At 36.8% G+C, this 57,671-nt stretch carries 58 protein-coding genes and 1 pseudogene (2 of these 59 cut by a window edge); 8 read left to right on the top strand and 51 right to left on the bottom strand.

Features of this window, described 5'->3' with window-relative positions; translation table 11 throughout:
• The 18 genes from CDZ92_RS17245 to CDZ92_RS17160 form a co-directional block, all read right to left on the bottom strand.
• Positions 1 to 314, bottom strand: partial view of a GDP-mannose 4,6-dehydratase gene (locus CDZ92_RS17245; RefSeq protein WP_096156443.1) — the 5' end (the start) only. It extends 712 nt beyond the left edge of the window; only the first 314 of its 1,026 coding nucleotides appear in the window; it begins with the start codon at positions 312 to 314; the stop codon falls past the left edge of the window.
• Complete coding sequence (locus CDZ92_RS17240; protein ID WP_096157053.1) at positions 289 to 1,665, bottom strand: UDP-glucose dehydrogenase family protein; 1,377 nt, start codon at positions 1,663 to 1,665, stop codon at positions 289 to 291. The genes CDZ92_RS17245 and CDZ92_RS17240 overlap by 26 nt, the downstream gene beginning before the upstream one ends.
• Before the next feature lie 304 nt (positions 1,666 to 1,969).
• The gene (locus tag CDZ92_RS17235; protein WP_255249835.1) at positions 1,970 to 3,442 is read right to left on the bottom strand and encodes a Coenzyme F420 hydrogenase/dehydrogenase, beta subunit C-terminal domain; all 1,473 of its coding nucleotides are present in this window, start codon (positions 3,440 to 3,442) and stop codon (positions 1,970 to 1,972) included.
• A 197-nt stretch (positions 3,443 to 3,639) separates the two neighbouring features.
• The gene (locus tag CDZ92_RS17230; RefSeq protein WP_096156442.1) at positions 3,640 to 5,175 is read right to left on the bottom strand and encodes an oligosaccharide flippase family protein; all 1,536 of its coding nucleotides are present in this window, start codon (positions 5,173 to 5,175) and stop codon (positions 3,640 to 3,642) included.
• A 36-nt stretch (positions 5,176 to 5,211) separates the two neighbouring features.
• Positions 5,212 to 6,402, bottom strand: a complete 1,191-nt coding sequence (locus CDZ92_RS17225) for a polysaccharide pyruvyl transferase family protein (protein WP_096156441.1) — start codon at positions 6,400 to 6,402, stop codon at positions 5,212 to 5,214.
• 394 nt (positions 6,403 to 6,796) lie between these two features.
• Positions 6,797 to 7,834, bottom strand: a complete 1,038-nt coding sequence (locus CDZ92_RS17220) for a glycosyltransferase family 2 protein (RefSeq protein WP_096156440.1) — start codon at positions 7,832 to 7,834, stop codon at positions 6,797 to 6,799.
• A gap of 5 nt (positions 7,835 to 7,839) precedes the next feature.
• Positions 7,840 to 8,898, bottom strand: coding sequence for a glycosyltransferase family 2 protein (locus CDZ92_RS17215; protein ID WP_096156439.1), 1,059 nt, complete (start codon positions 8,896 to 8,898; stop codon positions 7,840 to 7,842).
• 36 nt (positions 8,899 to 8,934) lie between these two features.
• A complete protein-coding gene (locus CDZ92_RS17210; RefSeq protein WP_176483799.1) occupies positions 8,935 to 10,134 on the bottom strand; it encodes an O-antigen ligase family protein in 1,200 nt (399 codons plus the stop codon).
• Between the two features lie 91 nt (positions 10,135 to 10,225).
• On the bottom strand, positions 10,226 to 11,149 hold the full coding sequence (locus CDZ92_RS17205) for an ATP-grasp fold amidoligase family protein (protein ID WP_096156437.1): 924 nt from the start codon (positions 11,147 to 11,149) through the stop codon (positions 10,226 to 10,228).
• 124 nt (positions 11,150 to 11,273) lie between these two features.
• On the bottom strand, positions 11,274 to 12,401 hold the full coding sequence (locus CDZ92_RS17200) for a glycosyltransferase (protein ID WP_096156436.1): 1,128 nt from the start codon (positions 12,399 to 12,401) through the stop codon (positions 11,274 to 11,276).
• A gap of 97 nt (positions 12,402 to 12,498) precedes the next feature.
• Positions 12,499 to 13,620, bottom strand: a complete 1,122-nt coding sequence (locus tag CDZ92_RS17195) for a glycosyltransferase (RefSeq protein ID WP_096156435.1) — start codon at positions 13,618 to 13,620, stop codon at positions 12,499 to 12,501.
• Positions 13,592 to 14,491, bottom strand: coding sequence for an NAD-dependent epimerase/dehydratase family protein (locus tag CDZ92_RS17190; RefSeq protein ID WP_096156434.1), 900 nt, complete (start codon positions 14,489 to 14,491; stop codon positions 13,592 to 13,594). The genes CDZ92_RS17195 and CDZ92_RS17190 overlap by 29 nt, the downstream gene beginning before the upstream one ends.
• Positions 14,492 to 15,124, bottom strand: coding sequence for a sugar transferase (locus tag CDZ92_RS17185; RefSeq protein ID WP_096156433.1), 633 nt, complete (start codon positions 15,122 to 15,124; stop codon positions 14,492 to 14,494).
• A gap of 989 nt (positions 15,125 to 16,113) precedes the next feature.
• Positions 16,114 to 16,482: a pilus assembly FimT family protein gene (locus CDZ92_RS17180; RefSeq protein WP_096156432.1), complete on the bottom strand. Its 369-nt coding sequence runs from the start codon at positions 16,480 to 16,482 to the stop codon at positions 16,114 to 16,116.
• A gap of 82 nt (positions 16,483 to 16,564) precedes the next feature.
• Positions 16,565 to 17,449 carry a UTP--glucose-1-phosphate uridylyltransferase GalU gene (gene galU, locus CDZ92_RS17175; protein ID WP_096156431.1) on the bottom strand — a complete coding sequence of 295 codons (885 nt, stop codon included), beginning with the start codon at positions 17,447 to 17,449 and terminating at the stop codon, positions 16,565 to 16,567.
• 182 nt (positions 17,450 to 17,631) lie between these two features.
• Positions 17,632 to 19,458: a polysaccharide biosynthesis protein gene (locus CDZ92_RS17170; protein WP_096156430.1), complete on the bottom strand. Its 1,827-nt coding sequence runs from the start codon at positions 19,456 to 19,458 to the stop codon at positions 17,632 to 17,634.
• A gap of 660 nt (positions 19,459 to 20,118) precedes the next feature.
• Entirely contained in the window at positions 20,119 to 20,820 is a 702-nt protein-coding gene (locus tag CDZ92_RS17165) for a CpsD/CapB family tyrosine-protein kinase (protein WP_303621593.1), read from the bottom strand.
• Positions 20,813 to 21,547: a YveK family protein gene (locus CDZ92_RS17160; RefSeq protein ID WP_096156429.1), complete on the bottom strand. Its 735-nt coding sequence runs from the start codon at positions 21,545 to 21,547 to the stop codon at positions 20,813 to 20,815. Before CDZ92_RS17160 ends, CDZ92_RS17165 begins: the two co-directional genes overlap by 8 nt.
• A 436-nt stretch (positions 21,548 to 21,983) precedes the next feature.
• On the opposite strand from CDZ92_RS17160, the gene CDZ92_RS17155 reads away from it, so the two are divergent.
• Entirely contained in the window at positions 21,984 to 22,439 is a 456-nt protein-coding gene (locus CDZ92_RS17155) for a hypothetical protein (RefSeq protein WP_096156428.1), read from the top strand.
• 342 nt (positions 22,440 to 22,781) lie between these two features.
• Here the strand turns inward: CDZ92_RS17155 and CDZ92_RS17150 are convergent, their stop codons facing one another.
• From CDZ92_RS17150 to CDZ92_RS17130, 5 genes are all read right to left on the bottom strand, one after another.
• Positions 22,782 to 23,027 (bottom strand): hypothetical protein, encoded by a 246-nt coding sequence (locus tag CDZ92_RS17150; RefSeq protein WP_096156427.1) that lies wholly within the window; start codon positions 23,025 to 23,027, stop codon positions 22,782 to 22,784.
• A gap of 151 nt (positions 23,028 to 23,178) precedes the next feature.
• Complete coding sequence (gene fabZ, locus CDZ92_RS17145) at positions 23,179 to 23,613, bottom strand: 3-hydroxyacyl-ACP dehydratase FabZ (protein WP_096156426.1); 435 nt, start codon at positions 23,611 to 23,613, stop codon at positions 23,179 to 23,181.
• 98 nt (positions 23,614 to 23,711) lie between these two features.
• Complete coding sequence (locus CDZ92_RS17140) at positions 23,712 to 23,993, bottom strand: DNA-directed RNA polymerase subunit beta (RefSeq protein ID WP_096156425.1); 282 nt, start codon at positions 23,991 to 23,993, stop codon at positions 23,712 to 23,714.
• Between the two features lie 77 nt (positions 23,994 to 24,070).
• Entirely contained in the window at positions 24,071 to 24,904 is an 834-nt protein-coding gene (locus tag CDZ92_RS17135) for a flagellar hook-basal body protein (protein ID WP_096156424.1), read from the bottom strand.
• 123 nt (positions 24,905 to 25,027) lie between these two features.
• Positions 25,028 to 25,843 carry a flagellar hook-basal body protein gene (locus CDZ92_RS17130; RefSeq protein ID WP_096156423.1) on the bottom strand — a complete coding sequence of 272 codons (816 nt, stop codon included), beginning with the start codon at positions 25,841 to 25,843 and terminating at the stop codon, positions 25,028 to 25,030.
• A gap of 269 nt (positions 25,844 to 26,112) precedes the next feature.
• Between CDZ92_RS17130 and CDZ92_RS17125 the strand changes: the two genes are divergently transcribed.
• A complete protein-coding gene (locus CDZ92_RS17125) occupies positions 26,113 to 26,403 on the top strand; it encodes a hypothetical protein (RefSeq protein WP_096156422.1) in 291 nt (96 codons plus the stop codon).
• 168 nt (positions 26,404 to 26,571) lie between these two features.
• Here CDZ92_RS17125 and CDZ92_RS17120 read toward each other — a convergent pair whose 3' ends face one another.
• Positions 26,572 to 27,573, bottom strand: coding sequence for a rod shape-determining protein (locus tag CDZ92_RS17120; RefSeq protein ID WP_096156421.1), 1,002 nt, complete (start codon positions 27,571 to 27,573; stop codon positions 26,572 to 26,574).
• 247 nt (positions 27,574 to 27,820) lie between these two features.
• Here CDZ92_RS17120 and CDZ92_RS17115 point away from each other — a divergent pair, with 247 nt between their 5' ends.
• Entirely contained in the window at positions 27,821 to 28,558 is a 738-nt protein-coding gene (locus CDZ92_RS17115; RefSeq protein ID WP_096157050.1) for an HAD family hydrolase, read from the top strand.
• 729 nt (positions 28,559 to 29,287) lie between these two features.
• On the opposite strand, the gene CDZ92_RS17110 is transcribed toward CDZ92_RS17115, so the two are convergent.
• From CDZ92_RS17110 to CDZ92_RS20120, 8 genes are all read right to left on the bottom strand, one after another.
• Positions 29,288 to 30,661 (bottom strand): MATE family efflux transporter, encoded by a 1,374-nt coding sequence (locus tag CDZ92_RS17110; protein ID WP_096156420.1) that lies wholly within the window; start codon positions 30,659 to 30,661, stop codon positions 29,288 to 29,290.
• A gap of 21 nt (positions 30,662 to 30,682) precedes the next feature.
• Positions 30,683 to 31,741 (bottom strand): hypothetical protein, encoded by a 1,059-nt coding sequence (locus CDZ92_RS17105; RefSeq protein WP_096156419.1) that lies wholly within the window; start codon positions 31,739 to 31,741, stop codon positions 30,683 to 30,685.
• Positions 31,742 to 31,756: 15 nt separating this feature from the next.
• Complete coding sequence (locus tag CDZ92_RS17100) at positions 31,757 to 33,340, bottom strand: YcaO-like family protein (protein ID WP_096156418.1); 1,584 nt, start codon at positions 33,338 to 33,340, stop codon at positions 31,757 to 31,759.
• The gene (locus CDZ92_RS17095) at positions 33,327 to 34,421 is read right to left on the bottom strand and encodes a hypothetical protein (RefSeq protein ID WP_096156417.1); all 1,095 of its coding nucleotides are present in this window, start codon (positions 34,419 to 34,421) and stop codon (positions 33,327 to 33,329) included. Before CDZ92_RS17095 ends, CDZ92_RS17100 begins: the two co-directional genes overlap by 14 nt.
• Entirely contained in the window at positions 34,418 to 35,392 is a 975-nt protein-coding gene (locus CDZ92_RS17090; RefSeq protein ID WP_096156416.1) for a hypothetical protein, read from the bottom strand. Before CDZ92_RS17090 ends, CDZ92_RS17095 begins: the two co-directional genes overlap by 4 nt.
• Entirely contained in the window at positions 35,358 to 38,342 is a 2,985-nt protein-coding gene (locus CDZ92_RS17085) for a thiopeptide-type bacteriocin biosynthesis protein (RefSeq protein WP_096156415.1), read from the bottom strand. Before CDZ92_RS17085 ends, CDZ92_RS17090 begins: the two co-directional genes overlap by 35 nt.
• Before the next feature lie 115 nt (positions 38,343 to 38,457).
• The gene (locus CDZ92_RS20125; protein ID WP_157842653.1) at positions 38,458 to 38,595 is read right to left on the bottom strand and encodes a hypothetical protein; all 138 of its coding nucleotides are present in this window, start codon (positions 38,593 to 38,595) and stop codon (positions 38,458 to 38,460) included.
• Positions 38,596 to 39,046: 451 nt separating this feature from the next.
• Positions 39,047 to 39,205, bottom strand: coding sequence for a hypothetical protein (locus CDZ92_RS20120; protein ID WP_157842652.1), 159 nt, complete (start codon positions 39,203 to 39,205; stop codon positions 39,047 to 39,049).
• Positions 39,206 to 39,394: 189 nt separating this feature from the next.
• Here CDZ92_RS20120 and CDZ92_RS17080 point away from each other — a divergent pair, with 189 nt between their 5' ends.
• Positions 39,395 to 40,297 (top strand): helix-turn-helix domain-containing protein, encoded by a 903-nt coding sequence (locus CDZ92_RS17080; RefSeq protein ID WP_157842651.1) that lies wholly within the window; start codon positions 39,395 to 39,397, stop codon positions 40,295 to 40,297.
• 231 nt (positions 40,298 to 40,528) lie between these two features.
• Here CDZ92_RS17080 and spoIIID read toward each other — a convergent pair whose 3' ends face one another.
• The 3 genes from spoIIID to CDZ92_RS17060 all read right to left on the bottom strand — a co-directional run bounded on the left by spoIIID (position 40,529) and on the right by CDZ92_RS17060 (position 43,567).
• On the bottom strand, positions 40,529 to 40,792 hold the full coding sequence (spoIIID, locus tag CDZ92_RS17075; protein ID WP_096156413.1) for a sporulation transcriptional regulator SpoIIID: 264 nt from the start codon (positions 40,790 to 40,792) through the stop codon (positions 40,529 to 40,531).
• A 553-nt stretch (positions 40,793 to 41,345) separates the two neighbouring features.
• Entirely contained in the window at positions 41,346 to 42,374 is a 1,029-nt protein-coding gene (locus CDZ92_RS17065) for a VanW family protein (RefSeq protein ID WP_096156411.1), read from the bottom strand.
• Positions 42,375 to 42,565: 191 nt separating this feature from the next.
• A complete protein-coding gene (locus CDZ92_RS17060; protein ID WP_255249834.1) occupies positions 42,566 to 43,567 on the bottom strand; it encodes a DUF3231 family protein in 1,002 nt (333 codons plus the stop codon).
• Between the two features lie 195 nt (positions 43,568 to 43,762).
• Here CDZ92_RS17060 and CDZ92_RS17055 point away from each other — a divergent pair.
• A pseudogene (locus CDZ92_RS17055) lies at positions 43,763 to 44,389 on the top strand (immunity protein Imm33 domain-containing protein).
• Between the two features lie 74 nt (positions 44,390 to 44,463).
• Here the strand turns inward: CDZ92_RS17055 and CDZ92_RS17050 are convergent.
• The 7 genes from CDZ92_RS17050 to CDZ92_RS17020 all read right to left on the bottom strand — a co-directional run bounded on the left by CDZ92_RS17050 (position 44,464) and on the right by CDZ92_RS17020 (position 48,264).
• A complete protein-coding gene (locus tag CDZ92_RS17050) occupies positions 44,464 to 44,889 on the bottom strand; it encodes a hypothetical protein (protein ID WP_096156410.1) in 426 nt (141 codons plus the stop codon).
• A 193-nt stretch (positions 44,890 to 45,082) separates the two neighbouring features.
• Positions 45,083 to 45,487 (bottom strand): hypothetical protein, encoded by a 405-nt coding sequence (locus tag CDZ92_RS17045; protein WP_096156409.1) that lies wholly within the window; start codon positions 45,485 to 45,487, stop codon positions 45,083 to 45,085.
• Positions 45,488 to 45,633: 146 nt separating this feature from the next.
• Positions 45,634 to 46,035 carry a hypothetical protein gene (locus CDZ92_RS17040; protein WP_096156408.1) on the bottom strand — a complete coding sequence of 134 codons (402 nt, stop codon included), beginning with the start codon at positions 46,033 to 46,035 and terminating at the stop codon, positions 45,634 to 45,636.
• Between the two features lie 187 nt (positions 46,036 to 46,222).
• The gene (locus CDZ92_RS17035) at positions 46,223 to 46,774 is read right to left on the bottom strand and encodes a hypothetical protein (protein ID WP_096156407.1); all 552 of its coding nucleotides are present in this window, start codon (positions 46,772 to 46,774) and stop codon (positions 46,223 to 46,225) included.
• Between the two features lie 114 nt (positions 46,775 to 46,888).
• Entirely contained in the window at positions 46,889 to 47,053 is a 165-nt protein-coding gene (locus CDZ92_RS20115) for a hypothetical protein (RefSeq protein ID WP_176483798.1), read from the bottom strand.
• Positions 47,054 to 47,337: 284 nt separating this feature from the next.
• A complete protein-coding gene (locus CDZ92_RS17025; protein WP_096156405.1) occupies positions 47,338 to 47,808 on the bottom strand; it encodes a hypothetical protein in 471 nt (156 codons plus the stop codon).
• Between the two features lie 66 nt (positions 47,809 to 47,874).
• Positions 47,875 to 48,264, bottom strand: a complete 390-nt coding sequence (locus CDZ92_RS17020; protein ID WP_096156404.1) for a hypothetical protein — start codon at positions 48,262 to 48,264, stop codon at positions 47,875 to 47,877.
• Between the two features lie 181 nt (positions 48,265 to 48,445).
• Between CDZ92_RS17020 and CDZ92_RS17015 the strand changes: the two genes are divergently transcribed.
• Positions 48,446 to 48,784, top strand: a complete 339-nt coding sequence (locus tag CDZ92_RS17015; RefSeq protein WP_096156403.1) for a BsuPI-related putative proteinase inhibitor — start codon at positions 48,446 to 48,448, stop codon at positions 48,782 to 48,784.
• A 69-nt stretch (positions 48,785 to 48,853) separates the two neighbouring features.
• Here CDZ92_RS17015 and CDZ92_RS17010 read toward each other — a convergent pair whose 3' ends face one another.
• The 6 genes from CDZ92_RS17010 to CDZ92_RS16985 form a co-directional block, all read right to left on the bottom strand.
• On the bottom strand, positions 48,854 to 49,060 hold the full coding sequence (locus CDZ92_RS17010) for a PD-(D/E)XK nuclease family protein (RefSeq protein ID WP_096156402.1): 207 nt from the start codon (positions 49,058 to 49,060) through the stop codon (positions 48,854 to 48,856).
• Positions 49,061 to 49,305: 245 nt separating this feature from the next.
• Positions 49,306 to 49,653, bottom strand: a complete 348-nt coding sequence (locus tag CDZ92_RS17005; protein WP_096156401.1) for a hypothetical protein — start codon at positions 49,651 to 49,653, stop codon at positions 49,306 to 49,308.
• A gap of 124 nt (positions 49,654 to 49,777) precedes the next feature.
• Positions 49,778 to 50,014, bottom strand: a complete 237-nt coding sequence (locus tag CDZ92_RS17000) for a hypothetical protein (protein WP_096156400.1) — start codon at positions 50,012 to 50,014, stop codon at positions 49,778 to 49,780.
• Positions 50,015 to 50,281: 267 nt separating this feature from the next.
• Entirely contained in the window at positions 50,282 to 50,707 is a 426-nt protein-coding gene (locus tag CDZ92_RS16995; protein ID WP_096156399.1) for a DMP19 family protein, read from the bottom strand.
• Positions 50,704 to 51,186 carry a hypothetical protein gene (locus tag CDZ92_RS16990; RefSeq protein ID WP_096156398.1) on the bottom strand — a complete coding sequence of 161 codons (483 nt, stop codon included), beginning with the start codon at positions 51,184 to 51,186 and terminating at the stop codon, positions 50,704 to 50,706. The genes CDZ92_RS16995 and CDZ92_RS16990 overlap by 4 nt, the downstream gene beginning before the upstream one ends.
• A gap of 429 nt (positions 51,187 to 51,615) precedes the next feature.
• A complete protein-coding gene (locus CDZ92_RS16985; protein WP_096156397.1) occupies positions 51,616 to 54,084 on the bottom strand; it encodes a CotH kinase family protein in 2,469 nt (822 codons plus the stop codon).
• A 253-nt stretch (positions 54,085 to 54,337) separates the two neighbouring features.
• On the opposite strand from CDZ92_RS16985, the gene CDZ92_RS16980 reads away from it, so the two are divergent.
• Entirely contained in the window at positions 54,338 to 55,093 is a 756-nt protein-coding gene (locus tag CDZ92_RS16980) for a polyphosphate polymerase domain-containing protein (RefSeq protein ID WP_096156396.1), read from the top strand.
• A complete protein-coding gene (locus CDZ92_RS16975) occupies positions 55,078 to 55,761 on the top strand; it encodes a DUF4956 domain-containing protein (protein WP_096156395.1) in 684 nt (227 codons plus the stop codon). The genes CDZ92_RS16980 and CDZ92_RS16975 overlap by 16 nt, the downstream gene beginning before the upstream one ends.
• 59 nt (positions 55,762 to 55,820) lie before the next feature.
• Here the strand turns inward: CDZ92_RS16975 and CDZ92_RS16970 are convergent, their stop codons facing one another.
• The 3 genes from CDZ92_RS16970 to CDZ92_RS16960 all read right to left on the bottom strand — a co-directional run.
• Positions 55,821 to 56,000, bottom strand: a complete 180-nt coding sequence (locus CDZ92_RS16970; protein ID WP_096156394.1) for a hypothetical protein — start codon at positions 55,998 to 56,000, stop codon at positions 55,821 to 55,823.
• A gap of 84 nt (positions 56,001 to 56,084) precedes the next feature.
• On the bottom strand, positions 56,085 to 56,744 hold the full coding sequence (locus CDZ92_RS16965; RefSeq protein WP_096156393.1) for a 3'-5' exonuclease: 660 nt from the start codon (positions 56,742 to 56,744) through the stop codon (positions 56,085 to 56,087).
• A gap of 138 nt (positions 56,745 to 56,882) precedes the next feature.
• Positions 56,883 to 57,671: the 3' end of a DUF294 nucleotidyltransferase-like domain-containing protein gene (locus tag CDZ92_RS16960; RefSeq protein WP_141395241.1), read on the bottom strand. It continues 1,077 nt past the right edge of the window; only the last 789 of its 1,866 coding nucleotides appear in the window; its start codon lies off the right edge, out of view; its stop codon occupies positions 56,883 to 56,885.

The following is a 57,671-nucleotide window of genomic DNA, read 5'->3' as shown; positions in this document are numbered from 1 at the left end:
GGATTTTCTATTGAATACCTAACTCCAGCTTGAGCAGCTAAGTTTACTACAATATTAGGCTTGTACTCTTCAAAAACACTATTAATCATAGGCTTGTCTGAAATATCTCCCTCAATAAAAGTAAACTTATCAAATGGTTGAAGTTGCTCTAGACGAGCGTGTTTAAGTTTCACATCATAGTAATCATTTACATTATCAATACCTATTACTTGACAGCCACCTTCTAGTAGTTTCTTAGATAAATAATATCCGATGAAACCAGCAGCTCCGGTAATAAGATAAACTTTACTAGGATCTAACGGCTTGTAACTCAAGATTTCTCGACTCCTTTACAACTTCTCTCTCTACAGCTTTTCTTCCAATAGAGTGATACTCCACTCCTGCTTCCCGCATCTCTTCAATACGATAAATATTTCTTCCATCATAAACTAACGGGGTTCTCATTATTTCCTTATACTTTCCAGGCGTAACCGCTTTTACTTCGCCCCATTCCGTAAAGATAAAGCATACATTTGCATCTTTCAATGCTTCCTCAACATCACTTACATACGTCATACTGCCTTTTCCATGCTGACCTTCTGGATGTACTTTCGCAAAGTTCTCTGCACCAACTGGGTCATAAGCATAAATATCCGCGCCTTGCTCTAGTAATAAAGGTACATTCTCAAGAGATGCCGCTTCTCTTAAATCGTCTGTTCCGGGCTTGAAAGTTAATCCTAATACCGCTACCTTCAGGCCATTAAACGTAATTAGTCTTTTACTCGCTTTCTTGTATAACATTGTTTTTTGATCAGTATTTACATCAATTGCAGCCTTAACCGTTCGTAACTCATATCCATTCTGCTTTGCAATATATTCAAGTGCTTTTGTATCCTTAGGGAAGCAAGATCCACCATAACCAATACCTGCGTTTAAAAATTTGTTTCCAATACGAGCATCATAACTCATGCCTTTTGCTACATCTTGGACATCCGCACCAACTAATTCACAAAGGTTTGCAATATCATTCATGTATGAAATTTTAAGTGCAAGGAAATCGTTCGATGCATACTTAATCATTTCTGCAGACCTTCTATTAACTGAAACAATTGGTATACCAAATGGTTCATAAAGCTTCTGGAGTAACTCTTCAGCCCACTTGCTCTCTGTCCCAATAATTATTCTTTCAGCATGGAGTGTATCATGTACAGCAGAACCTTGCGCTAAGAACTCTGGATTTGAGGCCACTTCCACCTTTACATTATTTACTAAAAAGTCCTGAATAAACTGTTCTACTTTATCATTTGTTCCTACTGGAACTGTTGATTTAACAACAACCAAGCAGTCCTTCTCAATAGATTCAGCAATTTGCCTTGCGACAGTTGCAATATATGAAAGATTTGCAGATCCATCAGACTGTTCTGGGGTTCCTACACCTATAAATATAGCATCTGCATCTTTATAAGCTGTTTTGTAGTCAGTCGTATAATCAATTCTTCCAGCAGCATAGTTTTTTTTCATTAACTTTTCTAATCCATTTTCATGGATTGGAGAAATGCCTGACTTCATTTTATTTATTTTATTTTCATCAATATCTACGCAAATAACTTGATGTCCTACTTCAGCAAAACATACTCCCGCAACTAAACCAACATACCCTGTACCTGCAACTGCAATTTTTTTCATAATCATGTTCCTTTCTAATCCTCCAATTTATTATATATATAAGATCGATTTAAGTTGTAATTGACGAAAAAAGAAGGATTACTATGGTAATATAACATATGCACGATGAAGTCTTAATAATCGTGTTATGGGATAAATGAGAAGAGGATAAAGTCTTTACAACTTTCAGTAAAAGATCCTTTTTGCAAACTGTTTGTCTATTTCTAAAAAGCAACGTACAGACACACTGAAACTACAAAGGTTCATTAATATGGTTAGAAACTTAGTAGCAAGACTCAGTTCTATTATTTAAAAAACAAATCTCTCAAGCCCTTCTTATAGTTTTAATTATTTTATTAGCTAATTTCATTACAATTTTTTTAGGCCCTAGTTCGACAATAGATTTAATATAATAAATTCTATTATACCTTTTAACATAATTTTGCATATGAACTATAAAGTAATTCAAGTCTCCTAATTCTACAGCTTTTTTAAAACTTATATGGCTTTGTTTTGAAATTTCCATACGTAAATCTTGTATCCTTCTTCTAATAAAAGATATATCCTTATCGGCTGTTATTCTTTTTTCTGGACGCCACTGTCTCAGTTGATCCTTTTTATATAATCTATAACCAAGCTCTTCTCGTGTGTGTTGAAAGTGGCTAGCTTGTGACTTAATAATTGTTTCTATACTTATGTTATCTAATTTTACTTTTTTAGATTTAATCCCTTCTTTAAGAATATTAGCTATTATTTCGTTACGAACAAGAATAACATTGTTACCTTTACTATCCGACGTGTATTCAGGTAACCAAGCATCACCAAGTGTGACATCAGCAGTTTCATTCATAACATCATCAGTAAAATCAGATGCATTGCTCTTGAAAAATCCTTGTCCCCAATTATGTCCAAGTAGCTCATTCATGCTTTTAATGATTGTAACTTCTTTACCATTTACAAAACCCGTCATTTCAACCCCATAACGGTTCGCAGGGGCATCAGGTATTTTTTTTCTGAAATCAATTGACTTTAAAGACCCAGGTTCAAATCCCACTTGCCAAGCTAAACATTCAGCAAATTTTGCACTTTTTTGATGGCCACAAATTAAACCAATTGTATATTTAATTCTATCATTTACTATTGGATCATTTAGGGCTAATAACCTAATAGACATTATGAAGCTTGGAATTCCAATTATGGCATATCTCCCAGGCTTTTCTTTGATTTTATTCACTACTTGAGAAAACTCCACAGGATAATATTTTGTTTTTGCACCTTCTTGGATTTCCTTCACCGATCTCGATATATCATATTTAAAAAGTATTGGATCTTCCTTGTTTCCATTTTGCTTAACATGTATCACACCATCAATCAAGTTTCTCTCAAATAATTCTTTAAAAATCCAAGTACCAAATCCACCTGAACTTGCATTTTTGCGATAATCACCTTCTATAACATGTCCTGCATAAAGTCCCGTGTAATAACCAATTCTCTTATCATATTTAATATTTGGAATTCCACCATATAAATTTTTGCTTATTTCATCTTCATTTGGACTTTTGTTGGAATTAGGGCAAACTAATTGTAAAGCAATGTCTTCACCTTCTGTTAATGCATGTTCGAAATTAGGCTTATATTCCCCATATTCATTTAATTCCATCTTTATCTTTTTATTTAAAACAGCAAAAGCTCCTGAACCACAAGAATAATCATTCTTTATTACAGTATTATATAACTCCTCATTAGCTTTCATATTGCAAATCACACCTACTTTTTTATCTTTATTATTTAATTCCATAAGTCTAATCCTTTAGGGGCAAACCTTTTAAAACAAATAAAGGAGCACCTCCCATTAATGTCGAATTGAGTATGCATCACACAAACTCATAAGACCGGAGGAAAACTCCCTATGCCTATTAAAATACGAAAGCCTCTTAGCATCAAAATTTATACATATAGAGCCTTCCCAACTTTTTAATGCCATATTTTTATAGACTAATTCTGGATTTTAACCGTATAATTCTTAATAGTTTTAACAAATGATATAACTAGATTTTTTTCATACTTATTAATTCCAAAAAACCACATTAATAAAAAATATGCGCTGGAAAACATCCCTATTTTAAAAATCATGAATAATATATCATCATGCGCAACCACAAAAAAGTTTATTGCATATCCGAAAACCAAAGAAATTACAACTGGTATCGACAATATTAAAATGTGGTTCCAAAAAAGCAATATATTAATACCGATTTTACGATGATAATAAATATTCATAATAATACCATTGCCAATTATATAAGAGATTGCAGCTCCCAGAGCAACCCCAATACCGCCATAAATTTTTGCTAATGGTATAGAAATAATAACATTTAATACGGCTATTATAATTAAAATAATGGATCTAAAACCTTGTTTATTTTTCGCTTGCAAAATAGATAATCCAATGTTTTGAATTAATGGAATTGTTATAGGTACCAAAATAATTAATGCCATGTAATAAGCATTCGAATAATTTGCGCCAGCCCATATACTGATAAAAGGATGACCAAATAAAATAAATCCACTTAAAATATACGCCACAATAATATACTGAACTCTACCAAATTTAATCATCATGTTTGTCAAATCTTCGTTACTAGCTTTATTAGCAACCATCATAGTTACTCTAGGCAAGAATAATCCACTAATAGATGTCGAGAATTGTAAGTACAATCTGATAAATTGAATAGCAATAGCAAACACTGCAACCGCAAATGTTCCTGAAAGAGCCCCTAATATAACCTGCCCCATATTTAAATTAATTTGGTCAACTAAAATTCCTAAAAAAATAAAAAATGAATATCCTAAAATTTCTCTTAATAATTTATAATTAAACTTTCCAAAGTAAAAATTAATTTTCAAATGTTTATAACAGTAGTAAACATTAAACAATAAACATGAAATACTTACTAATGTTGTTATTAACACCATTGATATTGACCCATAACCAAGTAATAAAAATGGTATAGTAATTATTGGTATCAATAAAGAACGAATTATAGTTACTATTTTCACCGCAATAAATCTTTCATAAGCTTGCATAATAGAACCAAAAATCGATAGCGGGAAAGACAACGAAAAATTTATTATTAAAATTATTATCATTATTTTTGCCATTTCTAGTTCCGATGCAGTTAAGCTCGCTCCAAATATTTCATCCATAGACCTAAAAAGCATAATCCCAACTAATAAAGTCGTAACTCCAATAAAAGAATATAGTAACAAAAACATTCCATTAAGTCTTGACTCAGCTTCCTTATCTCCGATAGCTCTATTTCTTGAAGTATACCTGACAATTGCATTTCCTAGTCCTAAATCCATAATGCTAAGGTATGCAGCAATAGAACCTATCATAGAATATAAACCGAACTCTGCTTGGCCTAATAGTCGTATTATGATTGGTGTATATAGAAGTGTAATAATTGTAGTAATAAATAATGACAAATAAGAAAGTATTGCTCCTGCTTTAAGTTGATTTACCTTCAAACAACTTCCTTCTTTCCAGTTATCTCACTCTTAATTTTACTTTTCAGCTAAAGAGGCTATTTCATTTAATGTTTTATTTATGTTTTCTGTTGCAAATTTGTTATTTTCCTTCATCATTTCTTGGATCTCAACATACTCTTTCTCAATTTTATTCAAAACGCTTTTAAATTTTTCTCTCATTTCTGAATAGTTATGATACCTTATATCTATTATAAATTCATTAAGCCCGTATCTTTCTCCAATAATTCCCCAATACTTAGTACTATACGATAAAGCTATTGTAGGGATTTCACACTGTATTGATGATACAACAGGGTGCATACGACTGGAAATTGTAAATAATGATTCCTGAATATATTCTCTTACCTCAAAAGGATACATTTCGTTATTTTGGATAACTACTCTATTATTATATTGTTCTTTTATTTTGTTATATAACTCATTCACAATTAATCTATCGTCTACATGATCAGGTTTTAATACATGGGCAAGTAAAACTAGTTTTTTATCGGGATAAATTGTCATTATTTCTTCAATCATGAACAAGTTAAAATCGATCCAATCTTCTCTATTACCTTCTTTCGAGTATCTGTAAATCAACTCACTAGGACAGTAAGTGATATACTCTTTAGTCCTTTTCTTAACTTCTTGTTTTGTAAGAGCAAGCAAAGCCAAATCATCCATAATATCTATGTTTTTTAAACCTAATGTCTTGAGATATTCATTAGTTAAAGGGTCTCTTGGATAAATCTTAGTTAATCCATTTAAAAGTGTTCCCATTAAAACTTTTCTAAAAGATTTATATGGACCCATAGTTTGACCGAGCATTACTACTTTAAGGCCTTCTTTTCTTAAAACATTAAACTTAACAGCATTAATAACTGGGCCAGTCCATCCATAGTCTTCAGTAAAATCATCTCCACCTAATACAATTACTAAATCAATAGTTCTTGCCAAGTCAGAAGTAATTTTCTTTAATCCTAAATAACCATATATATAATCATACCTAGAAATTTCATCTTGAAATAGAGAATTCATATTAACTTGAAAAATATCGTTATTTCCTGTAGCACTTCTTAGTCTTTTAATATTCTCTTCATCATTTGTTTCTACATAAAATTTATTATTAGTTCCTTGTATTTCAGGAAAATAATTAATAAAATTCTCTCCCATCATCATGGATCCATAGTTAAATGTATTCGAACAGTTATAAATATAAATATTCATGCAAATCTCCTTTGTCTGTTAAAGAATATATTCTAGGTTTCTTTTTCGCCATATAACGGTAATATTCACCAACTAAAATCAGTGGTGAGGTAGACTGATAATATTTTTATTAGTTTGCTCTTATCTCTATATTTTGCTCTTTTTGGTGAGTAGAGCTTAGGTTAGTATGTTATTTCACAGAATCCATTTTTTCTCCAAGTGTTGTTACATGTTACCATATCCAGAATTAGGTTTTATTACCAACAATACTCTACAATAATGACTGTAGTAGAATGTTAATAGTTTTTCAAATTTCTATTGATTTACTTGAATAATTATATTTGATATAAACTCTATATTCGTTCTACCAATTAACACCTCTCAATTATTTATAATAATTTTAAGTTGTATTACATTATTTCTTCCTTAAATTTGCACTAAGCAGTTTTTTAAACTTAATAAAATGAAAAAATATAGATGGAGAAATTAAGAAGAAATTACTATAGAAAGCAATTCTATTAAATTCTTTTCTAGAGTTATACATCATCCTTTTCATCTCGTTATTTAAATCTGGAAATTCATCATCTATCATCTTCATTAATATATTAATATTACTTAAATTAGAGTTTTTGATATGTGACTCAATATTAAAAAAATAGTTCCCTATAATATTATATTTTTCTATATGTTTTACTATCTCGCTTAGTTCTAATTTATTCTCTAAAGAGTTCTTCATAAATTCGTTAGCTCTTCTCATTGCATTTATTGAATCATATTTTTTGATGTTGGAGCTATTCGAAATAGAGGATGGCCTTTGAAGGTAAAAGGATAATGTATCATTTATAAAAAAAACTTTTTTTGCTTTAACTAGTACCTTTAAGTTAAATTCTTGATCCTCCCCGTTGGAACATCCCTCAGTATATTTAAACTCATTATCAAACAGAAACTTTTTCTTATATGCTACACTTCCTGTCCAGATCTTAACCTTTTCTTCAAGAATCATATTTTTCAGTAGATTAATACCAGAAATGCTTTCAAACGAGATATTATATTTATCGAAATAATTCATTATTACTCTATTATCTTCGTCAACTATATTAAAGCCCCAACAAATAACATCTGGTTGTTCATTCTTAATACAATTACATACCAATTCGGCAAAGTTTGGTGCAACATAATCATCTCCATCTAAAAAAACAACATATTCCCCTTCAGCTTCTTCTAATCCATAATTCCTTGCTGAACTCACTCCACCATTTGTTTTTTGTAATATTTTATATGGGATTTTACTATTAACTAAGATATCTTTAGCTTTTTGAAATGTATTATCAGTCGAACCATCATCGATAATAATAATCTCAAAACCGTAACTTTTTTGATTAAGAAGTGATTCTAATGTTTTATTTATATAGTTGGTTACATTATAAGCTGGTATAATTACACTAAGTCCCATAAGCTTTACCTACTTCTCTTTGAATATTCTAGTACTATTCTAAAAATCGAATTAAGTTTTGCAGCAATTAAAGTATAAATAATTATAGAATTATAATAATTATTTTTTAGGAAGTAAATTGGTAGCTTATTTACTAACTTTATTTTTGAATATTTTATATAGGGAATTGCTTCTAGAATTAAATCCTCTTTTTTTAAATTCACCAAAAAATTTATTTTTTCTTTTTTATTCAATTTTGCCTTGGCTATGACATAAAAGTAATTAATTATAATTTCCAAATAATAATTATAAAATAATATATTATTGGCTTCATTATCATATTTCTGCTTCTTTAAATAAGTTAGCACTGTTTCTCTAACGATAGTAACATCCTTAAAAAATCTTTTGTTCACTGTTGTTGTAATACTACCAGAAGTTATTCTATAGTTATATAAACTTTTGTCTAAGTATACAATTTTATTCGAATTAACAATTAATGGAACCGACTGTAAGAGATCCTCTCCGCTACTTATACCCTTAAATGGTCTATAATCTATTTCATCCATAATTGAGTGTTTCACAACTTTACATACCAGATTATTCAATTCAGAACTTGATAATATTTCCCTAAAAAGTTCTTCTTTGTTATTTTCATCAAAAATTGCTTCATTATGAAAAACTGAATGAGCTTCCTTAATAAATAAATTTTTTTCAGAAACCCTACTATACTTAAATATTACCAAATCGCAATTAAACTTTATAATAGCAGAATAAACCATCTCTAAGAGGTTATTATTCCAATAATCATCCGAGTCAAGAAATAATAAATATTCCCCGGTTGCTTTTGATATAGCATTTCTTCTTGACATCAATAAACCTTGATTTTCTTGATTAAACACCTTAATTCTTTTATCAGCTTCTGCATATTTGCTGCATATAAAGCCGCTAGAATCAGTAGAACCATCATTAATCAATACTACTTCAAAATTCTGATAAGTTTGTTCCAATATTGAGTCAATACATTGCGATAAAAATTTTTCTACGTTATATACCGGTATTAAAATACTAAACATTGGTCTACTCATTTTTCCCTCCCATTTTATAGGTAGTACATGTATTAGTTAAATTTTAATGCCTTCTTTCCTCTCATTTTCATTAATCAAAAGAAGGATAATCAATAGTATCCATAATACTGGACTATTTATCATAACAAATGCAACTTCCATAATAAAAAAATGAACAATACAAAAAAGGGTCAAATAAAATGCTTTTGATTCTTTGTTCTTTTTATGAATTCTGTAACTATAGCTTAGAGTTTTAACATAAATATAATAATAAAATACTAGTCCAAACGATCCTAGGGAGACAAGTAATTCTATATAGTTATTATGAGAGTATGTCCCAAAGGTACTTGCAATACTATAATTATCAATCCCATATCCTAAAAAAGGTTTATTTTTAAACAACTCAATACCAGTATAAATCATATCCTTACGGATTAAAAAACTTGCTTCCTCAGAATCAACCAATCTTTCCATAGCATATAAATTGCTATTTGTTGTAATCAAGTTACCCGAATTAACACTAACCATAAATATTGCAGATAATATCATAGATGATATAATAAAAAACTTAATGTACTTAGGTAATACTGAGTTCATTTTCCCACTAGTTAATAAAAAGTATAAAAATACTAAGACGGAAGCAATCAATACTTTCCTACCACCACTTACAATTGGTGCAATTATCAAAGCAACTATAACAATATATGTTGTAAATCTATTAAGTTTAGGATAAATTCTATTTAGTTCCCATATTATTGGAGCTAGAAAAACTACGTAAAGCCCGTATATGTTAGGATTTTGAGCAACTCCAGCTCCTCTTGCTACTCCCAAAACATAATATTCATAAGCTGCAGTGACAGTTAAGATAACAACACTTAAAATCAACGACTTTTTTATTCCATCTAATGCAATGATTTTATTATGAATTAATATATATATAATTATTGCACCTAAGAAGTAAACTACAATCCCTACCGTTCTATTAAGAGAAATACTTACGTCAAGAGCCCAGCTATTACTTAAAATAGTGATCACAATAAAAGGCAAGGTAGAAAGTATTATACGTTCAATCTTAAAATTGAATCTTGTTATAAGTAATAAAAAGACGAAAGATACTGCTAAAACAAAAAATAATATCCTATTAATGATATACAACGAATCATGTGATGTAACTGTAAAAAGTGATACAATATATATAATGACTAATAAATCAAAGTACCTTGTAAGCAGATACTTATCATTAAACTTATTATTCACTCTACACCTCCCTTTTTGTATTCCACAAATACAAAATATCCCACGCTGTCAAAGCAATTGCTTTTTCATATAAATAATAAAATTAACAGTGTTATTTATTATGATTTTTTTCGTTTAATTCCGTTATATCTAACCAATCACCAAAATATTTATCATAACATTCTGGTTCAAACTTTTCCCACCCACTGAAATGATAAAATGTTAGTTCTCCAAAGTAAACTTTGCCGTTTACATCATAGAAATCAACTCTTACATGTGGGAACCCTTTTGATAGTTTTTGTGCTAAACTTTTCATTTCATTAAAATTTTTTGGTTTTTTTATTGGTTTTTCGGCATTGGGGTAATGTTGCATAAATGGCATATGATTAAAGTCCATGTCAAAAAAATCAAATCTAGTATCAATTCCTCTATCAGATGCCACGAACATTGCCTTAACTTCTCCATTAAAACAAAAGAATTTATAATCCCTTAGTTCTTTGTCAATCTTGTCTACCATATATTTTTCAGCAATAACTCTAGGTTTGATATCTTTATATATCCACTCACGTTGCCCCCAAAAATAATTACGGTTTAAAGAAGTACGGATTTTCTCTTTTGCTTTTTTAATATCTAAACATTGTTTATCTTTACAGACTACAACACCACCAGAATCATGAGTTGACTTTAAAACAAATTCTTTAGGTAGTTTTTCAAAATTAACATCGTCTATACTATCCCATACGCCTATTAACGGTATTAGATACACTTCTCCGATTTTTTCTGCTATATATTTTCTAACTTCGTATTTATCTACATACTTTGAGTAGTTAGGATTCCTATCATTTAATTTTAGCCATTGGATTTTCTCGTTATATGTTTTAGGTGAGTCTATATCTAGTTTTTTACCCATTTTACACCAATAGGCAATTTTCAAGTACGTTTTATCTCCTATTTGTCTAAAGAAACCTCGATTCCCTAATATCATAAATATATTTTGAGGCCTTTTAATAACTTTAATTATTTTTTTTAAGCTCATGTTATAACTCCTCTATTAACATATAGTAAGAATCCTATTGAGATTACTCATGTATTAAATTTCGGATTTCTTACTTGAATTCTATTCCTCACATACTATTTATGCCTTTGAAAGTATTAAAACTTTATTTCTTCACAAACGGTTTATTCATTATTGCCCACTCATAGAATTCTCCATATTTATTGCTATTTGATTGAGCACTAAAGTTTTTCTGTATAAAATCAGAGGGGTTTTTTCTTAAATTCTTTTCTTTTAATATAATGTTATTAACAATATCTTCAAATTGCATTTCATTATTTAGCTCAAAAAAATTAGCTAGTTGCATATCCTTTTCAAAGATTTCCTTATGTTGCGGTATACCAGATAGAACTAACTCTAATCCACATGAAGCAGCTTCCAATACGGCGTTCGGTAGCCCTTCAGATTTTGATGCAGATATAAAAACATCAGAAGCATGTAAATAATCTATTACATTATCCACATTTCCTCTTACTGATATATATTCTGATTCATACTCCTTACAATGCTCAAATAAATAACCATCCCCAATAAAAATTAATAAGACATTTTTTTTCATTTCAAGTTTTTTAAATGCCTTAGCAATAAATAAAGGATCTTTTCTGTCTATTAGGCTACCAGAGGATATGAAAATGAGTTTATCTTCTGGTAGATTTAAACTCCTTCGTACTAATTGTTTTAACTCCGGTTTATGCATATATTTAGAAGTATCCACACCATTTTGTATATAGTACAGTTTTTTCTTAGTTTCTTGTTCATACATTACTTTAATAGATTTTGAACAACAAATAGGGAAATCTGTATTATTAATTGCCCAATTATTTAGAGGAACCATTACTTTAGTATAAAGCTTGCCGTACGAGCTTTTATAATCTAACTTTGCATAATTTCTGATCGTACTAATATGAATTATATTCGATAAAAAACAGCAACTAAAATCAGCGGCTAATCCACTACTATGCACTAAATCAAACTTACTTGATTTACAGTACTTTACCAACTTATAGGTAGTTTGTAAGTAATTTTTATTATTAGGAACATCCAGTGAATCTATAGCTATTCCTAGCTTTTTAAACTTATCTAAATCGCTTTTTTTACTTTCACTAAAAAGTGTTAATAATCGAATCTTAAACTTTTCCTTGTCTAAATGATTTATTATTCCATACAACTGATTAGTGGGGCCACACTTAATTAATGAGGAGACCACAAACAAAATATTAATTTGCTTCTTCACTTATTGCTCACTCCAAACTTCTTAACTAGACATAAAATAATATTCAATTTTTATGACTTATACATTTAGATACAAAACTCTTATAATAAAACTACACTTACTTTATATAATCAAGGATAGTAATAAATTTCGAATTAAATGCTTCAACAGATAATTCCTCATTATATAATTTTCTACAATTATTTCTATTTATTAATAATCTATAATTAATAATAAACCTTTCTAGTTCCTTATCCATGTTGCTAGAATTTATATTTATACCAACTTTATATTTATCTACAAATTTAGAAGTATCTTCTTGAATATTGTTAATAATGGGTAATCCATGTTGGAAATAATCTATAGACTTCATTGTTAAACCAACACAAACACTTTCTTTCATTATATTTAAACCGAAATGACATTTATCAAAAATATCTTGCTTTTCTTGTGAATTATAAACCTTCCCATGATATACAACCTCTGCACCTGCAGCTTTAACTGCTTCAATTAGCGTCTGCCGACTTTCCCCATCACCTATTATATGAAGTGTAACCGGCTTAATTTTTTGTATATCCTTTATTATTTCTCTTATTTTAAGGATATCAATGATGTTATTTATAGATCCTAAATAACAAAGATGTATCTCTTCTTCACTTAGAAGAGGGTTGCTAATTACCTCAATATCTTTTTTAGCAAAATAAACAGTTTTTGTTTTAATTTCACGAAGCAGATTTCCTAAAACCAATTGATATAAATCGCATTCAGTAATTACTAAATCTGCATAATTTAAACTTTTATCTCTCATAAGCTTCCAAAACGTGAAGGGGGGAAATTTCTTCATTTTGCCTATAGGCATAGTTTCAGGCCAAAGGTCTATTATATCAAATAACAACTTCACATCTTTGAACTTTTTTTTATACTCTGCAGCAAACTTCGCTAAGGAGTTTGGGGGGACAAATACGTATAATAAGTCTGGTTTGATTTCTTCTACCACCTTAAATGCATCATTCGCAAATCTATAATGCGAAACTAACCTTGCTATAGACATGTTCTTATAGTAAGGCTTTGAATTAATGAAAATAAAACCATCTTTCTTTTCTTTTCTGTGTATTTTCTTAAAATGTCTAAAATCAGACTGGATAACTGTTACATCATAACCATTATCTTCGAAAAACTCATGAACTAAATCTACTCTATCTTCATAAGTATCAAAGCAATTTACTATAACCGCTTTCATCAGAGTCACTCTCCAATTCAGTTGCTTTTATTGATTCCCTAAAGTCTTTTATTCTATAATTTATATGTGTATAATTGCTCATAGACTTTTCATAGACTAAATTACCAAACACTTTATTTATCAGACCAACTTTATACCCAATCAATTTTAATAAAGGATTAAACACTCTTGTTAATTTAATCTTCTTTCCATGAAACTCAGCAATTAACTTAACCATTTCGCTGGTTTTAACATAATCGTTATTTTGAGGGAAGTACAATCCACGTTCTTCACTTTCAATTATCAAGCGAAGGAACTCACACAAGTTATCAATATAAAGCATGCTACGCTGATTTTCAAAGTCAGGAAACAAAGGAAGTATTTTAGCAGCATTCGCCAATTTAAGATAATTACCTTTCGAACCTTTACCATATATCATAGGCGGCCTTATAATTACAACCTTAAATTCATCATTCTCTAAAGCCTTTATACCTTCTTCTGCTTGCAGCTTACTATTGCCATAGAAGTTACTAGGTGTAGGTACTGTACTTTTATCTATGACTCTTCTTCCGCTACTGCTATCACCATATACAATGATACTACTCATAAAAATAAACTGCTTAACTCCTGCAGCTTTTGCTTTTTCTGCAACTTCAATTGTAAGGTCACGATTCACATTATAATATAGTTCTTCCATCTTTGGATCGGATGAGACATGTGCTATACCAGCTACATGTAATATTGAATCATAACTAGCGAAGACTTTTTCTTTCCATGATTCATTTCGTAAACTTATAGAATCTATAAAATACTTATTAGGGTAACTTTGCACCCATTTTTCAAAACTTTTACCAACATAGCTATTTACACCAGTTATTAAAATCTTTTTCATTTAATTAGCCTTCCCCTTAGTACTAGCAACTTCTTTCTTAGCCTTAGTTCCAGTCCCGCCCTCAACAACTCCATCACTCTTTATTACACTAACAATTGTTCCAAAGAAACATTTAACATCCATCCACAATCCAATGCTTTTAATATAATCTCCATCTAACTTGGCCTTCACTTCAATAGGAAGTTCATCTCTACCATTAATCTGCGCCCACCCCGTTAATCCCGGCGGCACATCATTAGCACCGTACTTATCACGTTCAACAATAAGATCATACTGATTCCATAACGCAGGCCTAGGCCCGATAATACTCATCTGTCCAACAAAGATATTCCAAATCTGAGGTAGTTCATCCAATGAAGTTTTTCTCAAGAATTTCCCCACCTTTGTAATATATTGCTCTGGGTTATCTAATAGGTGTGTTGGTGTGTCCTTAGGAGTATCAATTCTCATCGTACGGAACTTTAAGATATTAAAATGCGTTTTGTTAATTCCAACACGCTTTTGTTTGAATAGGACAGGGCCTTTTGATTCTAATTTAATACCCAAAATTAGAATTAAAAAAATAGGGGACAGTACAATCAACCCTATCAATGAAAGAACAATATCTATTAACCTTTTAATTTTCATGTACATCTCTGTTACACTCCTTGAAAATATTTTTAGTTTGTTAGTACTTAACTGGAACGCTCACTCCAACCAACTACTAACCTACTAAACTCATCTATTATCAATAGCCACCTCGCATTTTTTATCTATTATGAGAAATAGATAAAAAAATCAACATGTTGTATCATTTATTATTTTAAATTATATTTTAATACTATATATTGTGTTTTTATTATTTTTATAAATTTGTGTCAGCTTTTTTAATCCATTTAATATATTAGTACTTAGTATGATTATACAAAATGGATAAAATCAATATATTGTGTTTAATTTATACTTTTTCGCATAATTTAATACTACATATTGTGTTTATCTATATCCGATAGCCACCTCGCATTAAATATGCAATATGAGAAATAGATAAAAATATCAACATATAGTATGTTTTTCTGTTAAAAACCCAATTTCAATACTACATATTGTGTTTTGTTATCAATTTCCGATACTCACCTCGTACCGAATATTCAATATGAGTTATAGATAAAAAAATCAACATATAGTATGTTTATCTATTGTAAAATGAATTTCACTACTACATATTGTGTTTTGTTATCAATTTCCGATACCCACCTCGTAGATAATATTCAATATGAGAAATAGATAAAAATATCAACATATAGTATGTTTCATTGTTAAATACCTATTTTTGATACTACATATTGTGTTTTGTTATCAAATTCCGATACTCACCTCGTAACCCCTATTCAATCAACAACATTCAATCACAAAGTAATTTCATTTTTACACTAATCTCAACCATGTTTCTTCCTATTTCTTCCTATTAAACTACCATTCAATCAAACCTTAAAAACTACCAAAAACACTCGGAACCCTTATCCCACAAGGTTTCCAGCACCTTATCTGATTACGATAGTCAGTTCCCCACCACCATTCAATAATAACAAGCCCGAAGGGCGGTACCGATCTTGACGTTCACCACCCTATGGCTCTCAACACTAGAAATACGGCACATCCTCGTTCTCGTCACCAGAATCCGCATCAGAATGCTCACTACAAAGAACATCCCCATCCAAATAACTAATAACTCCACCAACAGGACAAATTTCCTCCCCAAACTCCATCATACTCTGCTCAAAAATTTCAGGTTTATGTTTCAATCCAACCAACACTAACTCTCTCTCATAATACCTCTTCAACTCTAATCTATTAGCAACACAAACATCTTCCCTAGAATTTTCAATCAAGCCGAAAACCGCTGGAACAGCGATTGCGGATATGATTGCTAATATCACTAGTGTTGCCAATATTTCAACTAGAGTTAAACCTTTACTATTACACATATATCTAATTTTACTTTTCCACAAAATAGATCTCCCCCTAAGAAAATAACTTCCTTATGCAGATCTAAGATGCAGCAAGATATTTTTCAAACCCGAAGGGTTGCAATTACTTAAGAGAAACTTTAGAACTCTCCACCATCTCCACCAAAAACGGCAACAACTCTTCCCTCAACTTCTCATCCCTCATCGCAAACTCCAACGTCGTCTTCACAAACCCAATCTTCTCCCCAACATCATATCGCTTACCTTCAAAATCATAAGCAAACACACGCTGAATCTCATTCAACTTCTGAATCGCATCCGTCAACTGAATCTCTCCACCAGCACCAGTCTCCTGTCTCTCTAAAAACATAAAGATTTCTGGTGTTAAAATATAACGCCCCATTATTGCAAGATTAGAGGGAGCCGTACCCTGGGCGGGCTTCTCTACAAAATTATCCACTTGATAACTACGACCATTCTGAACTGAAGGATCAATAATCCCATACCTATGTGTTTCACTCTCCGGCACAGTCTGCACCCCAATTACAGATGATAACGTCTTATCATACTCATTCATCAACTGCTTCAAACAAGGAATTTCCGCTTGTACAATATCATCACCTAATAATACTGCAAATGGCTCATCCCCAATAAACTTACGCGCACACCACACAGCATGACCAAGCCCTCTTGGATCTTTTTGACGAATGTAATGTATTTCTACCTTAGAAGAAGCTTGTACTTTTTCCAACAATTCAAACTTCTCTTTTTCCATTAAATTCTGCTCAAGCTCAAAAGAATTATCAAAATGATCCTCAATCGCTCTCTTACCCTTACCAGTAACAATAATAATATCCTCAATCCCAGAAGCCACAGCTTCTTCCACTATATATTGTATCGTAGGCTTATCAACAATCGGCAACATCTCTTTCGGCATCGCCTTCGTTGCTGGTAAAAACCTCGTCCCTAAACCAGCAGCAGGAATTATCGCTTTACGAACTCTCTTCATATAATCCACACCCCAATGTTAATCATCTTTTCCTAAAAAGTAGCCCGAAGGGCGATAGCTAATATTAACCCGAGAGGGTTAATATCTCTCATCTAGTCCCTCTAAGCTCGAAGAACCTAAACCTCTTCCCCATCAAACCTATTAATTATAAACTTTAAGTATTAGATCTTAGTTGTTAGCTGTTAGGCTTGAAGTTGTTTTTTAGCATTGATTTCAAACCTATTATTCGCCAACCCCAACACATACTCCTGAACTTCCGCACTACTCATTTCCGAATAATTATTAACCAAGTTATCCACCAAATGCATCGGAATTAAAGTTGTCTTACCAATAAATATTTTCGGGAAAATCGCATCCCCATGTACTTCACCTTCGCCCAACAACTCTTCATACATCTTCTCCCCGGGCCTAATCCCAGAAAACTCAATCCCGATCTCATCCACTGTATAACCAGAAAGCTTAATAACGTTTTTCGCAAGATCAACAATCTTAACCGGTTCACCCATGTCTAAAACAAAGATTTCTCCACCACGTGCCAAAGTCCCAGCTTGAATCACCAACCTAGAAGCCTCCGGAATCGTCATAAAATACCTCGTCATATCCGGATGCGTAACCGTAACCGGTCCCCCAGCCTGAATCTGCTTCTTAAACAAAGGAATAACACTCCCACGACTACCAAGCACATTCCCAAACCGTACCGCAACAAACTTCGTCTTACTAACCTTAGCTAAGTTCTGAACAACCATCTCCGCAATCCGCTTAGTAGACCCCATCACATTCGTAGGATTAACCGCCTTATCCGAAGAAACCAAAACAAAAGTCCCGACGCCGAAGGTGTCACAAGCCTCAGCAACATTCTTCGTCCCAATCACATTATTCTTAACCGCTTCAACAGGATTGTACTCCATAAGTGGCACATGCTTATGCGCCGCCGCATGATACACAACATCCGGCTGGAACTGTTCCATCACCGAAAACATCCTCACACGATCCTGAATATCTCCAATTACCGGAACAATATCAATCATCTCTCCATACTGCTTCCTTAACTCCATATCAATCAAATAAATACTATTCTCCCCATGCCCAACTAACACAAGTCGCTTTGGTGAGAAACTACTTATTTGACGACAAATCTCCGAACCTATCGAACCACCAGCACCAGTGACCAACACTGTCTTACCAGTAATCGACTCCGAAATACTCTCCATATCCAATTCAACCGGCTCACGACCTAACAAGTCTTCCACTTGAATCTCACGGAAACTATTCACCGACAACTTTCCTATTAATATATCCTCAATCATCGGCAAAATCTGAGGCTTAATTTTCGTCTTACTACACTCTTCAAAAATTTCATTCAGTTCCTTTTTGCTTAAAGAAGGAATCGCAATAATAATACTATCAATCTCGTAATCTACTACAGCCGATTCTATCGCATCTTTCCCTCCTACTACCGGGACACCAAGCACCTGTAGCCTATGCTTTCTTTCATCATCATCCACAAACGCAACCGGCTCCATATCTGCCTCTGCATTTTGCAACAACTGACGAGCAACCATCGTCCCAGCCGCTCCTGCTCCAACAATCAACACTCTCTTCTTATCTTTACGCCTACGCATAAACGTATCGCGATACATACGCCACGAAAAACGCGATCCACCTATTAATAACACGTGCAACATCCAAGTAATCATCAACACTCGAACGAAAATATCACCAGTAAACATAAACTGAAGGACACCTGTAATTGATACGGAAAACGTAACTGCTTTCGTAATCGAAATTAACTCTCCAACACTCGCGTACTCCCAAGCCTTGTTATATAGCTTGTATCCATAAGCAAAACAATGATGCCAAATTAACAATGTAAGAGAGCTCATTAATAACGTATTCGATTGAAACACATTAAAATGTGGATTCAACAACCAAAATCCAATATATATAGCAGATATAACAATTAAAGAATCAATAATAATAAGTAATGATAGCCGTTTTTTGTACGTCATCACAATTCCTCCTTTTCTTCCATTTATGAATATGTAATGAAAATGAGACGTGGACCGAAGGACCACCTCATGCTTTTTTTATGGTGTTAGGCGTTAGCTGTTAGGGGTTAGCTGTTAGGGGTTAGAAAGGCAACATCAGGTATAGGTTTTCAAGACCTAACCAACTATTTATCTTTGTTGTAGTTCTAACGCTTCCTGGACAGGAGGGACAGGTAACATTGTCCACTATCGTTGACAACGTACCAGTCCCTCTGTCCACTTCGCTTGTTTGGTTTAAAAGAAAAGATGTGATTACTAAGTTGGTTTGTTAATAATCACATCTTTTCTTTTAAGCTAATAGGTGTTAGGCGTTAGTTGTTAGGTGGTTCGGTTTTAAATTAACCTAACACCTAATAGCTAACGCCTATCACCTTAAAAGGGCATTTAACCCCGCCTCACATCATCCCTATGACAACGTAATGCGTCTAAGGTAAATGAATACCCATCGGGACAACCGAGTGCCTCCGTTGATAAAGGTTAGGAGACATTACCTGGTTTTCGTTCTTCGAGCCTGGATACTATATTCGATGCACTTTACACCTGTCTAGCAACATTCGACTAATTTCGACATAGGTACTTTTACCTATTTTCGTATTAAAAAATAGGAGGGGTATGGAGACCCTATTTCCCCCCGTAGTAATAATAATAAGAACTATCTTTCATTTTCTTCTTATTTAATACAACCCCTAGCAACTTTGCTTTTGCTGCTTCTAATAACTCCTTAGATTTCGTAGCAGACTCTATTTCAGTCGAACTACTTGCTACTACTAATATTGTTCCATCACATTTATTAGCTAAGATTTGTGCATCGGTAACCGCCAACACCGGAGGAGTATCAATAACAATAACATCATAAATATCTTTAGCAGCATTTAATAATTCATCCATAGCCCTTGAACTTAACAATTCAGCCGGGTTAGGAGGGATTGGACCACTCGTCAAAATATCTAGATTTTCCACCTTCGTCATTTCCACTGTTTGAATGAGTACAGACTGTTTTGTTAAAACAGTCGTTAACCCTTTAAAGTTGTCTATTTGAAACGTGTAGTGTGCTGTAGGTTTACGTAAGTCCGCATCAATATATAGTACTTTTTTTCCCTGTTGCGCGAACACGACAGCCAAATTACCAGCAGTCGTAGACTTCCCTTCACCAGGGCCACTAGAAGTAACCATAATTGTGTGTATGTCGCTATCCACAGAAGAGAATTGTATATTCGTACGGATTGTACGGTATTGTTCCGAAATTGGTGACTTAGGTAACAAATGAGAAATTAAATGACGGCTTGTTGAATTATTAGTTATATTCTTCTTTCTCTTAAGCACTCTTCTCACCTCTTAACCTTGATTTCCTAGCTTCTTTTGCCACTTCTGCTAGTTCATCTTCTGAAATAACAGTAATAACACCCAAGACTGGTAAGCCTAATTGATTTTCTACATCTTGTTCGGATTTAACTGTATTATCTAAGAACTCCAATAAGAATGCTAAGCCGACACCAGCCATTAATCCTACTACTAAAGCAATTGCCATGTTTAGTTGAGGATTCGGTTTTACCGGAGACGTGCTTGCTGTTGCTTCCGATAAAATATTTACGTTGTCTACGTTCATCAGTGAAATAATTTCACGTTGGAAAACAGTTGCCGTTGCATTCGCAATTAATGCAGCCATTGCTGGGTCTTCATGTTCAACTCTGATGTTTACAACTTGAGAGTTGTTCGCACTACTAACGGTAACCTTTGAGTTTAAAGATACAGCTGTTTCTCCCCCACCAACTTGTTCACTTACAATGGAAAGAATAGCTGGACTTTTAATGATTTCGTTATATGTGTTAATTAATTGTAAGTTTGATTGAATATCCGCTGAGCTATACTGACCAGTCTCATTTTTTGATTGGTTTACTAGAATCTGTGTAGAAGATTGATAGATTGGTGTTAATACGAAAAAACTCACCATTCCACTTACTGTTGTCGCGATGATCGTAATTAACATAATTAAACTGAGGCGCTTTCGTATCGTTTGAAATAATTCTTTTAAACTAATGGTTTCTTCCATGTCGACCCCCGTACTTTCTTCTAAGTTTTCGATTTTATATTAGTTAAGGATTTTTTCCTTTTTTTACACACAAAGAATATTATAAAGAAAACTTTGTCATATATCTATAGTGTAAACCCAATTAGTTTGTAAGAAAAGATATATTTTTGTTGAAAACGGTTGTAAGTTTTGACATATTACTCGGATTTTGTCGAATGAGTGTCGAAGTATGTGTAGGGTGGGGTCGTGAGACCTTGTAATTGATTTTTTATGATTTCTAAGCGGGATGCCAGATCCCCTGTTTTAAAGATTGCTTAGTATAAGTATTTTTGTTTCAATTCTAATTCTTCGTAAGGAAGTCAGGCCCCTGGTGGTGTAATAGATGGGGAGACAAACTCATACAATGAAGTAATTATGTTTGGTGAGGAGAGGTTTTCATCTTATGAGGAGACGACGGTTGGGGAGACGGCAAAGTCCTTTGCCACTTATATTGATCGGTTTGGCAATTGTGCTGTTAGTTTTTTCTTTTGCGAAGTTGTTTCAGACCGATGGTAGGAAAGCAGAGCATGTGGTGAAAGAATTTTATAAACACGAACAGCTTCAACAGCATAGCCAAGCGTGGGAATTATTACATCCAATTGTGCAAGATAAATTTCCCAAAACGAATTTTATTCAAGACCGCAACCACGTCTTCTTCGGCCACTTCGGTGCAGAAGCATATTCTTTCCATATAAAGAATAGCGGCAAAAAGAAAAACTGGCGCGCCGTCAAAGACGGAGACGTACTACATAACGCCCACCACTTCACAGTAGAAAAAGAATACCGCGGCAAATACGGACACTTCTACTTCATCCAAGAAGTATACGTTGTAAAAGAAGAAGGAGAATGGATGATTGTGTGGGATTTCAAATAGTGGCGTGACAGGAGGGACAGGTACCATGTCCACTACCCCATTGACACGGCACCAGTCCCTCTGTCCCGCTTGGTTATAATAGGAACTGGTTTAAATAATAATGACTGATTAATATATTTCACTAACAAATTCAGCTGTTGATTGGAGCGAAATCCGAAGACTCCTGCGGGAATAGAGCGAAGCGTGAGACCCCACAGGCGGAACGCCGAGGAGTAGGTTTTTTCACGACAGTGAAAATAACCTTCCTTTTTACCCGCGGAAAGCGAAGGATTTCGATCCAATCAACAGCGTTTTTTAATACAAATAATAAAGAGACAGCAAAAGCTGTCCCTTTATTATTTATTATGAACCTGTGTTCGTGTCTTCGTCGTCCATGTCATCCATGTTTTCGTCCATGTCGTTCATTTCATCGTCCATGTTCTCATCCATGTCGTTCATGTTGTTTTCCGTTCCAGGAGGTGTTTCACCTGGTTGTTCCATTGGAGGCTGCTCTTCTGGAGGAGGAACATCACCGTTGTTTACGCCACATCCTGTCACTAACATTGCCGCAATAGCTGTACCAGAAAGTTTTAATAATAGTTTATTCATTATGTTTGTCTCCTTCCATGGAATACGTTATCGAGACCTTATTGCTTGGTCTCTTTTTATATTCCCCAAAAGGAACGGAATATTGCAGAGTTTTTAAAATTAATTCGTAAGTACTATAAAACCGCACTTAGAAGAACGAAGTTCCTGTTAGTTAGTTTTGCTTTGGTCCTAACGCAAACATAATCTCCGTTTCACACACAAGTTCGCCGTTTACTGTTGCGACGCCTTTGCCTTTGCCGATCGGTCCTTTGACGCGGATGATTTCTACTTCAAGACGAAGTTGATCGCCAGGTGTGACTTGTTTTTTGAATCGGCAGTTGTCGATTCCTGTGAAGAACGCAAGGCGACCTTGGTTGTCTTCTAGTTTTAACATCGCAACAGCACCAACTTGCGCTAATGCTTCGACAATTAAAACACCAGGCATTACTGGATAGTCAGGAAAATGACCGTTAAAGTATTCTTCGTTCGCCGTTACATTTTTTAAGCCGATGGCACGTTTTCCTTCTTCAATTTCTATTATCTTATCCACTAACAGGAAAGGATATCGATGTGGAATGATTTTTTTAATTTCATTAATGTCTAGCATAGTTTATTACCTCCTACTAATAGTTAGTGTTAATTATACTTGATATAAAATTGTATGGCTAGTTTTTCCCAATAAAAAACGACCCATGATTAGGATCGTTAATTTTTCACTAAGTCTATAATATGCTGCCATGTTTCTTTGTTTAGGACGTCTCTTGGGTCGCCGTCTCCTAGGATTGCGTAGCCGAACATTGCGCCTGCTATCGTTGAGACTGCTAGGAATGCTAGTAGTAAGACAAGACGTATCCATATCGGGATCACGCGCATACGTGGGCGGAATTTTTTGTTTGGGTTATATTGTAGCTCTTCTGATTGAGCTTTTTTTTGTTGTTTTTTTTGTGCACGCAGTTGTTCGCGTGTGGATGGTCGTTTTTCTTCCATCTGTGTTCACACCTTTAATTGGTTAGTCGGTTGGACAAAGGGACACAGGTCCCTCTGTCCAACCATTAGTTTGTTATTTATTGTTTAAGGCCGTTGACAAGGCCCATCATTTGGTCGGCCATTTGGATGGACCTGGCGTTGAATTGGTACGTTCGTTGTGTGATCGTTAAGTCTGTCATTTCTTTTGCGACATCAACGTTTGATTGCTCGAGCATGCCTTGTTGCAGGCTAATGTCTCCACGAGCTGCACCTAATAAGAAGTTTATCACTTCTGCCTCCGGTGTGTCACCATTATTCATCGCAAAAAGCGATCCACCTACCCCTTGTAACAGTTGCGGGCGGATGATTTGCGTGATTCCGAGCTCTTGTGCAAATGCATTGCCGTTGTTCATCATAGCCGTTAGTGTACCGCCAGGTTGCAATTGAATTTCTTGAATGTTTTCTGGAAGCACAATTGCTTGCCCGTTGCTATTTAATACTGGATGCCCTTCGCTTGTAACGAGCATTACTTCGTTATTGTTAATTGGCGATAAGTATAGAGAGCCGTTTCTAGTGAAGCGAGTTTGTTCTTGGCCGTTTTCTAACACTCGAACCGTTAGGAATTGGTCTTCGGCTGTGAAAGCAAAGTCTAGCATGCGCTCTGTTGTTTTAAGCGCACCTTGTGTTAGTTGCAGTTGTGTTTGGCCAAGTTTTGCACCTGTTCCTTGGCGAATGCCGATAGGTGATTGGCGTCCACCTTCGTATTGGTGTAACGATTGGTTATTGAACTGTTGTGTTAGAAGTTCTTGAAAAGACGCGCGACGGTTTTTATATCCGACTGTATCGACGTTAGCCATGTTATGGCTGATGGTGTCGAGTTGTTTTTGTAATTGCGACATCGTGTTGGTTGCGTTGAGCATGATTCGGTTCATGGTGAATTGGACCACCTTTCGAATATTGATTCTTATTAGTATGAAGCTGAGGTCAGTTCCACTTCGTGGGCGGGACTGACCCTGGTTCTATTGTTTAATTTGCTTTCAGCTAACGCCTAACCCCTAATTAATTCGTCCAATTTCGTTCGCTGCTTTTTGCATCGTTTGGTCGTAGGCTTGGATTATTTTTTGGTTTGCTTCGAAGGCACGGAATGCGGACATCATGTCAGACATCGTTAAGCCTGTGTCAACGTTGGAGCGTTCTAGGTGACCTTGGAGTACTTGGAAGTTGATGTTAGCCGCTGGCAAGGCTTGTATGGCTGCGTCTGCTGGCAAACGGAAAACGCCGCTGCCTTCTTTTATTAAATCAGAAGGGTTTTGCGCGTAAGCAAGACCAAGTGTTGCGACTGGTGTTCCTTCTATTTGGAGCGTTCCGTTCGGTAGGAGTGTGAATTCTCTCGTTGGCACTTGGATTCGGTTGTTGTTCGTATCTAGCACGTATTGGCCGCTGTTGGTTGTTAGGAAGCCTTGTGCATCAAGGGCAAAGTTACCGTTTCTTGTATAACGCGGTGTGCCGTCTGGATGTTCAACGGTGAAAAATACTGCCCCAGGCTCACCAGCTTGTTGGAGAATCATCATGTCTGTGTTCACACTAGTTTGCTGTGGGTCCCCTTGGATGAAGCTTGGTAATGTTTCTTGTAGGTACACACCTGTGTTCAATCCACCAATTGGCGTTAATGTGTTTAGGTTCATCGGCTTTTGTGTTGGAATGTTCTGTTGGCCCATTCTGTGCATTAGTAGTTCTGGAAAAGAACGTAGTGCAGTTTGGTCGGCTTTGAATCCTGGTGTGTTGGCGTTGGCCATATTATTCGATAACGTTTCCATCTTACGTTGCTGGGACATCATACCAGATGTTGCTGTATATAAACCTCTAAGCATCTTTTTCACCTCGTGTTTTTAGTGGTTAGTGGTTAGGTGTTAGTGGTTAGGAAAACCTGGATTTAGCTAATAACTAACCACTAATCACTAAATCATAATTTTCTAATTTCTATTATAGTACAAAATGGCAGTTGTCGATATATGTATTTTTTTGAAATTGGATGGGTTTTTGGGGACGGGGGTTGTTTTCTCATTGAGATTTTTAATTAGTAGATGGTATAATAAAGTTGTCCATATGACAAAATTCACTTTAGGAGGTGAGAGGAACGATGGAGCAAACGTTGAATTTGATTTTAGGTGAGTTGCAGAAGTTAAATGGTAAGGTGGACAACTTGGAAGGTAGATTTGACATTCTGGAAAAGAAAGTGGATCATGTAGATAGTAAAGTGGATCGACTCGAAGAGTCGCTTGAGCGGTTCGAGGCTAATCATGAGATGGATGTTATCAAAATTTTAGAGACGATTGAGCGTAAAGATAAAGACACTACTTTTATGATCGAAGCTTTTAATAAGCGGTTGACGCGTGTAGAAAAAGAAATAGTTGAGTTAAGCAAACAATAGAAACTTCGTTAGATTCTTCGTAAGATGACCATCCTTGAGAGTACAATTTCATATGTTTAGATGACAAAGATAAAGGGTATTCTCACTGAGTGAGGAATACCCTTTTTTTAATTGGGACGGGGTTTGTTTCACATTCAGTGGAATGTGAAACAAACCCCGTCCCGAATATTACGCAAATTTGCTTCGTGGTAGTTTGTCCATGTTGTCTAGCATGATGCCTGTGCCGATTGCTACGCAGTCCATTGGGTTTTCTGCGATTAGGACTGGTACTTTTAGTTCTTCTGCTAGCAGTTGGTCGATTCCGTGTAGTAGTGCGCCACCGCCTGTTAAGATTACGCCGCGGTCGATAATGTCCGCTGATAGTTCTGGTGGAGTTTTTTCTAGTACTGTTTTTGCTGCTTGTACGATTGCGTAAACAGACTCACGAAGTGCTACTTCGATTTCAGCAGAGCTTACGGTAATCGTTTGTGGTAATCCGCTTACCATGTCGCGTCCGCGAATGTCGATTGTTTCGTTGCGCGAGCCAGGGAATACGGTCGCGATTTCGATTTTGATTTGCTCGGCTGTGCGTTCACCGATTAGTAGTTTGTATTTCTTTTTAATGTATTGTAAAATTTCCGCGTCAAATTTGTCGCCGGCCATTTTGATGGATTGAGCAGTTACGATGTCACCCATAGAAAGTACGGCTACGTCTGTTGTACCGCCACCGATGTCAACAACCATGTTACCGCTCGGCTGGAAAATGTCCATTCCCGCGCCGATTGCTGCAACTTTTGGCTCTTCTTCTAGGTAGATTTTTTTACCGCCGCTTTTTTCTGCCGCTTCACGAATGGCTTTTTGCTCGACAGATGTGATGTTTGTTGGGCAGCAAATTAAGATGCGTGGCTTTGATAGGAAGCCTTTTACGTTTAGTTTGTTGATGAAGTATTTTAACATCGCTTCTGTTACTTCGAAGTCTGCGATGACTCCGTCTTTTAGTGGGCGTATCGCGATGATGTTTCCTGGTGTACGTCCAACCATGCGGCGTGCTTCTTCCCCTACTGCGAGTACTCTTCCTGTGTTGTTATCTAGAGCGACAACGGATGGTTCGTTGAGAACGATTCCTTTTCCTTTGACGTGAATGAGTACATTTGCCGTTCCTAAATCTATACCTATATCCCTAGCAAACATTTGCTTTTCCTCCTATATGTAAAGTTCGCTGACTATTGTCCGATAACGTGTAGTCTCTAATTTTATATTGTATCACATTTTGTAAAATAAACTATTGCTTTATGGATTTATTGTGGGAATTTTGGCGGATTTTTTGCTTGTTCGTCGAAATTTGTTTGATTTATATGAAAATTGGGCCCGATGGCTAGGGGTTTTTTTCTCCATGGAGTATAATATAGGTAGTGATTATAGGTGGGGAGTGGGCTGGATGGCAAAAAGTAAGGCTGCGTTTTTTGATATTGATGGGACGTTTTATCGGGATTCTTTGTTGATTGAGCATTTTAAGCGGATGATTAAGTATGAGATTATTTCGCCGAGTGCTTGGCATGAGCGGGTGAAGCATACGTTTGAGGATTGGGATAAGAGGCAAGGGAATTATGATGCTTATCTGTTGGATGTGAGTAGTATTTATGTGGAGCATTTGACGAATGTGTCGAGTGAGGATATTGAGTTTATTGCGAAGCAGGTTATTCGGTTGAAGGCGGATCGGGTGTATCGTTATACGAGGCAGCAGATTCAGTGGCATTTGGATGAGGGGCATAAGGTGATTTTTATTTCTGGTAGTCCGGATTTTCTTGTTGGGAAGATGGCGGAGAAGTATCATGCGACGGATTATTGTGGGTCGACTTATCATATTGATGAGGATGGTTTTTTTACTGGTCGGGTTGAGCCAATGTGGGATTCGGTTAGTAAGGAGCGGACGATTGCGGCGATGGTTGCGAAGCATGATATTGATTTGGCTGAGAGTTTCGCTTATGGGGATACGAATGGGGATATTACGATGTTTAAGCATGTGGGGAATCCGGTGGCGATTAATCCGGCGAAGGAGTTGTTGATTGCGATTTCGGAGCAGGAGGAGTTGCGTGAGAAGACGCGGATTGTGATTGAGCGGAAGGATGTTATTTATCAGGTTGATCCGAAAACGAATGTGGTGACGTTTGGGTGAGTTTTTGGGTTAGATGAGGGTTAGAGTGGGGTTAGAGTGGGGTTAGATATGGGCTGAGGGGCTGGTTTCTTTGTTATGCGGGGCGTGTAACGGGGGAATGGCTCTTTTTTTGCTTTTGTGGCGGGGGGTTTGGGCGGGATCGGCGGAGGTTTGGGTTCGAATTGTGATTTTTGGGGGAGTTTATCGGCGAAAATTGAGGTTTTATCGGCGATTTTTGGGAGTTTATCGGCGAAAATCGGAGTTCTATCGGCGAAATTGGCGTTTTAATCGGCGGGGGGCAAATTTTATCGGCGTTTTGGTGCGGTTATCGGCGAAATTGCGGGTTCTATCGGCGAGTTCAGGGAGTTTATCGGCGAAACCTAATGACCAGGCAAGTGGGTAAACAGACTGATGCAAGAGATTTGACTGTTGCTTCGGTCACTTTTCTTCTTGTTTCGGTCATTTTAGTACTTGTTCCGGTCACTTTGGATCTGTCTTCGGTCACTTCTCCTCTTGCTCCAGTCAGACGTCATTTTTTCAGCGTTCATAGGCTGTGAAACATTTTTGTGAAACAAGAAAATTCGGGTAGTGCCTGGCACCTGAAACATATTTGTAATATAAAAACGCCTTACGGGGCCGGGACATAATCAACCGACAAGCTTATGAGTAGCTTGTATGTGACTACCAGTTACTAGTCGCTCACTGACTCCTTGCGGTACAGTGAGCGACTTCTTTATTAACTGACTTCCTTTAAGCACTTCCCTCTAACACCTGTTCCTCTGTTACTAAAGAAGCCTTCTTCCAACGTCCTATCATGTAATAACCTACAGTGTTAACAAAGGTTATTACATTAATCAAACTCAATGTAATAAATACTCCTGTTACAACATCCCCAAATAAGTTTGGCACAAAGAATAGCATTAATAGTACAATTACGTACATGTTCGTAAAGGTTAAGTATAGGCCGCCCTTATAGTCTCCAGACCCTGACACAGCAAAGATAAAGATCATGGACACTGTATTTAACACCCAAGGAATACTGTAGTATAAGAAAAACTCTTCGAACCTTGGTAAGAGCGTTGCATCCTTTGTAAATACAAGAGCAATTACACTGCGAAGTAATATGATAGCAATCGCGATGGTTCCACTATAGACAAGTAGAACAGAACTCATTTTTTTTACAATATCTTTGACGTTATCTATTTTCCCTTCACCAACACTATAAGATACGAGTGGGATAGCACTTGCGGCAAAGTTTTGTGAAAAAACGCCGAATAGAATAAAGAGGTATGTTCCGACTGCATAAACGTTGAATGCATCATTTGGATAAAACGATAGAATAACGATATATAGAAACATCGACAAATTAAAGGTTATTCCCGTAAACAACTGACTTCCGATGAATTCTTTATTTTCTTTTAACAGTTTAAAGTCTAGTCGGAATGAAATATCTCTCTTTTCAAGTTGGATGTTTAAATAATCTTTAAAGTAGAGCTTATATAGTAAGAAGATAAAGCATAGGATGTTTGCCACTACTGTCCCAACTGCCGCACCAGCCATTAATGGTAAGTCGTATAGGTTGAATAACATCATAATGCCTGGTGTAACCGCGGCATTTGCTACGATTGCAATCCCTAGCCCCCAGTAGATGGCTCTCAGCTTTTGGAAGTATCTCGGAATCAATAATAAAAAGTTGTTGAGCGACATAAAGAGATAGCCGATAAAAAGAACGATTAAATATTGATTTAAGTAGGCTATGGTTTGTTCGTCCACGCCGAAAATCCATTGAAATAGCGGATGAATAAGTAATCCGACTGCTCCTACAAACAATCCTGCATAAAAAGAGAATGCTAAACCTGTCTTCACCCCTCTTTTAACAGAATCCATTTTGTTTCCACCATAATTTTGACTTACATAAATTAAAATAGCGGAAATAACACCAATAATCACTGCTTCGATTAATATGATCACAGATGTAGAAAGTCGTATTGCAGATAACGCTTCTGCTTCTCCGATAAAAAAGTTGATCCAGAATAAGTCAATTAATATTAATGCTATGTCTGCTATTCCAATAAGGGTAACTGGCAGTGCAAATTTCATTAGTGATTTCCAATTTGTATCCATCTTTTTTCTCTCCCTTCTCTGCTAATCAGCGGATCCAGCGATTAATGTATATAGGATGGTGGATTCTCGACTGTCTATGTTGAAGATATTTTCCATTTGTCCAATATTAAAGCTTTTAATTGGTCGACAATATTGTCCTTCTTTTGCAAAATCTAAACAATAAAATTGGGCCTTAAATCCTGTAGCGATTAAATATTCTGCAAGGTTTGATTCGTTTTTAAATAGCTGGTGATATAACAGGAAGATAACAACCGTTGATACGCCTCTGAAATTAATGTATGGATAAGCTTCATTTAGCTTTTCATATGGAATTGCTAGAGAGGTTTTCCCTTGTCGGTAAAATAAACCTGTGCCATCTTGATGGAAACTAACAGGTTGAATGAAATTTCCATCTATGCGCGTTGGCAGCAGTTGACGCAACTCGTCCTCTGTTCCTTGTGCACTCACGGCTGTCTGGTCCACTATATGGAAGCTATTTATTGGTACTTTGTAAGGGCCACTATTTCTCCATCGACATTTTTGTAGAAAAGTTTGAATGTCTTCGCTTTCATTCCATTCCTCTCTTTCTGTTTTACGCAACAGCAAATACCCGTCTTTGATTTCTAACGTGAATTGAATTTTTAAGTGGCGGGCAACTGTCATGACGTTATAGAGAAAATGGCCTAATTCTAACAAAAATAACGTTTTTTTAATATATTGATAATACGATGGGTATCTTTTTTTATAAACAAATACTAGATCCCCTTCTTTTGCTTCCAATTGATTATTTTTATATAGCTCAAATGTTTTTAGTTGATCATTTTTCGTGAGGAAGAAATTTTTTGACTTTGCAATAAACATTTGGATAGGATAAATACTTCTTGGAGACGGATACCCTTTATGAACTTTGTAGGCTGTATTCTTTTCGACTCGGATCGTGTCGTTGACGCTTAGCAGTATATTTTCCATTTCATTGAAAGACTGATAATTACTATCCGATAAAGTAAAATCATCAAAGGAATATGTTAAGTGCTGCACTTTTTCTATTAAACCGCAATTATAGGATAGTTCTCCTAAAAATTCGTTTAAGCTATAATTCATTGTCTTCTCCTTTATTTACGCTAATGGATGAATATTCTTTTTTTCTTTTTTCCAATCGTCGTACTTTGTTCCATTCCTTCTAATGAGTTCTGTTGTGAAATCAACCGGTATCGCATTAATGAGAAATGCTTTTGTACAATGGAGTGATAGAGCTTGTAATACTGTGTTTGTTTGTTCGACTACGATTACATCTTCGTATACAGTCCGGAGCCTTTCTACTAAGAAGTTCAACTCTGTTGTTACGGACTCATGACAGAAAGACATCTCCTTCACTTGTTCGTATAGAATGCTTTTTGTCCCTACTATTTTTTCTTCAATAAAACTTTTAGATGTTTCTGATGCAAAGAAGTAGAAGTGGTCATCAATTGTCTTCAACTTTTCTCCTTCAATTGCAGTGCGTTTTTTCTTTTCCAGTTCTGCTGGGTGTAATGTTGTTAATCCTTGGTATGCATTAAACAATTCATAAAAGGCAGATTGTATGGCAACTTCTAGTTGTAAATGGCATCCTAAACCGGTGATGGAGTAGATAGCTGGCTCTTTCTGTTCATTTTGTAATAATGCCCATATTACTGGTATGTTTGCCGCGTTATCTAACAAATAAAACTCTAGCTTATATCCTTTTTCTTTAAAGATTTCCGCTTGAATAGTGATATTTAAAAATCGTTCGTCTGTTAAGTGTAACTTTCGCTTTGGTTCATTACCGAACCAGCAGCGAAAAAACACATCTCGCTCCAAGCACTCTAAGATGGAATAGAGACTTGCCTCCTCCAAAGTGTTTCCAATGGCACAACCATTTGAATTATCATAGACAAAATGGTGTAGCCATCCTTCTTTTAAATATTGGACGTATTGTTTGGCAACATATGTTCCTTCATTCGTCCGCAGTGACCTTCCCCTAACCCATTCTACAAGTTCCTTTTCCGAAAATTGGGAGAGGTGATGACGGTCGGATTGTTCTTTCTCATACAAGCCTAGTTTTCTAGGGTGGATGACATTCGCTTTTTCGCTTAGAAGTTGGTACGTGTCTATGATGGTGTGCGGTAACGTTTGAGCGCTAGCGTATCTCTCCAAATATTCTAGCGCTGCCTTTCTCCATGCATTCTTTCGGTCTAAGTCAAAGCCAAACCCCTGAATAGTAAAGTTTTTTCGATTCGCAATCGATACAGAACCTCGGTCCTCTTTCACCACATATCCACCGGCAACATAGTGCATTGCCTCGACCACTTCTTCAATGGAAAACCTCGAGGCTACTCGTTTATCCGTATGATGCTGTTTTTTATTTGTCTTTTTTTCCATTGATTGAATGATCAGATAAAAAGATTCATCCTCGTTTAGTAGCAACCCTTCAAACTTATGTAAGTTATATAAAAAGTACGCTACTATTTTCTTCATACTTGATTTGCTCGGAGCATAGCCACGTAACGACGGTTTATTTTCCGAAACGTCCACTTTGTAATTTCGTTTTATGAGTACCGCCTCATCCACCTTTTTCACTTCGAGTAAAAACGTATAACCGTCTTGGGTGTAACAAAAACTTCCGTTTGTTATCTCAACCACTTCTTTTAATGCTTCTTCAATGTTTTTGTTACGAGTTAGCATGAACCATGACCTCCTGCTTTAACTGCATGTTATTTTCATACAAGGTTAATAACAGTGTCCATTCATTGTAATCATCCCGCTTCTCGACCCACTTCACGTCTAAATCAAGATTCAATCCTACTTTATTTTCACTTGAAAGCAGCTCCATTTTCTTCCGTAGTTTTATTTCAATGTACTTTGTAAAGAAGAGAAGATTATTTTCATCTAGCGGCTTTTTAGAAAACTGTCCATAATGGAATACTTTCGGTACTTCTCGTTCGTTCATTAAGATAGTAAGAAGATTATTTATCGCATCATTCACGTCAAAACCTAACACCGTTAACGTATTGTTCCAATTTTGATCTTTATAGTTAACCGTTGTTAAAGGAAAATTTACTTCTTCGTTTATTTCTACTTGAACATTTCGAAGGTTTTTGTCTGCCCAATAGCTAGAAAGATAGTTTTCATACGTAATGAATGTAAATGGTACATTTTCCACCTCGTTCGTATACATACTTAAATCAATCTTTAACAGATTCCTTTCTAAATCTTCCATGTTTAGATTGTCAGATTCGAGCTTTTCTACGAAAACGTAGGCAGCATACCTTAATAGTTGTCTATTAATTGTTTCTTTACTCTTTTCTACCTTGATGTTCTCATTTTTATATATATACATAGTGTTTTCGCATATATGTACGGTTAAATCGAACTGTTTTTCTTCCCTTTCGTGATGGGTAAAATGTAAAGTGTCTTCGGTAAGCACGCTCAAGCTTTCTTCCATTTCCCATTCTTTTTTTACCACTTCTAAGAAGTAAGTTGGACCTGTAATAGAGCGTATGGCAGGTATATATGCTCGTTCCCGCTTTACGTGATAAATATAAAATTTCTTTTTTATTAAAAGTTGAAAGATTTGTAGTTCAAATGGATCTAACTGCTCCGTTACGTCCCCATCCGAGTGTTTTTTTAACTTTTCTACTAAGTGATAGACTTTCTCTTTTTGTAATTTGTTTAATCCAATCTTCAAATTTACGTCTTTTGTGCACATATAAAAATCATTCTCCGTGTCAATGATATAAAAGGTAGGATGTAAATATCCGTTCATTCAAACACCTCCTGGAATTCGTCTTGAAATCTAGTAGAACTAAAAACATAGTTCATAAAGAATTTATCGATTGGCTTTAATTGTAGTAATATAAGCTTTTCATACAGTACATTTAATACCCATTTATTTGTCGTTAATACGACATCATGCAACACTAAAGCTAACAATGCTTCATTTTGAAAGAATGCCTGGTGGTAGTCAGATGCGTCCTTCGTTATATCTTTCACATCTGTTACATTTTGTGGCGAGATAAAGTTCATTTCTTCCCTTTCTATCGCAGCACTGACTTGTTTATATATTTCTTGCAATTCATGAAAGAGTGCATTTTCTTCAACTTGAAGTTCTCCTAATTGCGCTTTCCTTTGTTTAAAACTTTGTTTGATTGGCCCCCTCATTTCCTCCTTTATGGAATGTAAAAATCCAACGTAGTGAGATAAGTGAGAGACAAAGCCATTGGAATACAGTTTATATTCCTCCGATAACGTTTTGTCGGGTAATTTCGAGAAGAAAGGGTAAATCTCTCGGCTAATCTCCTCTATATCGTTCTTCCTCCAATATTTAGGTAAAAATATACGATCAAATGCAAGATGAATTTTTAAGTACAGGTGAACTTGACCTTCATTTTGAAATAATTGGATGTTTGGTTTTTCCGGAACCATTACTTTGTTTTGATAGATTTCATTTAAGCTTTTTTCTTTTTGAAAATATTGAGAGATTGTACTATATTTTTGACGGAATTGTTGCTCATCGTATTGTTTGGAAGGATAACGAGCAAGCAGTTGCTGTAAGTCTTTCGTAATTTCTTCTTTTATATCTCCTATTTCTCCAAATAGACATATGTGATAGCCATTTTCCCAACTTTGCTTGATGCTCACGTTTGGAATGAGGGTGATTGTTTTTTTTATATAATCTTGTATTTCCATCGGAGTTTCTTCTTCATTGATATAAAGGTATATTTCGTGATAATTCATCGTATCCACCCTTGATTTGTAATAAGTATTTTAAGTTGTACAATGCATAGCTGCTGAGTTCATACACTTCTTGTTCTACTTTTCGATCCACACCAATTACGCGATTTAATGTCATATGGAGAATACTGTTTAGCGTATATAATGCTTGGTCTGGATGTAACTCTTTCCACAGAAGTTCACTATATTCTCTTCCAACTTTCTGCTTGGTTGCCATATGTGTCGTTTGGTATTTTTTGTACAAATCAATTGCATAGTTGGCTACTTGTGTGTAATGGGGCCGGTTTGCTTTAAATTTTTTTAATATGTCTTTGTTTTTTTCTCCTGCAACACTTTCTAAAAACGCTTTTGCATCTGCGTAATTTTCGAATAAGTCAATCGTTGTGAAAAGAGTGAATATCATTCCTTTTTCTACCTTTTCGTTGAACGGAATTAGATTTTCTAGGTTAAGCTTGTGCAGTAATGCTGATTCCTCACAAAAATAGTGATACGCTTTTTCATAAAGTATTTCACCACCGTATCTATTAATCTCTGGGATGAAGAGATGACTAGAGTAGTCACAAATGATATGGGCAACATAGAGTTCTTTTAACCATTCTGCAAATATTTCTTTCACATGTTTATACTTTGATTGGAATCTAATTCTTAAAACCAACTTCCCTTCTTCCACATACTGGACATAAAAGAATTTCTTCACGGAGTTTTTTTTGAAAAATTGTAAACAAAGGTCAAGCGCCTTTTCGTTATACCCAACGCTCGGGAACACTTTGAAGTACTCCCAATCCCATTCTTCTTTCACAATGTTCGTTTGTATTTTGGTTAGAAGTGGTGCTGACACTTTACTGTTTTGGTTATCAGGGAGTACGGTAAACACGTAATCTACATTATTCCTTGTAGTTGCCTGCTGCTCATTTAACTCTGGTGCCTCTATTAATGTAATGAACTCTTCTTCCTTCTTTTTTTCTGCAAGTGCTTGTAACAGTAATGACCTTCCCAGCGCGGTTTGTAGTTTTAGCGGTAATGTTTTGTCTCCATTTAGTAGGTATACAACTTGATCTACTTCGTTTTCTTTTACGAATTCTTTTAATGCTTTTTCTCTGTCATTTTCACCGTTTATATTGGACTTTGAGATATTCCATCTTTTGGGCGAAAGAATGATACATCCATACTGGATTCGTGGAATTCGTTTTAATGTACGTAACGGTCCTAGATAGAAGTCCATAGGTGCCCTGCTTTTATACTTACCGTAGAGAGAGAGAAACAAAAGTGCTTTGTCTTCTATAAAGTTGTTATAGTGGAGCATGTGGGTACAAACTGGCAGTATTTTCTTGTTGGAGTTTTTACTTCTAATGTACAAACCTGCTTTATCTACTCCAACATACAGTTCGTTTACCGGAAAGGAGACTGCATCCCCCATGTTAGTTATCGTATTAATGTTAATGACATAGTTTGGCTGTTGATAGGTAACGGATAAGTCTCCATAATGATGAGGAATTGCATTTATTTCCGCACTAATGTACTCATCATTTTCTAAAGAATATTGAGCAGCAGTTCTTTTTTCCTTCGTATAAAATCTTCCTGTAAAAGAGCATGCTGTATTACCAAAGCTGTTCGTCCCGATGGAAAAAAGACTTTCCCCTTTATCTTTTAAGATGGATACCTTAAAATCATAGCCATTTTTTTGTTTATTTTTTAATTGCTCGCTATAAATAGACTGGATATGTTCGATGTCTTTCTCTTGTAAAGAGACCACATCTTGTGCTTCTTTTTTGGTTTCCATTATTTTGTTGAGAAGAAACTGATTGTATTGTCTGTTTTCCTTGGAAATTTTCCAGTCATCTGTCATTGTTGGCATCCCTATTCCTAAATCTTCATCTATTGCGTCTAGCAATTTGACTTCATTGAAGTAACCGTATCTTTCCAGAAAACGCATAATGTAGGTGCTCCAAGTCTGTTCATAGTTCACAGCGGTAAATACGGACATAAAAGATAGCTTTTGGGCTACGTTGGCAATCTCGTGTTTTGTAAAGGTCTGTTCTCTTTCATTTTGCTGAAATAGGTCTACTACTAAACATCTACTCGTATCGCTCCATTTTTTCATCTTGTCTACTAGTCGAAGGAATACGTCGATACCTTCTCCTACTGGCAATGTTTTATATTGCTGAAGGAGTAACTGAATTTCCTTTAATTTGTTTTCATCCTCTCGTGATAACAGTTCATTTTTATTTAATAATCCTTCTAACAAACATTGATTGGTGTTAGGAATAGTCGGGTTTAGTTCCGATATAATAAATCCTTTTTGTAGTAAATCTTCTATCGTTTGTAATATCGTTTGTTGTTTTTGTGGATCATCGTTACTTATCCTTTCTATTACCTTTTTCATTTTAATAGGGGAATTTAGTAGATTGAGCAATAGTTGTAAAAAGGGGACTTTGTCTATTCTCATTTTTTTGTATTGATTATGAGAAGAGCTTTCTAGAACGATGTATTTTTCTCTCTCTACAATTAAAGGGTTCATTTTGATTGTTAAGGTTGAATGAATGCCTTGTTTTTGCTCTATTTTCTTTATGACTTCTTTGTACCATTCAATAGATACTTTTACGTGTTTATGTGCTTGTGCGTGTGTATTTGAAGTTGGTTGGTCAATGTCGCTAAATGACGCTTCTTGAATACCAGCAAATAGCCCAAACGGCATGGACCTCGAAGCCATACGAAGTATATATTTCACAAGCGCGCTCGCAGCTTTGCTATCCAACGGTAACGTGTTCTTCTCTTTGTATTGGAGAAGTTGATAGTAGAGGCTTTGACTTGCAACTAAAATTCTTTCCATTAGTATGGGGTTATGCAACAATTCTATTAGAATAGTAGATAAGTTCTCTTCCTTGTAAATCTGGTCTATATAATCCTTAGTTAATACAGGACTACGAATAATGTACCGATCGTCAATTCTCATGTGGTCTACCTCCTTTAGCTACATTCTAAAAAGCTCTTGTTATAGATTGAATGCTCAGTCGGATAATCCGAACTGAGCATTCTGTCTTGTATGAATTAGGTTTTTTACACCTAAATTATTGTTGTACTATGACAGAACAAGAGTTCTTTCCGATAGAAGCACCCATTGTTTCAAGAACTGTTGCTGAAGATACTTCATAAACCTCTACGTCCAATTTTAATTCAACATTGTTTAATACTTGATCTTTTTTCATGATTAGTTCCTCCTCTAATTTTTTGGTTTTTTTATAGAATATTCTATATCTTTCGGCCTTGAATGAATCATAACACAGGCAAAAAACACGTGCGTTTACGATGAGAAGCCCTTACTGCCCATCTAAAACCTATTAGGATCTTAGATATTTTGTTTGCACATAAATTATGACATTTGTCTTAAATTGATATTTTTTATTTTTATGGTATTGCAAAAGAAAAACGTGAGCTTGACGATGGTATTAGCCACGAATGTAGGCTTGTTATTTTAGGTACTTAGACTCTTTATTCTTATAAGCTGGCAAGCAGAACAAAAGCGAAATTCGAGGGCGGCTGGAGCTACACATTACTAGTTCAAATTTATCGTTAATTACAAAGTTTCCTAAAAAACAAAAATCCCATTTCAATGATTTGAAATGGGATTTTATTAAAGGGATTTTTATTCTGTAAAGATTAATCCTCGGAAGGAATCGTTGGATCTTTATGAGAATTTGGAGATACCTCTCCACTATTATTCGTTGTAGTTTTTACTTCATCTGCAAATGCTGGTGTTGCGATAGATACGAATGTAATGAGAGATACAAACACAAATGCTTTGACAATCTTTTTCATAAGTAAGCCTCCTGAGTTTAAATGTAGTTATTTATTACTTAAACCTAGTATAATAGACTTTATTATTATTAGAAAACTCGGATTATATTGATAAGGCCTTATTAACCAGCTTTTTATGGTGCATCACTATGTTTCTATTCTAATTTTAAAATATATAAGACATTTGTCATATTTTAAGGAGTGAGAATTGTGGAAATTAGTTGCAAAGAGCTAGGAGAGGAAATTCGCAGATTGCGAAAAGAGTTAGGATTTTCCCAAAAAGATTTAGCGAACGGTATTTGTTGTCAAACGACCATTAGCAGTATTGAAAAAGGCCGAGCATTTCCAAGTGTTGACATCTTACATTTCTTATCGATACGACTAAATGTTACGATGGATTACTTTTTCACTACATTCAACCAAGATTCTCAATACTATATTAAACTTACAATGGAAAGAGTAGAATACCTAATTAAACAAAAACAATATGAGGAAATATTAGAAATTACTACAATGGAGAAAAAACAAAAGGAAAAAAGGGATTTAGGCATCCGATTTAACCAATTTATTGAATGGCACGACATTCGCGCTAAGCAGTACTTGGGAACTATTACTTGGAAAGAATGTATCGTAGCACTCAAAAGATTAATAACATATAAAAGTAAATATAAGCTACACTTTCAAGATCTGAAAATAAAAAACGTCATCGCTAATGTGTATGCGGAAAATAAACAGTATGATCATGCTGAACAAATTTATAAAGAAATTCTAGCCATTAGCACAGACTTAGAGGTAATCAAGCGATTGAAGCTTAAAGTATTTTTCAACCTTTCTAAGCTATACTTTTATCAAGAAAAATATGCCCAATCAGTTGAAACCTCTCAAAAAGGGATTCGCCTTTCTCTTGAATTAGATGATATTTCAATGCTAGGTAATCTTTACTTACAAAGCGGACAAAGCATGATTAAAATAAACGAAAACCTAGAGATAATTTCCCAACAACTAGAGCAAGCTCTCTTCCTTTACACGATGCAAAAGAAAGAATGGCACATTAACTTTGTAAAAGACCTCTTAAATAACATTACTCACAATATCAAAAGTGTACCAGTTTAATAGTACCTCCTACTTCTTCCCTATTTTAACATTCTGTGAAACATTTTTGTGAAACAAGAAAATTCGGGTGGTGCCTGGCACCTGTAAAGACGGAGTTTATCGGCGATAGTTCTATTATCCTGACATACTGAAAAACGCCACATAATCAGCTAGCTTCATAAGCAACCAATGAACTTATGAGTTAGCTTTTATGTAGGCGTTTTGGTCGGCGGAGTACCGCCATTTTTGTTGTTACTTTACGATTTCTTCTTCTTTTTTGTATTTTAGTTTTGTTGCTTCACCGCCGCGTAAATGTCGGATTGATTTATGATAATCGAGGATTGATTTTACTTCGTTTGCTAGATCTGGGTTAATTTCTGGCAATCTTTCCGTCAGGTCTTTATGGACAGTACTTTTGGAAACTCCAAATTCTTTCGCTATGACACGAACTGTTTTTTTCGTCTCCACGATATACTTTCCAATCTTGATAGTTCTCTCTTTGATGTAATCGTGCACACCACTCGCCCTCCCTAAAATGGATGTTGAGAAGCGTGAAATGAGACCCGCTTTATGTTGTAACGAAGTGCGACTAGTTACACTCGGTCAAAAAGCTTGATTGGCTACTGCGATAATTTCTTCGAGACAATGACGATCCCTCACCTCAAACACTCTCTTTGTATGTTTGGTTAGTAACAGTGTATTAGCTTAAAGCAGGGAATATGCTAAAAAGTCAAGTGGGACAAGGGTTTTATTTGAAAATTCTTTTTTTAGTACATGGTTTTGTGTGGGGACGAGTTGTTTTTTTGTGGATGGTTTGATTAGGGTACTAATGGTTGATGTTCGCTGCAGATGCTCGCTTTCCGCGGGCGGGCCGGGAGCCTCCTCGGCGCGAGCGCCTGTGGGGTCTCCCGTTTCCCGCTTCTCCCGCAGGAGTCTCGCATCTGCAGCGAACATCAACTAGTTTTCAATAATAAAAATACTGTACTATACTATTGTTGTTTTCTCGGCACCAAAAAATTAAAGCCTTAAACATTGACCCAGGTTGGGTTTTGTTTAACGGCTTCTATTTTTATATTTGTTTTTCTTTGTTTTTGGATGTGCGTATTTCTACTGTTAGGGCGCCGTTTTCTATGTGGGTGGTGATTAGGAGTGGGGCGCCGGTTGTGTTTTGGAAGCGGAAGTCTAGTCCGCCGTAGGAGACGGTTGCATCTCTTCCTTTTGGGACGTAGGCTACTTCCAGCGAGTGGTTGTGTAGTTCTACGTAGGTTACGTCTAGTATGTCGATGGCGTTGTATAGGGTGGACGATGTTTGGCAGATGCCGCCGCCTATTCCCATGACTATTTTTCCGTTGTTGATTTCTTCGGCAGGTTGATAGCCGTGGGCTTCATCGCTTGGCCCGACTGTTGTGTTGAAGGAGAACGCGTCGCCTACTCCAAGTATGACGTTGTGGATTGCTTTTGCGGAAAGCTCGATGTTTTTTGTTCTTCCTTCTACGCTCGGGTTAAAGTATGTGGTATAGGATGCGACTACAACTTCATCTAGGGTTGGTATTTCATCGGGTGTGTAGCCACTTTCTGTTAGATAGAGTGGTAATTGGACTTTTCCGCCAGTTTCGGAAACTTGGAGAACTGCTTCTACTAGTTCTGCTTCATCTAAAATGACTTGTGGGCGACCTTTGATGATTTCGCCGTTCTCTCCGATTTTGTCGAGTATCATTCTTTGATCATATCCAGCGGTGGAGTCTGTGCCTCTTGCTAGTGCTTTTGCCCAGTTAGTTAGTGCTTTTTTGTATTGGTCGTCTTCTGTTTTATAGCCCATTTCGATTGGGATGAGGGCTTCGATGACTTCATTTGTTTGTGGGTGGGTGATTTGTACGACTGGGATTTCTGGTTCTTTTTCTTCCTCTTCTTTGGCTTTTTCTTCTTTTTGTCTTTCTTCTTCTCGCTTTTTATATAGGGCGAGTTCTTTTTCTAGTTGTGCTATTTTTTCTTGAAGCTCTTTTTCTTTTGTTTCTACAGTGGCGGTGTCGGCGCACCCAACTAAACCGAAAAGACTAGCAGCCAATAGGCATGACGAGATCCATTTCCATATCCCCATTTTATTCCCAACTTTTCTATATATATTTGGATTGAAACGTATGGTGTTCCATTCCCACTCATACTGTATTCAGGAAAGTTTTGCCATATTCCTGCGGACAGGAACCATTTTTTGACGACAAATTTCTTGGTGAAAAGGGAAAGTTTGGAAAGTGCCTGGCACCAATAAAAAAAGGGCACCATTTGTTTTGGTTACCCTTTTGTTAATTCGTCTCGGTCTGCGGCTTGTGGTGGTCTTTCCATCCATTTATATTTGATGTTTATGTTTGCTCCATCTTCTGCGTAAAGGCCGACTTCTCCTAAAAGCTTGGCGTACATGGTGGTTAGGTCGCGCCTTGGCGATAACGACATTGCCACTCCGTAGTTCCCCATGCCAATACTACTTGCTATTCCGACGTGGAACATGATTAGTTTGTCGGAAAATGGGGCTTCTTTTGATGTGGTAACATTTTCGCTCCACGTCATTGGCACGGGTAGGAAGTCGGATTGAAGATATTTGCTAAAATGTGCAATATGTTTTTGAGCTATTTCTACTCCTCTTAATAAATAACTTTTTACTTCTTTTTGTTTTGTCACTTGTGATAGCCCTAGGCAGAGTGATTCTCCTAGTTTGTTTGTTTGGATATTTGTATACAGATGGGTAACTTCCAAACCAGTTAACGGTCGTTGCTCGCCAAACCAACCTGCTAAGAAGCTTTGTTTTTCCACGAAGTCCACTTCTTTTGGATATGGTATGTATGGAGCCCTGACTTCTAGTCCTTTTGATATTAAGGTTTTCGAAGTGTCGTTAAACAGTTCCATTGTAGAAGATATACAGGACATATAATATTCTTTTATGTCATTTCGGAAAACATTTGGTAGGATGGCTCCATATGTCGCTAATCCACCTTTGGTCATGTTTTTTACATAGTGTAAGTAAAAGGTATCGCTGAATAAACGATCCGCTTTAAGGTTTACATCCTCGTCGGTGAAGCCGATAGGAACGGCAATTCCCTCGTTTTTAAAAATATCGGCTATGATGGCAACATGTTGTTTCGACAAGTCGATTGCATGTTCGATGATATGTTTAATTTCTGTATCTTCTACATGGGCTAAAAAGTGCTTAAACACACATATGGACATGGTGTCGCTAAAGTAGTTTGCCCATAGGTTCGATATTTCTGAGGATGTTAACATGATGTTATGATTTTCCAAAAAAACACCTCCTTATTTTATGGGAATATTTTACCCTAATCATGTTCGGATTATGTGAAATGGGGACGGGGTTCATTTCTCATTTTTGAGTTGTTAGATGTGAAATGAACCCCGTTCCGGTTTCTCGAGAAGGATTTTAGCGTTGGAAGGTGTATTTTATAGGTATGTCTGAGTTGGATTGGGAGATGGAGAGTAATGACTTGGTGTTTAGATAATGTACGGGAGCGCGGGAAAGAGTCACCTTATACGTTTTATGTTCCGAGTGAGGATGTTATTGATTCATTAGAGGTTGGAGATATAGTGAAGCTTATTTTTATGTATGAGCATGGTGTGGAGTATGAATGAGAACGGATGTGGGTGGAGATTCTGGAGCGTGATGGCGACACTTTTAAAGGAGTGCTGGCAAATGAGCCGTATGAGAAAGGTGTACTGGAGTTAGGACAAGAAGTTACGTTTCACGCGGTAAATATTTGTGATACGGAATACGAGGACCCAGAGGCTACTAATTTAGATGATTATTTTGACACGAAAGTTGTTGTGAGTAGTGATGTGTTGGATAAGCAGTCGTTTCATTTTTTGTTAAGGGATAATCCGAAAGATGAGCATGATTCGGGTTGGACGGTGATGAGTGGCTATGAAGAGGATGATTATTTAAACGATCCAGCTAATTTTCAGTACATTTCGATTGGGGTCATTTTGAATATGGATAATTCCATTTTGGCGTTTCTGGATGAGCCTGCTTTGTGTGCGTATGAGCGTGGTACGGATGGGTATTTTTATAAGATAGAAGATTATGATTGGGATGGGTATGTGAATGGGTAGGGTGAAATGGGGACGGGGGTTGATTTCACATTTATAGTTATGGAATGTGAAATCAACCCCGTCCCGGTTTCTCATTATTTATATAAGAGCTCACTTAGTTTGTCGTTATACTCTTTTGGGATCGAGTAGCCGATGTGTGAGTCGGATGTGTTTACTAGGAAACCTATGTTTTCTTTTTGTTTTTCTACGTTTAAGTAGTAAAGATCTGTTGTGTTGTCGTCGTATGTAACAAGCATTTCGTAGAGGATGCTGTAGTCCATTTCGCCTGGCATTCTAACAGCGTTTTGGATAGCAGTTGCGAATAGTTCGATTGTTTCTTTGTCTTTGAATGTTTGAACTTCTGCTTGGTCGGGATACATGCTTTTGCATTCTGCCATGCAGGTGATTTGAACTTTGGTGATTTGTTTCGTGTGTTCGGGTGTCTCCGTATTGTTTTGTTGCTGAGAACAGCCAACGGTTAGTAAAAGGATGAAGCTTATTAATAGTAGAATTTTTTGCATGGTAAAATCCCCCTTGTTTTTGATTTGACGTTAGGGAGTGGAATAAGTTACAAGGTTATTGGGTGCATTGAGGGGACTGACACTTTGATTCATTCGTGTGTCGAATGTTTCGTGATGTCTGTCCCCTCGGTTCATGCTCACCCGTGAAACATTTTGTGAAACAAGAAAATTCGGGTGGTGCCTGGCACCTGGGCTAATTTTCCTTTTTGATGCTGTCTAAGATGATGTAGCCGAGGATGAGTCCGGGTATGGTGGTGTCGTTTAGATGGATAAAATGAGCCATGAATGGTATTTTAGCAGCGCTTTCTGTGAAGTAGAGTAATGGAACCAGCGTGATGAATAGCGTTGGAATTCCGACTGCAAGGAGTTTTGGCCAGTTGACCTTCCAAGTGGCATTATTTTTGGATTCTGTGAGCCATTTCGGTAAGCGCAGTAGCATGCCCATCACTATTGGAAAGGTTATCGTGTAGATGATAGCTGGGTACATGTTGAACGAGTACATTCCTGTTTGGATGATATGTTTTTGGTATGTTAAGCCTATGAAAAAAATGGCCCCAATGGCGATCGTCCAAGCAAAATACTTTAAAAAGTTTTTCATCGTTTTTCTCCTCTCAGTTTACTTATGTCTTTAATACGTATTTTGCAAGGTAAAGTTTCAATGTTAATGAGGGACGGGGTTCATTTCTCATTTAAGAGCTTTCATTGTGAAATCTATCCCCGCCCCCTACTTTCCCATTGTGAAATTTACCCCCGTCCCGAGTTCGCATTTCTATTGGCTACTATCGCTTCTATTGCAAAGAATAATAGAAGTGCAAATAGTGGTAGGCCAATGAAGTAGTAGATATTTAAGTTTTGGGGAGTAAAGAATATGTTGATGATGAGAAGCGATGGGATATATCCTCCTAGGAAGATAATGGCTCTTTTTTTGGCTTGTCGGCTAATACTTTTCGGGTTTTTCGCTACTTTCACAGCGCCTACAAGTATTGTCACTATAGTGCCTAGGATTAATAACAGTGTGAAAAGGATGTACCCCAAAAGAAAGTAGCCTTCAAAAGTGGAGAGATCCCTTTCTTGATTCATTAGGTACACAGAGAATATGGTACTTGTTCCGATAAGGAATATGATGGGTATGAGAAGTTTCTTCATTTTTATTGTTCCTCCACGTGGTTCTTTCCTATTTTTGTTTTATTAGAATTCTACATAATTTCCTTAAATCCTTTTTAAGTGCAACGAGGGGCCAGCCACTTTGAAACATTCGTAGGTCAAATGTTTCAAGATGGCTGGCCCCTCGTTTTTTGGTTTTGTTTTGAAAAAGTAGAAACAAACCGCGTCCCTAATTTAACATTGTGAATGCTGTTATGATTATGGTGTAGATGATGATGCTTGTTGCGATAGGTAGTTTGAGTGCGTTTTGGATTTGTTTGATTTGTTCTGGTGTGGCGTTTTTTTCTACTTTTTTCAGGCGTGTGTAATTTACGACATTCAATATGATTCCGAGAAGTAGGAAGATTGTTAGTAATGATGGGTCTTCTTGGAATGAGATGCCACCTGAATGAACGGCGAATGATTGTAGAATTAGGAATATAAAGACGATGATTAGGCCGATGTTGATGAAAAGGTGGTCGCGTTCCCATGTTACGCCGAGTTGGCTATGCTCATGTTTTTTTATTTTTTCAAAGATTGGTATGAATGATTTTGTTTTGTCGATTCGCTTGATACGGACGATGCTCATGATTAGGACGAGTGTTGCTAATGCCATCATGAAGTGGTTGGCCGCGATGTTTGTCCATACACCGAGGGCGATGACGATCGCAATGTATGTTAAGTAAACGGCGTTATAGGTTAGGATGTGTTGTTTTCTTAATGAGATGATGTGTTGTGTCATTTGGTCGTGCCTCCTGGATTGTGTATATGGTTGATTATACTACATGGATTGGAAAATGGGGACGGGGTTCATATCACATTTTGAATATGTGACATGAACCCCGTCCTTACTTTTCTATTGTTTGATTTCTAGTTTTTTGTTTTCGAGTGCGATTTTGTCTCTTTCTAGTTTAATTTCTTCTAGTTTTAATTCGTGTTTCTTTTTTGCATCGTAAATGCCGAGTATGATTAGGCCGATGAAGAGTATTGCCATTAATAGATAGAATTCTGTTGGTAGCATTTTTTTGTCTCCTGTTCGTTGCTTTTCGATTTGGGTGTGATTTGTTTCAATCTTTCGCTTTTGTGTTTCAATTTGGGGCTGGTGTGTTTCAATCTTAGTTTGTGTATTCTGCTTGATTCGGTTGTGTTTCAATCTCTTCCTTTTGTGTTTCAATTTGTACTTTGTGTGTTTCAATCTCTGCTCTTTGTGTTTCAATTTGACTCAGTTGTGTTTCAATCTAGGGCCTTTGTGTTTCAATCCTTATTTTACCACACGCGATTCCGGCTAAGGGGTGTGAAAGTAGATTATTTAAATACTAGTTTACTTAGTTTCGAAGCATGCTCGGCTGGGATGGTGTAGCCGGTTTCGGTGTTTGATAGATTCACTAGTAGCCCGTCACTGGTTTTGTCGTGATGATCGAGGTTAAGGTGAAATGACTCTGGTAGATGGTGTTCGTAAAGGAAGGTCATTTCGTAATTGGCGGCGTAGTTTAATGTTCCAGCTATTTCGATTGCTTTGGATAAGGCGTCTACGAAGAGTTGGATATCGTTTTGGTCTTCGAACGTTTGAGAGATTGGCTGGTTTGGGTATCTTTCTCTGCATATGGATAGGCATGTGATGGTGACTTTTTTTATTTCGGCGGCTGGTTGTAGCTTGGCCGGTTGGCCGGTTGTGTATGGTAGGCTGTTTGGGTCGGGTGGGTTGTTAGTTCCCTGTTGTTGGGCACAGCCAGTTGTGATTAGTAGGAAGATGATGGTGCATAGACATTTTCTCATGCAAAGTAGCTCCTTTATGTGTCGGAGGGGACAAAAATGTGAAACGAACCCCGTCCCTATTTATCCCTATTTATCATCTTTGTTCAGGAATATGGATTGGACAACGAGGTAGCCGGTTGCGAGTCCGAGTGGGACGGATAGGTTGCCAAGTAGGCCTTTGTCTTCGGTGAAGCTGAATATATAGATGCTTCCGTAAATGAGCGCTGTTGATGCGATGAAGTAGATGGCTGCGTTACGGATGATTGGGAGTGTGGTTTCCCATGGTGCTTGGATGATGTTTTTGATGCCGATGAATAGGGCAAATATGGTGTAGCCGAGTAAGAATATGACGTATGCGATGATTAGGTAAAACGCGATTGGGCCTGCTGAGTCTAGGGCACCAAAGATGACGAGCGTTATGACGATGATGGTACTGATGAATAGTATGGTAAATAGAATTGGGAATAGTTTTTTCATTGTGTTGTATCCTCCGGGTTGAACGTATAACTATATATTCTTCGTTCAACATGGAAATCCCTTCTATATTATTACAGGATTATTACAGGTGCCAGGCACTTGTAATAGTCCTGTAATCAAGGTATTGGTTCGGTTTTGTGGAATATACTTATATAAAGAGGTTTTGGAAGGAGTTGGTTGGATGGGTTTGGAGGCTTTGTTGACTTATGAAAAGACGGCTGCGGATTCTGTTGACTTGTTTTTTAAGGTGATGAATAGTTCGGATGCTCCGGAGAAGGTGACGTTTCGGAGTGGACAGCGATATGATTATATTTTGTATCGTGATGGGCAGCGTGTGGAGCAGTTTTCGGAAGATAAGATGTTTATTATGATTTATGAAGAGTTGTTGGTTGGAGCTGGGGACAGTTTGGATTTTCAGATTCCGTTGACTAAGTTAGAGCCAGGGAGTTATAAGATTGTGGTTTGGTTGGCGGATCGGGATTGGCCTACTGTTAGGGAGCGGTTGGAGTTTACGGTGTAGGTTTTGATTTAATGATGGTTGGCGTGAAGAGGAAACTCCGATTTTTTTGGGAGTTTCCTTTTTCTGTTCTTACTTCCCTTTCACTTCCCAAAATCCATCTATACCATATGTTTTAGATTCAAGAACTTGCATTATTGCTTCTATACATAGCGTTTCTAATCCATGTCCTTTTCCTGGATCAAAAAAGAATGCTAATACATTTGAAACAACATTTTCATAATGGGGATACCCACAAATTTCTGAAATTGTTATTGCAGTTTTGGTTGTACTACGCAACAGATAATATTTCATAAGATATTTAAACTTAGCTTATTTAATCCTTTACATCGTCCTTGCATATTTCACTAACTAGCTGCTACAACGAGTTGTTTTCTTTATTTTTTGGTTCAAGCCTATCACAAAGCTCTTCTACTTTCTTTTTAAACTCTTCCGACACACCATCATCATGTTAGCTTTGTGGACAACTCCTTTTTTCTGAAAAAGCGACTGTTCTTCTTGAGCAATCGCATCCGATTAAAATCTTAATTAGTATTTTCTATCAAAAATTTCTTAACTTCCTCCATATCAGAGCCCTCAATAACAATAGCATTTTGACTTAAGACATAAATATAAGGGACTTCAGTAGCATCTAAAGATGGAAATTCCTTTTGAGTTAATTCTAGACTAAAAGCAATTAAAATCACACCTTTATGCTTATCTTCAAACTCTTGAAACCATTGTAATTGGTCTACATTTCCTTGCTCTGGAACAACATATATAATCCTATATTGTTCAGCAGATAAAGCGTAAGGAAGGTCATCTTTCTTTGAACATCCAAGTAAAATAACCAATAAAAAGATAAGTACACATACTATCTTAGTTTTCTTCATAATTTCCCCCTGTTATCTTACCGTATACTTCACAAAGTCATAATCATCTATGCTGCTCTGACAGAGTATAAAAACACTTCAATATAAAACGTTAATCGCTTCTTGGATCAACGCCTCCGTTAGTTTAGGAACAACACATCATAGCTTTATTCAAATCATTCTTATCGATTAGTATATTACCACTATCATCAATGATAAAATCAATATTGGCATCTGATAGTCTCTTTGTCGATGAATTAATTGTTTCCTGAGAACTTGTTGACGAATCAAGCCAAACAGCGTCAAAGGTCTTTGGTTCAGCTTGACAACCTGTCATGACCATCGAGAGAAGCAACAATATAAATACTGATTTTAGATTCATTTTATATCCTCCTCGTATATTGTTAAAAAACATTCTTTTCTACTATTAAAGTGCGCCGTTACTTCAATAAATCTTCATTTCGATAAAAAGGGCAATAATTCCTTTAAAAATATGTTTTACAATAGAGGAGGAATTGAATTGCTATTATCGAAAGCATGGGAAAGGTATGAATCTGATAAAAGGATAGAGGGAGTTTCCTGTATTGGTTGGTTGTGAAACATTTTGTGAAACAAGATTTTTCGGGTGGTGCCTGGCACCATTGTTATTTTAGTTTTGTGTTGTGTGGATGGTTACAAAGTAGTTTTCTAGGTGTTTTTCTAGTTCGCCGTTTAGTTGGTAGTATTCGTTGTCTGCTTTTTCTATTATGTTGTAAAACTGGTCTTCTTCTATTTCTTCTTTTTCTAGGGCTGTGTACGCTTTCCAGAGGGCTTCGCCGTATGTGTCGACTATTTTCGCATATGGTTTTGCGTTTATTTTGGTTAGTGATTGTATTAGTTTTTGTAGAAAAGTGGTTGGTCCCATTTGTTCGATTTGTTCGGAGAACCAGGTTAGGAAGGCTTCGTGTCCTCCGCTCTCTAGTTCTGAGTAGTAGTGATAGGCTAGGTATACGTCGTTTAGGACTGGGTTGTCTGATGGATAGTCGGATTCTGCAAGTATAGCTATAGTTGCGTTCCAAATTTCTTCTTTTTTCATTGTGATGTCCCCTTTGATTTTTCGAGCCAATGGTTGGCTTCTTTTGTAATGAGATTGTTTAGTTCTTCTTCTGTAAGGTTATTTATGTTGTCTCCATGTCGGTAATCATTGATTTGTTCGCTAATTTCGTACCAAGCTGCTTCTAATTTTTCGTCGTCACTCTTTTCCCACGTTATTTTATATATATCATAAGCTAGGTCGATTATCGATGCTTCTTTTTGGATTATTTTTTCTAGTAATAGATTCATATATTGTTGAACTGCTGTATAGATTGTTGGTTTTTCTATATTAAGTTCTTTTATTGCTTTGTGAAAATAATCTTCAACTTCAAAAATATTGAGAGGTTCTTGTAAGGAAGCTAATACATTTAAGGATGTGGAAGATTGGTCTTGTTCTAGTTGGTGCAGTGCCCATTGGATGTAGTCAGCAGCAACGACTTGGTTGTTGTAGATTTTGTAGTAGAGTATAGCTGTTTCCATTTGTGTCGCCTCCTTGTATTGGCTGTGAAACATTTTTGTGAAACAAGATTTTTCGGGTGGTGCCTGGCACCTTAATGCCTTAATGTTCTTCTATTGACGGTTCTCTCCTTTTCTCAGGGCTAATCGGTCTTGGCTTCCCTTTCTATTGACGGTTCTCTCCTTTTCTGAGGGATAATCGGTCTTGACTTCCCTTTCTATTGACGGTTCTCTCCTTTTCTTACGGCTAATCGGCCTTGACTTCCCTTTCTATTGACGGTTCTCTCCTTTTCTGAGGGCTAATCGGCCTTGACTTCCCTTTCTATTGACGGTTCTCTCCTTTTCTGAGGGCTAATCGGCCTTGACAGCCGTTTCTACTATCAACACTAAACTATTTGAAAAAGAAGTTGTTCAGAAAATACTTTCTGGACAACTTCTTGCATCTTCTCCCTGCTACTCTTTTTCAAAAATCGGTTGGAGGGTAAGGTTGTTTGTTAGTGTTAGTTCGATCGTTTGTTGGGTGTTGTTTGTGCCTTTCCATTCTACGAACTTGTAGCCTGGTTTTGGTGTGGCAGTAATCGTTATTGGTACGCCTTGGAAGTAGTGACCGGTCCAGTTAGATGGGTCTACCACCCCAGGGATCGAGTGGCTTATTTCAATTGAGTTTACTTGTACGGTCCCACCTTCTATCTCTGTTAGAATGGTGATCGAAGCTTTGTCTAACAGGTTGAAATGCGCCATGATGTGGCTACGAATTTGAGCTGGACGTTTTCTCACAAAGCCTTTCATATGCATCACGTTGCTGCGCCAAATATTCATGCTAGTTGGTGCGTTCCATCGCTTAATGTGTTGGTCCATTTCTGGTTCGATGTTGGCTTGTAGTTCTTCGATGATGGCGATCACTCGCTCTGGGGCGAATGTTGTGTTTAGGTGGTCGGCGAACGTGTTGATAAATTTCCGCTTGAATTCGTCGCTTTCGAGCAAGGCACGGAATAGTGCGGTGGACCATTCGTCTTGTTGGGTGGATTCTCGTATTGCCCTTGTTGCCCAAGCGATGGTGTCGTGTTCCGCTTCGACTGAGCCGAGTGAGCGGTCCATGTCGTAGGCGTACCAGCGCCATCTGCCGTCTAGTTGTTTTGGCAAGTTGGATTCGTTCGTGCGGTTTTCGTAGCGCCAAAAGCTGATGTTGTTTTGTGGCCAATCGGTGTTGGCGTTATAAATTTGGGCAACGTAATATTCAATGTAGTTATCGATGTCCATTGATTTTTCGATGTGATCAAAATGGGTTGGCTCGTTCAGGTTGTTCGTGACGGCGTAGTCTACCATGTTGGCATAGTCTTCTACTCCTTGTTCGTCCCCTTCTTCTAAATTTCCATATCTGTCTAAAATAGTAAAGTTGCTGCGGTCGCGGCCGTAGTGGGTTTCAAAATAATGTTGGTCGATCCGGTCGCGCATATTGTGGATGCCCCAGTATTCCCCGTTTAGAAACACAATCGCAGGCTTGTAGTATTGCGTTTCCATTTCCAGGTGACGGATGACGGTTTGAATGGCTGCGTCGCGGAACATAGTCGATCCCCAGTCATTGCCGGAATTTCTTAGCAGTAACCGGTTAAAGTCGTCGATAGGTTTCTCATCGAAAAATTGGTAACTAAATCGACTTGTTCCGTAGTCACTTCTGGAATAGAGGCGAAGCGTTTTTTGTGGCAGCCGCCTTGTGAACGCGCCGTGTACGCGAACTCCGGCATTTTGAGCGAAAGCGCGCTTGCCGTCCGTTTCAAAAAATTCGATATGAATGGGCCGTTCCCAGTCGGTGCCACTTTCATAATAGTTTCCGGTCTCGTCTGGCTTTTCCGCGTTTGGGTCATGATGCATACCCGGTACATAAATGCCCTTCTCGTCACTGAATAAATTTTCGCTATCGGTGGAAAGTGAAATAACGGGAATGGTGTAATCTTGTTGAATAAAGTATGTATGGGTTACCGTTTCACTCTTCCAGTTATCAATGAATTTGGCCGCACGCACGACGGTTCCTTTTGGCACGCTCGTTTGCGGGGCACTCCAGAAACGGCTTTCTACGTTTTTATTCGTCGGAATCATGCTCCATACGTTATCTTCTGGCGTACGGTCTTTTATAGGAATTGGCCCCTCGTATCGATGGGTGTTTTTTTCATTATGAACCGGATCTGGTTCGGACCCGTCTAACGTGTAGTAAATGATCGCATCCGGCGCTGGACTCGTAATCTCTAAAACCATCTCTTCAGAAAAGAACCCCCCGTTTTGTGAAAAAATGGGGAGAGCCATTTCGGCGCTAGAAACGTTCTCGATCGTAAAATCTGTATCTTGTATTTGTTCATAAAAATGCATGACTGGTGTGAAATCGTTGATTAGGTTGCCTTCTAAGTAAAGGCGGTCTCTTAAGTTGTCTAGCGACTGTAACGGTTTGATGTTGGATATCCGGTTGTTCCGTAAGTTTAAGTCTCTCAGTAACACAAGGTTTTGAAGCGGTGTGATATCTGAGATCTTATTGTCGCGAATGTTTAGTTCGCGGAGTGCAGTCATGTTGGCAATGGCTTCGATATTGGTGATCTCGTTGCCGCGTAAGTTTAGTTCATGCAAGTTTGTTAGTGTGCTAAGTTTGGAGATATCTTTTATGTTGTTGTCTCTCAGGTCTAGGGACACAAGGGCTGTTAAGTGTTGAATTCCTTCTAAGTCTTCGATCTCACTATCTCTTAGAACAAGTTCTTGAATGCCTTTTAATTGATCCGCACGAATCTCCCCCACTTCATAATTGATGGCGATGCGAATGGCTTTTTCTAAGTTTTCATCTTTAATAATTGGTCCTGATGCTAAAGCATACGTAATAAACCAGGCGATGAAAAGGATGGGAAAAACAAGTAGTAACAACAGTTTTCGCTTTGTCATGTGGTGCCTCCGTCTATTTTTGCGACCGGGATTTACGGTCGAGTTAGTTGAGTCATAAATTAGTTTTCATATTATTTACAATAATACTACAATTATGAAATAACTTTAACAATCTATTAACATTCTATTATATAATAATTGTATATTTTGGCAGAACACGGTAAGAAGATGCATAGGGACAGCCCCGTTGAATCATTCCATTCGGGATTCGAATGATTCAACGGGTCTGTCCCCTCGATTCGGGGGTGCGAGAATGGCTGGCGAAATGTTTAGTCGGTACGAGTTAAAATTTTTGATTCCTTTTCACGTTTATGAAGAAATGGCGGAAATTTTGAAGCGACGAATGGTGTATGACCGGTACGGTGACGCCCAAGGAAAATACAACATTATTAGTTTGTATTTTGATTCGTTGGATAAAAAAATTTATTATGAAACTCGTAATAAAAGTCGGTATCGCCAGAAGCTGCGTTTGCGTATTTATAATGCGGCTACTTTGGAGGATTTCGCGTATTTTGAGATTAAAAAGAAGTATAAAAATAGGGTGAACAAGCGGCGGACCGGGATTAAGTTAGCGCATGCTTATGACTATTTGGCCCATGGCTCGATGGACGGGCTAGTTTTGGAAGTATCAAATCAGCAGATCTTTAATGAAATTGATTCGTTTCGGAGTTTGTACAATCTTGTGCCAGAAAACATTGTGAGTTATGACAGGCAAGCGTTTGTTGGAGTGGATGACCCGGATTTGCGCGTGACGTTTGATTATAATTTGCGTTGTCGCAAAGATAACTTACGAATTGAAAATGGGGCGGATGGCATTTTTTTTGTCAATGAGGATTTGGTTGTTTTAGAGGTGAAGGTCGACCATAGTGTGCCGCTTTGGCTTTCGCGGTTGTTAGGTGAGTTAGGGTGTCGCAAGGGCAGTGTGTCGAAGTTTTGTACGAGTGTGGATTTGTTAGAGGATGAGTTAGTAGAAAGTTTAGAGGGTGATTTGGGATGGATAGCTTACTAGAAGTATTAAGGCAGCATGATACGACGACTAGAATGACGATTGTGGATGGCTTTTTGGCTGTTTTTTTGAGTTTTATTTTGGCTTTGATTATTACGAAGGTGTATAAGATGACGTATAAGGGGCCTCGTTATTCGCAGTCTTATGTACATACGGTCATTATTATGGGTGTCGTTGTTTCGTTGATTATGATTGTGATTGGGAATAACGTGGCGGTGGCGTTCGGGCTTGTTGGGGCGTTTTCGATTATTCGTTTCCGTAGTGCGATGAGTGATCCGAAAGATATTGCGTTTATCTTTTTTGCGATGGCGGCCGGGATTGCTTGTGGTTTAGGGTTTTACTTGTTGGCGATTATTTTTACGTTGACGCTTTGTGTGTTGATTTATGTGTTGTTTATGTTTAATTACGGGGCACGTGAGGAGTCGCCTCGTACGTTGAAGGTGACGGTGCCGGAAAACTTGCAGTATGATGGGCTTTTGGATGATGTGTTTGCGCAGTATACGTCGTATCACGCATTGAATCGTGTGCAGACGACGAATCTTGGGACAATGATTCAGTTGGAGTATGAAGTGTTGATGAAAGAAGGCGTCAAGGACAAAGAAGTAATGGATGCGATTAGGGAACGTAATTCGAATTTGAACGTGATGATTAATTATGCGGATTTGAATTAAAACGGGGACGGGGTTTGCTTCTCATTAAATGAGAAACAATCCCCGTCCCTCTTTTTACATCATTTCTTTAAATGTTTACTGTATATGTTAAGTCCAGTAGCCCCAACAACTAAAGTAATAATGATAAATACATAGATTACCTCTTGGTTGTGAGCACCAGCTGAAATATCGTTCATTAGCCAAATAACTTGAATCCCCAAAATAAATACCCAACCAATAAAAGCAGGTAACAATTTCATTATAAGCCCTCCCCTTAACATGCATTCTTTCTTTTTGTTGATTTCACCACAAACTTCCAACTACTCCACTTCTATTTTTATTTACTACCGACTCATCGTATCTGACCCAACGCTTCCGATTTGTAGTAAGTCCCCCCATGTTGTTTTGCCTCGGTCTCGGCACATTTCTAGTAGTTCGGTGAATAGGTAGGCGGTTGTTAGGGAGTCGCCGAGTGCGGAGTGGCGACGATATATTCTCGTGCCGAACTCTCTGGCGTATTTTTCTAAGTCTCGCATGTCGTAGGAAGGTGCGATGTAACCTATTAAGTTGAGGGTGTCGAGTGCTTTTGGTTGTTTCCAGTTTAGCTTTTGGCGCTTGAGTTCGTATTTAAATGCATATAAATCGAAGGTGACGTAATGGCCAACAAGACATGTTGAATTTTCCGCGGTGGCCATGTTCATCAGTTGCTCGATAGCTTGTTGGGCGGTAGGCGCATCGAAAACGTGCTCGTTTGTTATTTCCGTCAGTTGGGTTATTTCCCGAGAAATTTGTCGAGATGGGTTGACGTATGTTTGGAACGTTTTCTGTTCATGGACAGTGTATCCTTTGACTTGAACGGCGCCGATTTCTATAAGTCTATCTGTTTTGGCGATGTCGAACCCAGTTGTTTCTGTATCAAAGACGGTGAAGGTTAGCTCCTCTATTGGTGTAGACAACGGAATATCGTCCACTAGTTTAGTAGGTAGGGTTTTTCTTAGAAACATATTTCGTCCGCCTCCTTCCTGTGAAACATTTTTGTGAAACAAGAAAATTCGGGTGGTGCCTGGCACCTGTAATATTGTTGTAATACTGTGTGAAACATTTAGTGTGAAACAAGATTTTTCGGGTGGTGCCTGGCACCTTTAGTAGTACGAGAGCATGTAGGTTTGGAGTTGTTTGATTAGGTTGACGTTGAGCATCCATTGTTCTTTTTCTCGGGTGGTTAGGTTTGTTAGTTGGAGTGGCTGGCCTAGTTCGTCTCCTGATTTGTAGGCGTTCCACTCTTTTTGTACGTAAAACCCAAGGACAGCCGCTGCTGAGTCTTGTAAATCTTTATGGAAGTTCTCTGAAATAACTCCGCGCTCGTGTAACTTTTGTAATTTTTCTAACGGCGTCCCGTACACAATCCCGTGCATAATCGATAAAATTTGCAAGCTATGATGATATGGAAATAGCAAATGCTTTTTAATGTTTATTTCCTTTCGTTGTTTTCTGAACAACGAACGAATAGGTTGTTCTAGCGCTGGAATCATGTTACTTCGCTCGTTTTCGGAAAGCCGGTATAAAAAGATCTTTGCTTTACGGTGAAATGTAGACTCAACCATTGCAATAAATGACTGATGCAACTCAGCATCCCCCGTAATAAACCTGCATGAGAAAAAATTCTGAGCCAGCAGTAATTTTTCTTGGGTTGAATGCAGGACCCAGTGGTTCAACCGCGATTCCCATTGGTCGAGTGGTCCACGCCATTGTTCGTAGTTACTCATCATGTGCCCTTTGCACTTCTGGTAGCCAGCGCTTTGAAGGAAGTCGACGATTTTTTGCGAGAAAGCTTCGAAATACTGTTGTGTACCATGGCCATTTTTTTCATAAAGGAGAAAATGATCTTGGTCTGTTAAGAGAAATTGTTCTTTGCGGCCGCTGCTTCCCAT

The organism is Bacillus sp. FJAT-45066 (assembly GCF_002335755.1).
Classification (GTDB): domain Bacteria; phylum Bacillota; class Bacilli; order Bacillales; family Bacillaceae_I; genus Bacillus_CD; species Bacillus_CD alkalisoli.
This window is presented reverse-complemented; position numbering and strand designations above follow the sequence as displayed.

Coding starts and splice junctions, on each gene's coding strand:
- CDZ92_RS17240 (WP_096157053.1), bottom strand. CDS start 1,665: ATGAAAAAAATTGCAGTTGCAGGTACAGGGTATGTTGGTTTAGTTGCG.
- CDZ92_RS17235 (WP_255249835.1), bottom strand. CDS start 3,442: ATGGAATTAAATAATAAAGATAAAAAAGTAGGTGTGATTTGCAATATG.
- CDZ92_RS17225 (WP_096156441.1), bottom strand. CDS start 6,402: ATGAATATTTATATTTATAACTGTTCGAATACATTTAACTATGGATCC.
- CDZ92_RS17220 (WP_096156440.1), bottom strand. CDS start 7,834: ATGGGACTTAGTGTAATTATACCAGCTTATAATGTAACCAACTATATA.
- CDZ92_RS17215 (WP_096156439.1), bottom strand. CDS start 8,898: ATGAGTAGACCAATGTTTAGTATTTTAATACCGGTATATAACGTAGAA.
- CDZ92_RS17205 (WP_096156437.1), bottom strand. CDS start 11,149: ATGAGCTTAAAAAAAATAATTAAAGTTATTAAAAGGCCTCAAAATATA.
- CDZ92_RS17195 (WP_096156435.1), bottom strand. CDS start 13,620: ATGAAAGCGGTTATAGTAAATTGCTTTGATACTTATGAAGATAGAGTA.
- CDZ92_RS17190 (WP_096156434.1), bottom strand. CDS start 14,491: ATGAAAAAGATTTTAATAACTGGTGTAAATAGCTATGTTGGTAAAAGT.
- CDZ92_RS17185 (WP_096156433.1), bottom strand. CDS start 15,124: ATGTACATGAAAATTAAAAGGTTAATAGATATTGTTCTTTCATTGATA.
- galU (WP_096156431.1), bottom strand. CDS start 17,449: ATGAAGAGAGTTCGTAAAGCGATAATTCCTGCTGCTGGTTTAGGGACG.
- CDZ92_RS17170 (WP_096156430.1), bottom strand. CDS start 19,458: ATGACGTACAAAAAACGGCTATCATTACTTATTATTATTGATTCTTTA.
- CDZ92_RS17160 (WP_096156429.1), bottom strand. CDS start 21,547: ATGGAAGAAACCATTAGTTTAAAAGAATTATTTCAAACGATACGAAAG.
- CDZ92_RS17150 (WP_096156427.1), bottom strand. CDS start 23,027: ATGAATAAACTATTATTAAAACTTTCTGGTACAGCTATTGCGGCAATG.
- fabZ (WP_096156426.1), bottom strand. CDS start 23,613: ATGCTAGACATTAATGAAATTAAAAAAATCATTCCACATCGATATCCT.
- CDZ92_RS17140 (WP_096156425.1), bottom strand. CDS start 23,993: ATGGAAGAAAAACGACCATCCACACGCGAACAACTGCGTGCACAAAAA.
- CDZ92_RS17135 (WP_096156424.1), bottom strand. CDS start 24,904: ATGAACCGAATCATGCTCAACGCAACCAACACGATGTCGCAATTACAA.
- CDZ92_RS17130 (WP_096156423.1), bottom strand. CDS start 25,843: ATGCTTAGAGGTTTATATACAGCAACATCTGGTATGATGTCCCAGCAA.
- CDZ92_RS17125 (WP_096156422.1), top strand. CDS start 26,113: ATGGAGCAAACGTTGAATTTGATTTTAGGTGAGTTGCAGAAGTTAAAT.
- CDZ92_RS17120 (WP_096156421.1), bottom strand. CDS start 27,573: ATGTTTGCTAGGGATATAGGTATAGATTTAGGAACGGCAAATGTACTC.
- CDZ92_RS17115 (WP_096157050.1), top strand. CDS start 27,821: ATGGCAAAAAGTAAGGCTGCGTTTTTTGATATTGATGGGACGTTTTAT.
- CDZ92_RS17110 (WP_096156420.1), bottom strand. CDS start 30,661: ATGGATACAAATTGGAAATCACTAATGAAATTTGCACTGCCAGTTACC.
- CDZ92_RS17105 (WP_096156419.1), bottom strand. CDS start 31,741: ATGAATTATAGCTTAAACGAATTTTTAGGAGAACTATCCTATAATTGC.
- CDZ92_RS17100 (WP_096156418.1), bottom strand. CDS start 33,340: ATGCTAACTCGTAACAAAAACATTGAAGAAGCATTAAAAGAAGTGGTT.
- CDZ92_RS17095 (WP_096156417.1), bottom strand. CDS start 34,421: ATGAACGGATATTTACATCCTACCTTTTATATCATTGACACGGAGAAT.
- CDZ92_RS17090 (WP_096156416.1), bottom strand. CDS start 35,392: ATGAATTATCACGAAATATACCTTTATATCAATGAAGAAGAAACTCCG.
- CDZ92_RS17085 (WP_096156415.1), bottom strand. CDS start 38,342: ATGAGAATTGACGATCGGTACATTATTCGTAGTCCTGTATTAACTAAG.
- CDZ92_RS20125 (WP_157842653.1), bottom strand. CDS start 38,595: ATGAAAAAAGATCAAGTATTAAACAATGTTGAATTAAAATTGGACGTA.
- CDZ92_RS20120 (WP_157842652.1), bottom strand. CDS start 39,205: ATGAAAAAGATTGTCAAAGCATTTGTGTTTGTATCTCTCATTACATTC.
- CDZ92_RS17065 (WP_096156411.1), bottom strand. CDS start 42,374: ATGGGGATATGGAAATGGATCTCGTCATGCCTATTGGCTGCTAGTCTT.
- CDZ92_RS17050 (WP_096156410.1), bottom strand. CDS start 44,889: ATGCAAAAAATTCTACTATTAATAAGCTTCATCCTTTTACTAACCGTT.
- CDZ92_RS17045 (WP_096156409.1), bottom strand. CDS start 45,487: ATGAAAAACTTTTTAAAGTATTTTGCTTGGACGATCGCCATTGGGGCC.
- CDZ92_RS17040 (WP_096156408.1), bottom strand. CDS start 46,035: ATGAAGAAACTTCTCATACCCATCATATTCCTTATCGGAACAAGTACC.
- CDZ92_RS17035 (WP_096156407.1), bottom strand. CDS start 46,774: ATGACACAACACATCATCTCATTAAGAAAACAACACATCCTAACCTAT.
- CDZ92_RS20115 (WP_176483798.1), bottom strand. CDS start 47,053: ATGCTACCAACAGAATTCTATCTATTAATGGCAATACTCTTCATCGGC.
- CDZ92_RS17025 (WP_096156405.1), bottom strand. CDS start 47,808: ATGAGAAAATGTCTATGCACCATCATCTTCCTACTAATCACAACTGGC.
- CDZ92_RS17020 (WP_096156404.1), bottom strand. CDS start 48,264: ATGAAAAAACTATTCCCAATTCTATTTACCATACTATTCATCAGTACC.
- CDZ92_RS17015 (WP_096156403.1), top strand. CDS start 48,446: ATGGGTTTGGAGGCTTTGTTGACTTATGAAAAGACGGCTGCGGATTCT.
- CDZ92_RS17005 (WP_096156401.1), bottom strand. CDS start 49,653: ATGAAGAAAACTAAGATAGTATGTGTACTTATCTTTTTATTGGTTATT.
- CDZ92_RS17000 (WP_096156400.1), bottom strand. CDS start 50,014: ATGAATCTAAAATCAGTATTTATATTGTTGCTTCTCTCGATGGTCATG.
- CDZ92_RS16995 (WP_096156399.1), bottom strand. CDS start 50,707: ATGAAAAAAGAAGAAATTTGGAACGCAACTATAGCTATACTTGCAGAA.
- CDZ92_RS16990 (WP_096156398.1), bottom strand. CDS start 51,186: ATGGAAACAGCTATACTCTACTACAAAATCTACAACAACCAAGTCGTT.
- CDZ92_RS16985 (WP_096156397.1), bottom strand. CDS start 54,084: ATGACAAAGCGAAAACTGTTGTTACTACTTGTTTTTCCCATCCTTTTC.
- CDZ92_RS16980 (WP_096156396.1), top strand. CDS start 54,338: ATGGCTGGCGAAATGTTTAGTCGGTACGAGTTAAAATTTTTGATTCCT.
- CDZ92_RS16975 (WP_096156395.1), top strand. CDS start 55,078: ATGGATAGCTTACTAGAAGTATTAAGGCAGCATGATACGACGACTAGA.
- CDZ92_RS16970 (WP_096156394.1), bottom strand. CDS start 56,000: ATGAAATTGTTACCTGCTTTTATTGGTTGGGTATTTATTTTGGGGATT.
- CDZ92_RS16965 (WP_096156393.1), bottom strand. CDS start 56,744: ATGTTTCTAAGAAAAACCCTACCTACTAAACTAGTGGACGATATTCCG.